The organism is Cupriavidus sp. (assembly GCF_057315035.1).
The window spans coordinates 1-57671 of record NZ_DBHKYV010000042.1 but is presented as its reverse complement, the minus strand read 5'-3'; the positions used below and the strand labels follow the sequence as shown (position 1 = coordinate 57671).

54 protein-coding genes, 1 tRNA gene and 1 pseudogene (1 of these 56 running past the window's edge) are annotated in these 57671 nt (G+C 62.0%); 8 read left to right on the top strand and 48 right to left on the bottom strand.

Annotated elements, in window-relative coordinates:
* Both ACO550_RS32970 and ACO550_RS32965 read left to right on the top strand, forming a co-directional pair.
* Window positions 1-1590, top strand: partial view of an McrB family protein gene (locus ACO550_RS32970; RefSeq protein ID WP_315596599.1) — the 3' portion only. 1152 nt of this gene lie to the left of the window's left edge; the window shows 1590 of its 2742 coding nt (coding positions 1153-2742); its start codon lies off the left edge, out of view; its stop codon occupies window positions 1588-1590.
* Between the two features lie 2 nt (window positions 1591-1592).
* The gene (locus ACO550_RS32965; protein WP_315596598.1) at window positions 1593-3869 is read left to right on the top strand and encodes a DUF2357 domain-containing protein; all 2277 of its coding nucleotides are present in this window, start codon (window positions 1593-1595) and stop codon (window positions 3867-3869) included.
* Between the two features lie 919 nt (window positions 3870-4788).
* On the opposite strand, the pseudogene ACO550_RS32960 reads toward ACO550_RS32965, so the two are convergent.
* The 8 genes and pseudogenes from ACO550_RS32960 to petA form a co-directional block, all read right to left on the bottom strand.
* A pseudogene (locus ACO550_RS32960) lies at window positions 4789-5273 on the bottom strand (Shedu anti-phage system protein SduA domain-containing protein).
* 661 nt (window positions 5274-5934) lie between these two features.
* Complete coding sequence (locus ACO550_RS32955) at window positions 5935-6597, bottom strand: tyrosine-type recombinase/integrase (RefSeq protein WP_485995080.1); 663 nt, start codon at window positions 6595-6597, stop codon at window positions 5935-5937.
* A gap of 703 nt (window positions 6598-7300) precedes the next feature.
* Window positions 7301-7376: transfer RNA gene (locus tag ACO550_RS32950), tRNA-Thr, on the bottom strand.
* Between the two features lie 51 nt (window positions 7377-7427).
* Complete coding sequence (locus ACO550_RS32945) at window positions 7428-7931, bottom strand: ClpXP protease specificity-enhancing factor (protein WP_315596595.1); 504 nt, start codon at window positions 7929-7931, stop codon at window positions 7428-7430.
* Window positions 7932-7959: 28 nt separating this feature from the next.
* Complete coding sequence (locus ACO550_RS32940) at window positions 7960-8571, bottom strand: glutathione S-transferase N-terminal domain-containing protein (protein ID WP_010812311.1); 612 nt, start codon at window positions 8569-8571, stop codon at window positions 7960-7962.
* Between the two features lie 303 nt (window positions 8572-8874).
* A complete protein-coding gene (locus ACO550_RS32935; RefSeq protein ID WP_315596594.1) occupies window positions 8875-9618 on the bottom strand; it encodes a cytochrome c1 in 744 nt (247 codons plus the stop codon).
* A gap of 37 nt (window positions 9619-9655) precedes the next feature.
* On the bottom strand, window positions 9656-11059 hold the full coding sequence (locus ACO550_RS32930; protein ID WP_315596593.1) for a cytochrome b N-terminal domain-containing protein: 1404 nt from the start codon (window positions 11057-11059) through the stop codon (window positions 9656-9658).
* Between the two features lie 2 nt (window positions 11060-11061).
* Window positions 11062-11679 (bottom strand): ubiquinol-cytochrome c reductase iron-sulfur subunit, encoded by a 618-nt coding sequence (gene petA, locus ACO550_RS32925; RefSeq protein ID WP_315596592.1) that lies wholly within the window; start codon window positions 11677-11679, stop codon window positions 11062-11064.
* 234 nt (window positions 11680-11913) lie between these two features.
* On the opposite strand from petA, the gene mscL reads away from it, so the two are divergent.
* Window positions 11914-12348 carry a large conductance mechanosensitive channel protein MscL gene (mscL, locus tag ACO550_RS32920; protein ID WP_315596591.1) on the top strand — a complete coding sequence of 145 codons (435 nt, stop codon included), beginning with the start codon at window positions 11914-11916 and terminating at the stop codon, window positions 12346-12348.
* Window positions 12349-12391: 43 nt separating this feature from the next.
* Here the strand turns inward: mscL and ACO550_RS32915 are convergent, their stop codons facing one another.
* Entirely contained in the window at window positions 12392-13138 is a 747-nt protein-coding gene (locus tag ACO550_RS32915; protein ID WP_315596590.1) for a Nif3-like dinuclear metal center hexameric protein, read from the bottom strand.
* Between the two features lie 20 nt (window positions 13139-13158).
* Here ACO550_RS32915 and ACO550_RS32910 point away from each other — a divergent pair, with 20 nt between their 5' ends.
* Entirely contained in the window at window positions 13159-14352 is a 1194-nt protein-coding gene (locus ACO550_RS32910; RefSeq protein WP_315596589.1) for a Do family serine endopeptidase, read from the top strand.
* Between the two features lie 511 nt (window positions 14353-14863).
* On the opposite strand, the gene ACO550_RS32905 is transcribed toward ACO550_RS32910, so the two are convergent.
* The 27 genes from ACO550_RS32905 to ACO550_RS32775 all read right to left on the bottom strand — a co-directional run bounded on the left by ACO550_RS32905 (window position 14864) and on the right by ACO550_RS32775 (window position 35999).
* On the bottom strand, window positions 14864-16021 hold the full coding sequence (locus ACO550_RS32905) for a porin (RefSeq protein ID WP_315596588.1): 1158 nt from the start codon (window positions 16019-16021) through the stop codon (window positions 14864-14866).
* A 254-nt stretch (window positions 16022-16275) separates the two neighbouring features.
* A complete protein-coding gene (gene tatC, locus ACO550_RS32900) occupies window positions 16276-17076 on the bottom strand; it encodes a twin-arginine translocase subunit TatC (RefSeq protein WP_315596587.1) in 801 nt (266 codons plus the stop codon).
* A 2-nt stretch (window positions 17077-17078) separates the two neighbouring features.
* On the bottom strand, window positions 17079-17606 hold the full coding sequence (gene tatB, locus ACO550_RS32895; RefSeq protein WP_315596586.1) for a Sec-independent protein translocase protein TatB: 528 nt from the start codon (window positions 17604-17606) through the stop codon (window positions 17079-17081).
* 89 nt (window positions 17607-17695) lie between these two features.
* On the bottom strand, window positions 17696-17935 hold the full coding sequence (gene tatA, locus ACO550_RS32890) for a Sec-independent protein translocase subunit TatA (RefSeq protein WP_315596585.1): 240 nt from the start codon (window positions 17933-17935) through the stop codon (window positions 17696-17698).
* A 163-nt stretch (window positions 17936-18098) separates the two neighbouring features.
* On the bottom strand, window positions 18099-18455 hold the full coding sequence (locus ACO550_RS32885; RefSeq protein WP_315596584.1) for an HIT domain-containing protein: 357 nt from the start codon (window positions 18453-18455) through the stop codon (window positions 18099-18101).
* A 90-nt stretch (window positions 18456-18545) separates the two neighbouring features.
* The gene (locus ACO550_RS32880) at window positions 18546-18938 is read right to left on the bottom strand and encodes a hypothetical protein (RefSeq protein ID WP_315596583.1); all 393 of its coding nucleotides are present in this window, start codon (window positions 18936-18938) and stop codon (window positions 18546-18548) included.
* A gap of 68 nt (window positions 18939-19006) precedes the next feature.
* A complete protein-coding gene (locus tag ACO550_RS32875) occupies window positions 19007-19375 on the bottom strand; it encodes a phosphoribosyl-ATP diphosphatase (protein WP_315596582.1) in 369 nt (122 codons plus the stop codon).
* Entirely contained in the window at window positions 19372-19779 is a 408-nt protein-coding gene (hisI, locus tag ACO550_RS32870) for a phosphoribosyl-AMP cyclohydrolase (protein WP_315596581.1), read from the bottom strand. Before hisI ends, ACO550_RS32875 begins: the two co-directional genes overlap by 4 nt.
* Before the next feature lie 2 nt (window positions 19780-19781).
* Window positions 19782-20552, bottom strand: coding sequence for an imidazole glycerol phosphate synthase subunit HisF (gene hisF / locus ACO550_RS32865; RefSeq protein ID WP_315596580.1), 771 nt, complete (start codon window positions 20550-20552; stop codon window positions 19782-19784).
* A gap of 64 nt (window positions 20553-20616) precedes the next feature.
* The gene (gene hisA, locus ACO550_RS32860) at window positions 20617-21360 is read right to left on the bottom strand and encodes a 1-(5-phosphoribosyl)-5-[(5-phosphoribosylamino)methylideneamino]imidazole-4-carboxamide isomerase (protein ID WP_315596579.1); all 744 of its coding nucleotides are present in this window, start codon (window positions 21358-21360) and stop codon (window positions 20617-20619) included.
* Window positions 21361-21552: 192 nt separating this feature from the next.
* On the bottom strand, window positions 21553-22206 hold the full coding sequence (hisH, locus tag ACO550_RS32855) for an imidazole glycerol phosphate synthase subunit HisH (RefSeq protein ID WP_315596578.1): 654 nt from the start codon (window positions 22204-22206) through the stop codon (window positions 21553-21555).
* The gene (locus ACO550_RS32850) at window positions 22203-22826 is read right to left on the bottom strand and encodes a YchE family NAAT transporter (protein WP_315596577.1); all 624 of its coding nucleotides are present in this window, start codon (window positions 22824-22826) and stop codon (window positions 22203-22205) included. Before ACO550_RS32850 ends, hisH begins: the two co-directional genes overlap by 4 nt.
* A 105-nt stretch (window positions 22827-22931) precedes the next feature.
* On the bottom strand, window positions 22932-23519 hold the full coding sequence (gene hisB / locus ACO550_RS32845; protein WP_315596576.1) for an imidazoleglycerol-phosphate dehydratase HisB: 588 nt from the start codon (window positions 23517-23519) through the stop codon (window positions 22932-22934).
* Window positions 23520-23526: 7 nt separating this feature from the next.
* Window positions 23527-24627, bottom strand: a complete 1101-nt coding sequence (hisC, locus tag ACO550_RS32840; protein ID WP_315596575.1) for a histidinol-phosphate transaminase — start codon at window positions 24625-24627, stop codon at window positions 23527-23529.
* Window positions 24628-24660: 33 nt separating this feature from the next.
* The gene (gene hisD, locus ACO550_RS32835) at window positions 24661-25995 is read right to left on the bottom strand and encodes a histidinol dehydrogenase (RefSeq protein WP_315596574.1); all 1335 of its coding nucleotides are present in this window, start codon (window positions 25993-25995) and stop codon (window positions 24661-24663) included.
* 47 nt (window positions 25996-26042) lie between these two features.
* Window positions 26043-26717, bottom strand: a complete 675-nt coding sequence (hisG, locus tag ACO550_RS32830) for an ATP phosphoribosyltransferase (RefSeq protein WP_315596573.1) — start codon at window positions 26715-26717, stop codon at window positions 26043-26045.
* Window positions 26718-26788: 71 nt separating this feature from the next.
* Window positions 26789-28039, bottom strand: a complete 1251-nt coding sequence (gene murA / locus ACO550_RS32825) for a UDP-N-acetylglucosamine 1-carboxyvinyltransferase (protein WP_315596572.1) — start codon at window positions 28037-28039, stop codon at window positions 26789-26791.
* 77 nt (window positions 28040-28116) lie between these two features.
* A complete protein-coding gene (locus ACO550_RS32820; RefSeq protein ID WP_315596571.1) occupies window positions 28117-28365 on the bottom strand; it encodes a BolA/IbaG family iron-sulfur metabolism protein in 249 nt (82 codons plus the stop codon).
* A gap of 34 nt (window positions 28366-28399) precedes the next feature.
* Window positions 28400-29221 carry an ABC transporter permease gene (locus tag ACO550_RS32815; protein ID WP_485995079.1) on the bottom strand — a complete coding sequence of 274 codons (822 nt, stop codon included), beginning with the start codon at window positions 29219-29221 and terminating at the stop codon, window positions 28400-28402.
* The gene (locus ACO550_RS32810) at window positions 29218-30168 is read right to left on the bottom strand and encodes an ATP-binding cassette domain-containing protein (RefSeq protein WP_315596570.1); all 951 of its coding nucleotides are present in this window, start codon (window positions 30166-30168) and stop codon (window positions 29218-29220) included. The genes ACO550_RS32815 and ACO550_RS32810 overlap by 4 nt, the downstream gene beginning before the upstream one ends.
* Before the next feature lie 255 nt (window positions 30169-30423).
* Window positions 30424-30723, bottom strand: a complete 300-nt coding sequence (locus ACO550_RS32805; RefSeq protein ID WP_315596609.1) for an STAS domain-containing protein — start codon at window positions 30721-30723, stop codon at window positions 30424-30426.
* Window positions 30724-30850: 127 nt separating this feature from the next.
* Complete coding sequence (locus ACO550_RS32800; protein ID WP_315596569.1) at window positions 30851-31480, bottom strand: ABC transporter substrate-binding protein; 630 nt, start codon at window positions 31478-31480, stop codon at window positions 30851-30853.
* 247 nt (window positions 31481-31727) lie between these two features.
* Entirely contained in the window at window positions 31728-32513 is a 786-nt protein-coding gene (locus tag ACO550_RS32795) for a VacJ family lipoprotein (protein WP_315596568.1), read from the bottom strand.
* Complete coding sequence (gene mlaD / locus ACO550_RS32790; RefSeq protein ID WP_315596567.1) at window positions 32510-33067, bottom strand: outer membrane lipid asymmetry maintenance protein MlaD; 558 nt, start codon at window positions 33065-33067, stop codon at window positions 32510-32512. The genes ACO550_RS32795 and mlaD overlap by 4 nt, the downstream gene beginning before the upstream one ends.
* A 47-nt stretch (window positions 33068-33114) precedes the next feature.
* A complete protein-coding gene (gene mlaE / locus ACO550_RS32785) occupies window positions 33115-33891 on the bottom strand; it encodes a lipid asymmetry maintenance ABC transporter permease subunit MlaE (protein WP_315596566.1) in 777 nt (258 codons plus the stop codon).
* On the bottom strand, window positions 33888-34739 hold the full coding sequence (locus tag ACO550_RS32780) for an ABC transporter ATP-binding protein (RefSeq protein WP_315596565.1): 852 nt from the start codon (window positions 34737-34739) through the stop codon (window positions 33888-33890). The genes mlaE and ACO550_RS32780 overlap by 4 nt, the downstream gene beginning before the upstream one ends.
* A gap of 171 nt (window positions 34740-34910) precedes the next feature.
* Window positions 34911-35999 (bottom strand): Bug family tripartite tricarboxylate transporter substrate binding protein, encoded by a 1089-nt coding sequence (locus ACO550_RS32775; RefSeq protein ID WP_315596564.1) that lies wholly within the window; start codon window positions 35997-35999, stop codon window positions 34911-34913.
* Between the two features lie 175 nt (window positions 36000-36174).
* Between ACO550_RS32775 and ACO550_RS32770 the strand changes: the two genes are divergently transcribed.
* Window positions 36175-36711 carry a GNAT family N-acetyltransferase gene (locus ACO550_RS32770; RefSeq protein ID WP_315596563.1) on the top strand — a complete coding sequence of 179 codons (537 nt, stop codon included), beginning with the start codon at window positions 36175-36177 and terminating at the stop codon, window positions 36709-36711.
* 144 nt (window positions 36712-36855) lie between these two features.
* Here ACO550_RS32770 and ACO550_RS32765 read toward each other — a convergent pair whose 3' ends face one another.
* From ACO550_RS32765 to pilM, 11 genes are all read right to left on the bottom strand, one after another.
* The gene (locus ACO550_RS32765) at window positions 36856-38322 is read right to left on the bottom strand and encodes a glutamate synthase small subunit (RefSeq protein WP_315596562.1); all 1467 of its coding nucleotides are present in this window, start codon (window positions 38320-38322) and stop codon (window positions 36856-36858) included.
* 110 nt (window positions 38323-38432) lie between these two features.
* Window positions 38433-43100: a glutamate synthase-related protein gene (locus ACO550_RS32760; protein WP_315596608.1), complete on the bottom strand. Its 4668-nt coding sequence runs from the start codon at window positions 43098-43100 to the stop codon at window positions 38433-38435.
* A gap of 364 nt (window positions 43101-43464) precedes the next feature.
* A complete protein-coding gene (locus ACO550_RS32755; RefSeq protein ID WP_315596561.1) occupies window positions 43465-44196 on the bottom strand; it encodes a transposase in 732 nt (243 codons plus the stop codon).
* 210 nt (window positions 44197-44406) lie between these two features.
* Entirely contained in the window at window positions 44407-45558 is a 1152-nt protein-coding gene (locus ACO550_RS32750; protein ID WP_315596560.1) for a deoxyguanosinetriphosphate triphosphohydrolase, read from the bottom strand.
* A 55-nt stretch (window positions 45559-45613) separates the two neighbouring features.
* Window positions 45614-46720 carry a 3-dehydroquinate synthase gene (aroB, locus tag ACO550_RS32745; protein ID WP_315596559.1) on the bottom strand — a complete coding sequence of 369 codons (1107 nt, stop codon included), beginning with the start codon at window positions 46718-46720 and terminating at the stop codon, window positions 45614-45616.
* Window positions 46717-47316: a shikimate kinase gene (locus tag ACO550_RS32740; protein ID WP_315596558.1), complete on the bottom strand. Its 600-nt coding sequence runs from the start codon at window positions 47314-47316 to the stop codon at window positions 46717-46719. The genes aroB and ACO550_RS32740 overlap by 4 nt, the downstream gene beginning before the upstream one ends.
* 218 nt (window positions 47317-47534) lie before the next feature.
* The gene (locus ACO550_RS32735) at window positions 47535-49679 is read right to left on the bottom strand and encodes a type IV pilus secretin PilQ (RefSeq protein ID WP_315596557.1); all 2145 of its coding nucleotides are present in this window, start codon (window positions 49677-49679) and stop codon (window positions 47535-47537) included.
* Window positions 49676-50182 carry a pilus assembly protein PilP gene (locus tag ACO550_RS32730; protein WP_315596556.1) on the bottom strand — a complete coding sequence of 169 codons (507 nt, stop codon included), beginning with the start codon at window positions 50180-50182 and terminating at the stop codon, window positions 49676-49678. The genes ACO550_RS32735 and ACO550_RS32730 overlap by 4 nt, the downstream gene beginning before the upstream one ends.
* A gap of 29 nt (window positions 50183-50211) precedes the next feature.
* Complete coding sequence (locus ACO550_RS32725; RefSeq protein WP_315596555.1) at window positions 50212-50886, bottom strand: type IV pilus inner membrane component PilO; 675 nt, start codon at window positions 50884-50886, stop codon at window positions 50212-50214.
* A 2-nt stretch (window positions 50887-50888) separates the two neighbouring features.
* Complete coding sequence (locus ACO550_RS32720) at window positions 50889-51572, bottom strand: PilN domain-containing protein (protein ID WP_315596554.1); 684 nt, start codon at window positions 51570-51572, stop codon at window positions 50889-50891.
* A gap of 18 nt (window positions 51573-51590) precedes the next feature.
* Window positions 51591-52661 (bottom strand): type IV pilus assembly protein PilM, encoded by a 1071-nt coding sequence (gene pilM / locus ACO550_RS32715; RefSeq protein WP_315596607.1) that lies wholly within the window; start codon window positions 52659-52661, stop codon window positions 51591-51593.
* 484 nt (window positions 52662-53145) lie between these two features.
* On the opposite strand from pilM, the gene ACO550_RS32710 reads away from it, so the two are divergent.
* Complete coding sequence (locus ACO550_RS32710) at window positions 53146-55524, top strand: PBP1A family penicillin-binding protein (protein ID WP_315596553.1); 2379 nt, start codon at window positions 53146-53148, stop codon at window positions 55522-55524.
* A 68-nt stretch (window positions 55525-55592) separates the two neighbouring features.
* Here ACO550_RS32710 and cyaY read toward each other — a convergent pair whose 3' ends face one another.
* Window positions 55593-55928 (bottom strand): iron donor protein CyaY, encoded by a 336-nt coding sequence (gene cyaY, locus ACO550_RS32705; RefSeq protein WP_315596552.1) that lies wholly within the window; start codon window positions 55926-55928, stop codon window positions 55593-55595.
* Window positions 55929-56045: 117 nt separating this feature from the next.
* Between cyaY and lptM the strand changes: the two genes are divergently transcribed.
* A complete protein-coding gene (gene lptM / locus ACO550_RS32700) occupies window positions 56046-56309 on the top strand; it encodes an LPS translocon maturation chaperone LptM (RefSeq protein ID WP_485995078.1) in 264 nt (87 codons plus the stop codon).
* 25 nt (window positions 56310-56334) lie between these two features.
* Entirely contained in the window at window positions 56335-57597 is a 1263-nt protein-coding gene (lysA, locus tag ACO550_RS32695) for a diaminopimelate decarboxylase (protein ID WP_315596551.1), read from the top strand.
* Window positions 57598-57671 lie beyond the last annotated feature (74 nt).

Sequence of the window (57671 nt, the reverse complement as noted above, 5' to 3'; positions counted from 1 at the left end):
CTGAATGATTATCGTGGCCTCAAAGTACGTGTGAGCTTTGGCAAGGGAAACTTTGCCCGAATCCCGTGGATTGCGTTTCTTAGCGACGGACAGTCAGTTTCCGAGGGGATCTACCCCGTGCTGCTGCTCTACCAAGAGCAACAGCAGCTGCTGTTGTGCTATGGGGTGAGTGAGGAGGGAGCGGCGCAACTGGGCTGGGGCGAGCTCGATGGTGCGCAAACGGTAAAAGATTGGTTCAAAGGGCAATATGGTCAAATTCCTGGCCGCTATGGCACATCTTTTGTCCGCGCAGCATATGACCTCTCACAGCCATTGCCAATGGCGGAACTGAAGCAAGATTTGGACGATGTCATCGACATCTATAACCGAGTGCTTGCCGCCATCAGTGAGGATGTGTTGCCAGAAGCTGTGGCGGAGCAATCCGATGCCCCTCTCCCGATCAGGGCCAATCTTCGCGAGGGGGTCGAAGCATTCGGCAACGCATTAAGCGCCAGTGGTGTGCATTTTGGCGCGCAGCACAACGGACTTGTCGCATCTTTCATCGCCAGCCTGGTCACCAAGCCACTAGTCATCCTTACCGGCCTGTCGGGATCTGGCAAAACTCAGATAGCCATCCGCTTTGGCGAATGGCTCGGAAAGGACCGCCTGTTTGTCTCTGCAGTGCGCCCAGACTGGACGGGTGCGGAGGCCTTGTTCGGGTATGAAGATGCGCTCAAGCGGGAGGTCGATGGGCGTCCTGCGTGGGCAGTTCCTGGTCCGCTTGAGTTCATCTTGAAGGCATTGGCAGACCCGCAGCATCCCTATGTGCTGCTGCTCGATGAAATGAACTTGGCACACGTCGAGCGTTACTTCGCCGATGTGCTTTCAGGTATGGAGTCAGGTCAACCTTGTATCCCAAACTTGCACAAAGGCGCAGACGGCTGCTGGCGGCTACGTAGCGGCGCTGACCCGCGAGTTGTATTCCCGAGGAATCTGTGGATTGTCGGCACTGTCAACATCGACGAGACCACCTACATGTTCTCGCCAAAGGTACTTGATCGCGCCAACACCTTCGAGTTTCGCGTGCATTCGCGTGACTTCTCGGTCAAAGCGGCTAAGCCTCAGCCATGCGAACCCGGCAACCAGGAACTGGTGAGAGGGCTTTTAAGCATTGCACAGGATGACAGCTGGCACCTTGAACGTTTAGGCGAGGTGGCTGGCGAGTTCACCCATCGCCTCCGGCAACTGCATGAGCTACTGAGCCGATACAACCTTGAGTTCGGTCATCGCGTGTTCTACGAGGCAATGCGATTCGCGGCCCTCGCAAACGAATCCGGAATGGAAGACTTGAGAACGATCTTGGACCGGATAGTCATGCAGAAAGTACTACCGAGGTTGCACGGATCGCGCAGACGTTTGGAATTGCCCTTGCTAGCGCTGACGCAGTTCTGCCGAGATCTACCCGATGAAGTTGCGAGCGATGACAAACTGCCATCGGCAACGGCGGAGGAAGTGCCCGTGCAAGGGGCAGCGCTACCTATTGCCTACGCCAAGACCACTCGTATGCTTCGTAGCCTACGCGCCAATCAATTCGCTAGCTTTACGGAGTAGTCGTGCGCGCTGTTCTGGAGGCATCTACTCCTCTCCACGGCCCAAATGGGAAGAGCATTGCGACGTTGCACATTGCGGTGCTACCACGCAAAGGAGCATCTCTCAGCGCCACCCTTTGGTCGTCAGACAATACAGCGGCCTCGGCAGGCGCTGCGCGCGCCGTCGAGTTGTTGGAGGGCATGGAGTATCGATACGTCTGGGAAGATGTTGGACCAGACGTTCGCATTCTGATTGCTGATCCAGAGGAGATCTTTCAACCAGATACGCTGGAGGGAAGATCTGGGCGCCTACGCCCAGGACTGGCGACAGGCACAGTACGCGTCGTGCTACGCTCCGATACTAGTATCCTGGGCCAACTCGAGCTCGAAGTCCGGTCTCGCAAGCTCTCCTATCAGTCCGAGTATCGCTGGATGCTCCGTGATATCGCGCAGCGGATGACTGAGCTAGTGATGGACCGTTTCGCGGCTAGCGACGCGCGTTTTGAGCTCGACAACACGCGCGACTCGGTCACCCTTTATCAGCGCTTTACCTTTCTGCGCGCCTTGTTTGAGAGTGAGCATTTTCGAGGCGCTCTCGGCGAGATCGTCCGCCGTCCTCACACCGCGTGGGAGGTTGCCAGCGAGATAGTTCGGCCGGGCGCTGGCATGCGGGCGAACTCTCACGTACTAAGGCAGTTCACAAAGGCCGGTCCTCGCTCGGCATGGCCGGGAGGACCGATAGCATCGGTCCCTTCGCGTCTGGAGCATACGCAAACGGTGGCGACACACGATACCACCCCCAATCGCTTTGTTAAATTTGCCCTAGAGCACTGGCGCCAGATGCTGGGTGATATCGAGCGCGGGCTTGCGAGAAGCCAGTCAACGCCCACCAGCAACCGAGGGCGCCGGGAAATCGCAGTAGTGATGCTACAGCTAGAAGAGGTGCTTCACGACGATATCTTTGCGGAGGTGGGCGTACTTGCAAGATTTCCTGCGGATGACCAGGTGCTTCAGAAGCGAGAGGGCTACCGAGACATCTTCAAGGCCTATGTAGAAACTGAATTTGCAGCTCGTCTTTCCTGGCAATCTTCGCCCGACGACTACGGCGCTGGCCAGCGCGATGTCGCAACTCTTTACGAGTACTGGGCATTCATTCAGCTGTCGCAGGTGGTGGCCAACTTGGTTGGACAGACGTTTGATATTGGTCCGCTCGTCCAGTCTAGGCCGGATGGCCTAACGGTTGGACTTCGTACCGGCGTTGAAACCGTCCTAACGGGGGTGGTCGATCGTTTCGATCGCCGCATGAAAGTAGAGCTCTGTTTTAATCGAACATACCGCCGCAGCGCTGCGCGCATTGCATCATGGACCCGACCAATGCGCCCGGACTACTCTTTGCTGATCAGCCCCGCCGACGAGGAGCCCTCAACCTTCGAACCGATTGCTCTTCATTTTGATGCAAAGTATCGGGTCGATTTTGTAAAAGAGATCTTCGGTTCTGACGAAGAAAATGTCGACCGTTCGCAGTCCCAATCGAGCCTAGAGCGCGGGGGAGCCCTACGAGCAGATTTGCTGAAGATGCATGCATACCGTGATGCTATCCATAGAACGGCAGGTGCGTATGTACTGTACCCCGGTGGCGACAGCGAAGGAAGTGGACTCCAATACCCTGAATACCATGAGCTTCTTCCAGGGCTAGGAGCTTTCGTATTGCGACCAACGGAAACTGGTAGTGCGAGCGGTGCACCGGCGCTTAGCCGATTCATCAGCGACGTGCTGGATCACGTCGCGACCCGCCTAACTATGCATGAGCGCGGTCGATATTGGCTGGAGAATGTGTATGGTCAGTTCCAACCAGGCGGATTGAGTCGCTTGCTTGCGCCACCACCCCCAGATACAACGGTGCTTTTGGGATATGTGAAGAGCGGCGAGCACTGGGAATGGATTCAGAAGCGTAAGGCCTACAACGTGCGTGCCGGAGAGAGACGTGGAGGAGTTCATGCTGGTGCGGCACTCCTACAGAGCCAATTGCTGCTCCTCTACTGCCCGGCCGTGGACCGCATCGCGCTTGCTCGCATTGTTTCTGATGCGGAAGAGATATCGGCTGCCGGGATGGCTGCGGCGGGGTATCCAATGCCGCAAGGGAGTTACTGGTGTGTACAGCTACAGTGGATAGAGCAGGCTCAGTGGCGACAGGGAATTTCGTCTCAAGCCACTGATGCTTATGTGCAAGCACTGGGACTGGCGACTGGCGAACCCGTCGCCGTTCTATGGCGTGAGCTTCAGTTCCTTGCTTATGGGTAGTGATTGGTTGGTGAGCAGAATTGATTTCGGTAGACCAGAATCTGGCAAAGGCTATGATGGGTTGCTCGCGAAGAACTAGCGGGGGCAATTCCATCTGCGTTGCTCCCAGTGTTATAGGCATCTTGATGACGCGTCGCACCACCGCAGCAAGAACTGAGCATGTCCACCTTGCTCGTCAGCGCCCGTAAGCGCAAAAAGGCCACGTTCTCGCGTGGCCTTTTCACTTAAAACCTGGTGCTGGCTGCAGGACTCGAAATCGTAACCTGATGATTTCAAATTTTGAGTTTAATCAGTAAGCTATTGATATTCAGGGAAAATAGGCATAAGCACGATCATATAATCCAAGTTAAAGTCAGTAACTTAGCGTAGGGTAGCGAAGGCGGGACGAACGTATGACTGATCGGGGGCGATCTGTCACAGCGCTGCGTCCAGCATTCCATCGAACTGCGGCTTCGTATAGCGTGTTGGCCGCCGTTAGTGGCGCGCCTGCTCGGCGCGGCTCCGGCTCGGGGCACCACTGATGGCGAACCTTGAAGTTGCCGCGCCCATTGAGCTCTACGAGGCCGTGCACCTTCACGCTGCAACCCACGCCCCCCCCAAATGAAGCGCCCCGTCCCGATAACTACGCAAGGACGTATTCGTGCCGGGTGTCGGCACGCGGTCCCTCGACTATCGATCGAGGGTACCGCTGCGCAGCCTTTCGGACCGTCGTCAGGCGTCCCGATTGTCGTTCTCCAGAAACCGACAAAATCTCGGCGTTCGCTCTGTTGTGTGACCCCAGTGTTGCCCGCAAGGCGCCAAGGAGGCCACCATGACGGCTAGCATCCGCCGTTGATTGTCGACGATCTAGAGGTCAGTGATGGGCGGAGCCGTTCATGGTTCCGCAGCACGCATGTCCAGTTGATTGCCAGGTTATGCATCATGCGCGCTGCAATCGCCTTAACCAAGTATCCCAAGACTCAACTCTTATAGGCGGAGTAAATCTACTCTCGTAGTCCTGTCGCTTTGCGCTTTCATCGAGATCATTCTGTGTACGCCCACCTATCACCACAGTTCTAATATTTACATCCTTATTTTTATCAACCTGAAGATTGAAATATGGCCCAAGGAACGCGTTGTGGATTTTTTCCCCACTCTCTGCCCGAGCGCGAATTTTATGCGTACTTTCTCGAAAGGCATCAAGGGATCGATAGATAAATCCAAGGCGCGTTCTTATTTGGCCCGCCGCCTCAAGAATTTTATGATTAAACTCTTTGTAGTGATTCGAGTTAAGAAGATTGAAATCCGCCCCTTCACCTCGATAAGAATGACATCCATTCTTGATCGCCCGGTTAACACAACAAAGTCAACCGAGCCATCAGCAACAGGATATTCTGAAAAACAGATATATTCATCGTCAGGCATTGCATATGCCTCACCGAAAATCGAAAGATCCGTTTTCAGGAGTCTTTGAATTTCCTGCTCACCTGCGCCCGATTGAATCAGAGTATCAACACTGACTTTCGAGATCATTCCCGTGCTAATTTCTAGCTTACGCAAAATTACCTCATTGCTGTCTGAGAATCTTGAATCAACGAATGGATTCTTCTGAAATCTTAGACTATCCGCCCGCTCCAATATCCTTTGATTCAAGACACTTCGGTCATCCAGCTCAGTTCTATTGCATCCCAATATCGCACGCGCTTGATCACGCGATAAGCTCAGCCACTCAGTTCTAGGATGTAGAAGGACCCTATCGAAGGTGTCCGACTGAGGATCGCTACGCTCGTAATGTTCTATGAAAGTTGCAGGCTCAAGAACAAGCCCCTGGCTGAGCAATGAACCAATGACCATTTCAACCGCATTGGTCACTGACTGACCGTTATTCTTATTACCAAGATCGGTTAGCAGGACTGCAGTGCCAGATTGGCTCACAAAGGAGCGTACTCTGCATAATCCGCGGCTAACGCGGGTTTTCCCATCGTGAAAACTATGGACGATATCGAGTACTTTCATAATTTATTACCCTTCCTCCTGATCACTCAGGCCAGCCTCTACGAGCCTGCTGACAGCCTCATGCCGCAGATCATTGAAATGTAGATCTGCGAGCCCACACCCACAATTTGTGAAAGACGTACGAACTACGCCGGCTATCTTTGCCAGGCTCACCGAAGAACACCAGATCTGTGTAAATGGGGCGAGCGGGATTGTCGGTCGCTAGCTTCAGAATGTCGGCGCTCACGCGGGTCAGCGGCACGATTCGAGCCGTCCCGTTCTTTGTGAACACAAGCGTAACCGAGCGCCGTTGCTGGTCGATTTGGGAACGTCGCAGCCCGGCTATTTCCGACGAACGCATGCCTGTTTCGACGGCAAGGCGCACGATCCATCGGAGCGTCGGATTGCTATGGGCATCCACTGCCGCAAACAGAGATATCTGCTCCTCTTTGCTCAGGCGTCGATTGCATCCGGGCCCGGGATTTGGCTTACGCACGTTTGCGACAGGATTGAAGGTCAACCCGATCCCCCACTCTTGAATAGCAGTACGGAAGAGGTGGCCGAGCATTGGCAGTTCGATGCGGACAGTATTGTTCGACTTTCCGGCCGTTAATCGTTCGTCACGGAGCTTGGCCTCTAAGTCTGCGCTAACGGCTGCCATTGAATATTTGCCGAAGGACGCATCCAGGTGCTCGGAGGTAAAACGCTCGCTAGGCTGCGCAGTCGGCTTCTTAGTGACCGAGACCTCCTCCATGTGGCGCCTCAGCGCAGCGGATAAGGTTAGCTTCTCAGACGGAGCACGTGACAGTCGTGCGTACACGGCGTGGCCCAAGTGTTTGCCACCGGCGATATTCGATGTTCGTCGCTTCATCCGAATGATTTCGAACCAGAAACGCTTGCCCAGCAAGACGTAAGCGTAGGCCACTTTGCCCCCAGCCGTTGGCTTGCCCCATCCGGACAGCTTTGTCGCGCAAAGTCCAGTCGCGACGCTGACTCTCCCACCACTTGGGCGTCACCACGCACACAATGATCCCGATCCCCATTCCAATGCACGCAGATAGCCAGACTCTAGGGAGCTTTACGCCGGTGAGGATGGCGTCGTGAACATCGGACTGAAAGAGAGAAGGCGGGATTCCTGCTGCCTGGGCCCAACCATCCAAAAATGATCGGCCCACCGCGTAGCTGAGCGCCGCTGCCAACGTGGCAAACAGGGCCACCGCCTCTATGAGATGGTCGCCAATGTAAGAAGCAATCCCCTGAGCGGCGGAAGCTTCGGATGATGTAGTTATGGGTGCGGGAGTTGTGGTCACGGAAGTGATCGGCCTCGGACTGCCAACGGCGCACGCGCCGCAGTCGTCAAACAGCGTTAGGAACATCAACACTGTACCGAAACTGTACGTTCCGCCCTCCCCAAAAACAAAAAGGCCACGCTCTCGCGTGGCCTTTTCACTTGAAACTGGTGCCGGCTGCAGGACTCGAACCCGCCACCTGATGATTACAAATCAACTGCTCTACCTGATGAGCTAAGCCGGCATATTTGGTGCAGACCGAGATTCTACTGCATGCGGTGCACTTTGACGATGGCTATTTCACCACCTTGAGCGACGGCTTCTTGCCGCCGATGCGGGGCACCGGCGGAGGCGTGGGGTCGTCGTCGGACGAGCCCGGGGCGCCCTCTTCCGCGGTTACCGGAGCGGGGGTGTCCGCGTCTACCGAGGCCAGTTTCGGTGGCGGGTTGTTTTCCCGTTCCGTGGCGGCCTGAGTTTCGGGGATGCTGCGCTCCACCGGGAATGCCATGCCCTGCCCGTTCTCGCGTGCATAGATTGCCAGCACGTTTTCCACGGGCACGTCGATTTTGCGCGACACGCCACCGAAGCGGGCGCTGAATGCAATCCACTCGTTGCCCATGTCCAGGCCGCTGGTCGCGTCGAAGCTCACGTTCAGCACGATCTCGTTGTTCTTAACGAACTCGCGCGGCACGTTGGTGTTGGCGTCGACAAAGACCGCGACGTACGGCGTGAAGCCGTTGTCCGTGCACCATTCGTAGATGGCGCGGATCAGGTAGGGCTTGGTGGAAGTTTCAGACATTACGCTTTGCGGTGGCGTCTAATCCGTCTTAACGACGCATTACCTTTTCAGACGGGGTCAGTGCTTCGATGTAGGCCGGGCGGCTGAAAATGCGTTCGGCGTACTTCAGCAGCGGAGCGGCGTTCTTCGACAGTTCAATGCCGTAATGGTCCAGGCGCCACAGCAGCGGGGCGATGGCCACGTCCAGCATCGAGAACTCTTCGCCCAGCATGTACTTGTTCTTGACGAAGATCGGTGCCAGCTGGGTCAGGCGGTCGCGAATCGCGGCGCGGGCGCGCTCGTGGTTCTTTTCGGCGGCCTTGCCCTTTTCGTTCTCCAGCGTGTACACGTGGGTGAACAGTTCCTTTTCGAAGTTGAACAGGAACAGGCGGGCGCGGGCGCGTTGCACCGGGTCGGCCGGCATCAGTTGCGGATGCGGGAAGCGCTCGTCGATGTACTCGTTGATGATGTTCGACTCGTACAGGATCAGGTCGCGTTCGACCAGGATCGGCACCTGGCCGTACGGGTTCATCACCGAAATGTCTTCCGGCTTGTTGAACAGGTCAACGTCGCGGATCTCGAAGTCCATGCCCTTTTCGAACAGGACGAGGCGGCAACGCTGGGAAAACGGGCAGGTGGTACCCGAATACAACACCATCATGGTTGAATTCCTTGGGTGTGAAGTGCGCCAAATTCAAGAAAACTTGACGAACTCGGCAGAGCTAGATCAGACAGGGCAACGATTTTGCCGGATCGCCCTATCGAAAAGCAAATTAGTTACAAATAGCCGGGTACGACGCATGGTGACGCCGGTGCTACTTTCGGACGGAAAGCCGCAAGATAAAAGGGCCGGCGCGGTGCTGCACTGCTGCAACTTCCGCGCCGGCCCTTCGGATGGCGTTACTGCGCTGTTACATTTTCTGTTACAACTTCCGGCGCGCGATGGCGCCGGCGGGACCTGGAATTACTTCACGTCCTTCCAGAAAGCGGCGTTCAGGCGCCACACGAACACCATCAGCACGCCCAGGAACATCAGCACCCAAACCCCCAGGCGCTTGCGATGGCTTTGCGCCGGCTCGGCCATCCAGTTCAGGTAGTTCACCAGGTCGGCCACGGCCTGGTCATATTCCTGCGTGCTCAGCTTGCCCGGGGTCAGCTGTTGCCAGCCGGCCAGCTTGTGCACCTTCTCGCCATGCTCTTCCACTTCGGCGAACTTCGGCGCGCGCTGGCCCTGCAGTTCCCACAGCACGTGCGGCATGCCCACGCTCGGGAAGACCATGTTGTTCCAGCCCGTGGCGCGGCTGTCGTCGCGGTAGAACGTGCGCAGGTAGGTGTAGAGCCAGTCGTTGCCGCGGGCGCGGGCGATGACCGACAGGTCCGGTGGCATCGCGCCGAAGAAGGCCTTGGCGTCCTTCGGCGGCATGGCGATGGTCATCGTCTCGCCTACCTTGTCGGCCGAGAACAACAGGTTCTGGCGGATCTGGTCGTCCGTGAGGTCCAGGTCCTTGAGCCGGTTGTAGCGCATCATCGACGCGCCGTGGCAGTTCAGGCAGTAGTTGACGAACAGCTTGGCGCCACGCTGCAGCGACGATACGTCGCTCGTGTCCAGCGGTGCCGGCTCCAGCGGGTAGCCTCCCTCTGAAGCCGTCGCGGGCAGCGCGGCAAGGCATGCGCCGACCAGTGCGAAGATCGAAAGCAACTTTTTCATCTTGTGTCCTTGTCCTCTTGTAGGGTCGCGCAGCGTCTTAGTGCGGATGGAACGTGACGCGCTCCGGCACCGGCTTGAACGTGCCGGCACGGCTCCACAGCGGCATGATCAGGAAGAAGGCGAAGTACAGCAGCGTACCAAGCTGCGACACCTTCTCACCCACCGGCGACGGCGGTTGCACACCCAGGTAGCCCAGGACCAGGAACACCACCACGAAAACGATCAGGATCGTCTTGTGGAAAGCGGGACGATAGCGGATGGACTTGACCGGCGAGCAGTCGAGCCACGGCATGAAGAACAGCACGATCACCGAGCCGCCCATCACCAGCACGCCCCAGAACTTGGCGTCGATGAAGTAGAAGCCCACGGCCAGGATCACCATGATGGCCACCGAGCCAATCCTGATGCGTGCATCCTTCGTGCGCAGGAACACCATGCCCAGCACGACCGCGAAGAACAGCCACAGGATCGGCAGGAAGTTCGACGTCGTGGCGCGCAGCATCGAGTAGAACGGCGTGAAGTACCACACCGGTGCAATGTGCGGCGGCGTCTTGAGCGGATCAGCCGGGAAGAAGTTGTTGGCTTCCAGGAAATAGCCGCCCACGTCCGGGAAGAAGAAGATCACGGCCGAGAACAGGATCAGGAAGCCGGCCACGCCCAGCAGGTCGTGCACGGAGTAGTACGGGTGGAACGGAATGCCGTCGAGCGGAATGCCGTTTTCATCCTTCTTCGCCTTGATCTCCACGCCGTCCGGGTTGTTCGAGCCCACTTCGTGCAGCGCGATGATGTGCGCCACCACCAGGCCCAGCAGCACCAGCGGTACCGCAATCACGTGGAACGAGAAGAAGCGGTTCAGCGTGGCATCGCTTACCACGTAGTCACCGCGGATGAACAGCGACAGGTCCTGGCCGATCACCGGGATGGCCGAGAACAGGTTCACGATCACCTGCGCGCCCCAGTACGACATCTGGCCCCATGGCAACAGGTAGCCCATGAACGCCTCTGCCATCAGGCACAGGAAGATCAGGCAGCCGAAGATCCAGACCAGTTCGCGCGGCTTGCGGTACGAGCCGTACAGCAGGCCACGGAACATGTGCAGGTACACCACGACGAAGAACGCCGAGGCGCCGGTCGAGTGCATGTAGCGGATCAGCCAGCCCCATGGCACTTCGCGCATGATGTATTCCACGCTGGCGAACGCCACGGGAATGCCGGCGGAGTTGAGCGTGGCGTCCGGCTTGTAGTTCATCACCAGGAAGATGCCGGTGACGATCTGGATCACCAGCACCAGCAGCGCGAGCGAACCGAAGAAATACCAGAAGTTGAAATTCTTCGGCGCGTAGTACTTCGAGAGATGATCTTCCCAGAGTTGGGTAGCGGGGAAACGGGCATCGATCCAGCCCAGCAGCCCGGTAGTCTTGACTTCTTTTTCGGCCGCCATGATCACGCTTCTCCTTTCTCGTCCTTGCCGATCACGATCTTGGTGTCGGTCAGGAACTGGTACGGGGGTACGTCAAGATTCTGCGGTGCCGGCTTGTTCTTGAACACGCGGCCTGCCAGGTCGAAGGTGGAGCCGTGGCATGGGCACAGGAAACCGGGATCGGCGCCGAGCTGTGGATTGGCGCCCGAAGCAAATGGGCCGGATGGCGAGCAGCCAAGATGGGAGCAAATGCCAACCACGACCAGCAGGTCCTTGTGGTCAGCGCGCGAGCGGGTCTCGTTCTTGCAATACTCCGGCGTCTTCATGGTGAAGGGAACGTCGGAATTGGGATCCGCTACCTCAGCGTCGGTCTTCTTCAGAGATGCCAGCATCTCCGGGGTACGGCGCAGAATCCAGACCGGTTTGCCACGCCATTCCACCGTCATCATTTCACCGGGCTTCAAAGCGCCTACGTCTGCCTCGACGGGCGCCCCGGCGGCCTTGGCCTTCTCCGACGGTGCAAAGGTGCTGACGAACGGTACTGCTACTGCTACGCCTCCTACGCCGCCCGCGACCGAAGTCGCGATCAACCAATTGCGGCGACCTTTGTCCACGTTCTTCACGTCTTGCTGGTCACTCATTCCAAACCCCAGGGGATGTCATCAATTGAATCCTGCGTCAACAAAAAATTATACCTGAGGCACATCTGGCGACGATAGGCGAACTACTGATAGCCGTGACGCCGATAATCGGTCATGGGGAACGGTCATGGGGGCGTTCGAACGCGGCATCCAGACTTGCACTCGAGGTTGCGATGATGCAGTCTTAGTCAAATACAAACGTTAATCTGAAACAACAAACTTGGAGAAAAGCCTATGGGAATGATGAGCGAGTTCAGAACTTTCGCCATGCGCGGCAATGTGGTGGATCTGGCTGTGGGTGTCATCATTGGCGCGGCATTCGGCAAGATCGTCGATTCGATCGTCAATGACCTGATCATGCCGCTGGTGGGGCGCGTGATTGGCAAGCTGGATTTCTCCAACATGTTCGTGGTACTGGCGGATCCGCCGCCAGGCACGCCGAATACGCTCGATGCCTTGAAGAAGGCCGGCGTACCGGTGTTTGCCTATGGGAATTTCCTGACCATCGTGGTCAATTTCGTGATTCTGGCGTTCATCATTTTCATGATGGTTCGCGCGTTCAACAAGATGCGCGCGAAGGAAGCCGAGCCGGCCGCGCCGGCTGCCCCGCCCGAGGACATCGTTCTGCTGCGTGAAATTCGCGACAGCCTGAGGTCCCCGCGCGTCTGATTCTTAAGGCTTTTTTGCGGAGTCTTCCGCTACCGGACCCGGCTCAGACCGGGTTCGGGATATCGATAAAGGTGTGGCGCAGTTCAAAGCGTTGCGCCAGATGTTCACCCACGGCCCGGATGCCATAGCGCTCCGTGGCGTGATGGCCTGCCGCGATATAGGCCACGCCGCTTTCGCGCGCCATATGCGTGGTCGGCTCCGACACTTCGCCACTGATATAGACATCCACGCCTGCGGCAATTGCAGCGCCAAAGTAGCCCTGCGCGCCACCGGTGCACCAGCCCACGGTGCGAATCGTCTGTTCCGGATCGCCAATCGTCAGCGGCTCGCGCTCCAGCACGCCACCCACATGCGCGGCAAATGCGTGCAGCGGCATTGGGTGCGGTAGCGTGCCGGTCCAGCCGAGTTGGTCGTCGCTGAAACGGCCGTTCGGCGTCAGGCCAAGCTGCAGCCCCAGTTGTGCGTTATTGCCGAGCTCGGCGTGATTGTCGAGCGGCAGGTGATAGGCCAGCAGGTTGATATCGGCACCAAGCAGCTTCTTCAAGCGTGCGTGCTTCTGGCCGATGACGCGTGCATCCTCGTTCTTCCAGAAGTAGCCATGGTGAACCAGGATGGCATCGGCGCCGGCTTCGATTGCGGCTTCGATCAGGGCCAGGCTGGCCGTAACGCCAGTGACGATATGCGTGACGTCAAGGCAACCTTGTACTTGAAGTCCGTTGGGGCAATAGTCCTTGAAACGCGGCACTTCCAACAGGTCGTTCAAGTACAATTCAAGCTCTTTTGTTTTCATTTTCGGGTCAAAACTCCAATATGTTGCGCCGCTTCTGGCTGTTTTTCGCTCAGGCTGTCACGGTCGTGCTGGCCGTGTGGTTCGTGGTAGCCACGCTCAAGCCCGATTGGCTACAGCGCGGGCGGGTGGCCGTGCAATCGGGGTCGCCCATCGTGGCACTGAAGGAAGTCGTGCCGAGTGTGGCCGGGTCCGCGGCACAAGGGTCATATAGCGACGCCGCAAAAGAAGCCATGCCCGCGGTGGTCAACATTTTCACCAGCAAGAACGGCACGAAGCGGTCGCCCAATCCGCAGGCGGAGGATCCGTGGTTCCGGTTCTTCTTTGGCGATCGGCTGCCGGAGCGCCAGGAGCCGGTGTCCAGCCTGGGCTCGGGCGTGATCGTCAGCGCCGAGGGTTACATTCTAACCAACCACCATGTGGTGGATGGCGCCGATGAAATCGAGGTCGCACTGACCGATGGCCGCAAGGCCAACGCCAAGGTGGTGGGCTCCGATCCCGAGACCGATCTGGCCGTACTGAAGATTACGCTCAAGGATCTGCCTGCGATTACGCTGGGCCGGATCGAGAATGTGAAGGTCGGCGATGTGGTGCTGGCTATCGGCAATCCGTTCGGCGTGGGTCAGACGGTGACGATGGGCATTGTGTCGGCACTGGGCCGCAGCCATCTGGGTATCAACACGTTTGAAAACTTCATCCAGACCGATGCGGCGATCAACCCGGGCAACTCGGGCGGTGCACTGGTGGATGCGCAGGGCAACCTGCTCGGCATCAACACCGCCATCTATTCGCGCTCGGGCGGCTCGCTGGGTATTGGCTTTGCCATTCCGGTGTCCACGGCCAAGCAGGTGATGGAGTCGATCATCTCCACCGGCAGTGTGACGCGCGGCTGGATTGGTGTGGAACCGCAGGACCTGACGCCGGAAATTGCTGAATCGTTTGGTCTCGATGCCAAGGAAGGCGCACTGATCGCAGCTGTGGTTCAGGGCGGACCGGCAGACAAGGCCGGCGTGAAGCCTGGCGATGTGTTGGTATCGGTCGACAATCAGGTGATCTCGGATACCACGGCGCTGCTCAATGCCATCGCGCAATTGAAGCCTGGTGCCGATATCAAGATGAAGGTAATTCGCCGCGGCAAGCCAGCAGATGTCACTGTGACAATCGGCAAGCGACCACCTCCGCCACGGCGTGCCATGCCGTTGGACGAGGAAGAGTGATTGCGGTTGGTGGTGATGTTGGTGATGCGGTGAGGTAGTTGGGTGGCGGCTGGTGCTGCTGCTTTGCGAGAAACAAAAAGCCTCCGTCAGAGATGACGGGGGCTTTTTGTTTTGGGGGCTTCGGTTTGCTGGTGGCGAGCGCCGGCGTGGTTGGGGGTTGATGCGCTTTGCCCTCTCCCCCGGCCCCTCTCCCGCTTTGCGGGCGAGGGGAGACAACCGTGGGCACGTCGGATGCAGGCGGTGAACGCGGGCGTGGTTGGGGGTGGATGCGCTTTGCCCTCTCCCCCGGCCCCTCTCCCGCTTTGCGGGCGAGGGGAGCAAACCAACAGCGGTCGATATGCCTGTGGTGGTCTCCCCTCTCCCGCGCGCGGGAGAGGGGCTGGGGGAGAGGGCCCGACGCATCAAGCCCCACCAGCCGATTCCAAAACCCCAAATACAAAACGCCGGCATCCTTGCGGATGCCGGCGTTTTGATCAAGCCGAATCTGAAGCGGGCTTACACCCGCGTCAAATTAGAACTTGTGGCGAACACCAACCACTGCGCCCAGTTGGTTCGACGAACCGTTGGTCGCGCCGAAGCCCGAACCACCAGCGCCGGTACCCGACAGACCCAGAGCCGAACCGTCCTTGTTCTTTGCGTAAGCGACGTTGAAGTACGCGTCGGTACGCTTCGAGAAGGCGTAGTCCGTCGACACCACGAACGACCACGGATCAGCCTTGGTGTTGCGGAAGTCTTGGTAGTAAGCGGCGCCCGTCAGCGACAGAGCCGGCGTCAGCTGGTAGCCCATGCCGACCCAGTACAGGTTCGACACGTTCACGCCAGCTTGGGGAGCTGCTGCGCCGCCCAGAACCGAACCCGGCAGCACTGCGCCTTGCAGGGCGTGAGCGTAACGGTAGCCAGCGAACACCTTGGCCGGGCCGAAGGCGTACGAACCAGCGACCGAAGCGCGTTGGATCTTGGCGCTACCCAGGGTAGTCGTGTACGGGTTCTGACCTTGGTTGGTCTCGTCGAACACTGCGCCGACCGAGAACGGGCCGCCGTTGTACACCAGGCTGGCGCTGTATTCACGGCCAGTCTTGTACGAACCCGGGACTTCACCCGAGATGCCGCCGTACTGCGAAACCGTACCAACGGTGTTGGCGCCCGTGCTGTACAGGGCCGTGGCGGTCAGGCCACCGAACGTGCCAACGTACTTCAGCGAGTTGTCAGCACGCGACTGGAACTCGGTACCTTGCGACGTGATCGAGTAGTTGCTCGAAATCGACATCGGGTCAAACGCCAGACCGAAGTCATAGAACGGCGTTTGGTGACGACCCAGGGTCAGCTGGCCGAATTGGCTTTGCACACCGACGAAGGCTTGACGGCCGAACAGACGACCACCTTGACCCGACACGCCGGTGTCAACGCTGAAACCGCTTTCCAGGACGAACACGCCCTTCAGACCGCCGCCCAGATCTTCCACACCGCGCAGGCCCCAACGGCTGCCGGACATGTTGCCCGAGTTCAGGCGGACCACGTCGTGGCTACCCGTCTGACCAGCAGTGTTCGGCTGGTGGTTCTGGTATTCGATGCCAGCGTCAACCACACCGTACAGGGTCACGCTCGACTGGGCATACGCACCGCCGGCGGCCAGAGCGGCAACGGCAGCTGCAAACAGTTTCATCTTCATATCGACACTTTCCTTGTCAACTGATTGGGAAATCTTGGTTGCCCAAGTGCTTGGGCGACGCATTAACCTTCACGTCTGCGTCGTATTATGTGTCACCCCCCCTGCCCGTCAGAAGTCTTTTTCGCCGTAAACACGGTTTACTGACGCTTCTTGTTGTGATGAAGCAACAGCAAACCGTGTAGTTTTCACCATTTTGGTGCAAAACGCAGCATTCAGAGCCGGGGGATACAGGCCGTTAACATCTGGCGGGGAACTCAGTCAGCCTGGGTTTCGCCCTCTGCAGCGGTTCCTAGTGGCTGTTTGGCCACAAAGCGGGCCATCAGCAGGCCGAGTTCGTACAACGCGATCAGCGGTACGGCCAGCAGCAGTTGCGACATCACGTCAGGCGGGGTGACCACGGCGGCAATAATGAATGCGCCAACAATCACATACGGACGGATCTGCCGCAGCTTTTCCAGTTCCACCACGCCGAACTTCACTAGCACGATCACCACCACCGGCACTTCGAACGTGATGCCGAATGCCAGGAACGTGGTCATGGCGAAGCTCAGGTACTTGTCGATGTCGGTCGACATCTCGGCACCGAGCGGCGCGTTGTAGTGCGCCATGAAATGGAACACCGTCGGAAACACTAGGAAGTACGCGAATGCCACGCCGCACAGGAACAGCACATAGGTGCTCGACACCAGCGGCAGGATCAGCTTCTTCTCATGCTGGTACAGCCCCGGCGCCACGAAGCGCCAGATCTGGTACAGCACCCACGGCAGCGCGATCAGGAACGATACGAGCATCGTCACCTTCATCGGCACGAAGAACGAGCCGGTGACGTCGGTCACGATCATCCGGCCATTCTTGGGCAGCGACTGCGTCAGCGGCGCGGAAAACAGATTGAAGATCTCGGCCGCCCAGTAGACCAGGCAGACGAAGACGAGGATCACCCCGGCCACCGCCTTGACCAGCCGCTCGCGCAGCTCGATCAGGTGGGAAATGAAGGTCTCTTGCTGGGACTCGGCGTTCGGGTCGTTGGGATCGTTGGGGTCTTGGGTGCCCGCCATGCTTACTCGAAGAAGGAACGGTTACGGCCGCTGGCCGGGCGATGGCGCTTCACGCGTGCGGCGCCGGACTGCACCCAGACGCGCGTATTCTGCTGGCGCTTGAACCAGAGCGGCCGCGCGCCCTGCTTGACACGCCAGCTCTTGCGACCGTTATGGGATTTGTGCGCGCTGTCCCAGCTCGGCACATAGCCGCCGGAGACGTCGGTGCCGCCGAAACCGGAAGCGCCCGCCTGCGCGGAAGATTCCGTGCCCCCCAGCGCTTCGTTCAGCTGCTGGGTGTGCTCGTTGACTTCCTTGTGGATGGTCTGCTCGACGTCGCGCGCAGCGTTCTCGAATTCCGTGCGCATCTTGCGCAGTTCCTCGAGTTCCACCTCGCGGCTGACTTCGGCCTTTACATCATTGATATAGCGCTGCGCACGGCCAACCAGTGCGCCAACCGTGCGCGCTACCTTCGGCAAACGCTCAGGGCCGATCACGATCAGCGCAACGGCGCCGATCAATGCCAGCTTGGAAATGCCGAGATCGATCATGCGGACATCTGGACAAGGACACGGGACAGGCAGGCCGCGCCAGGCGCGGCCGCCAGGAGGATGACTGGCAAGGAAGAATCGTCAGCAGATTACTGCTGGCGCGACTTTTCCTTGGCTTCGACGTCGATCGTGGTGGTATCGCGCAGTTCCTTGGCCGGCGCGCCCGGGGCAGCATCAGCGCCCTCGGCGTTGCCGTCCTTCATGCCGTCCTTGAAGCCCTTCACCGCGCCGCCCAGATCCTGGCCGATATTGCGCAGCTTCTTGGTACCGAAGACGAGCATCACGATCACCAGCACGATCAGCCAGTGCCAAATGCTAAACGAACCCATTTCTTGCTCCTGATAAAGCCGCGGGCGTCGGAATATTAGCCGCCCGGCCCCGTAGTTCCGTCCCTCAAAGGCTGCGCCGGGCGACGGTGGCCGGCGCAACATCGAACCGGGACATTGCTGCCCCGGCCTGTCTCATACCCAGGCTGCCTGACCGGTTTCCCGTTCAGAACGCCGGTGACTTCCACTGGTCGCGCGGGCCGCCGAGTACATGCAGATGAAGGTGGAACACCTCCTGTCCGCCGTCCGTACCGGTGTTGATCACCGTGCGGAACCCGTTGTTGCAGCCGGCAAGGCGCGCCAGTTCAGGCACCTTGAGCATTATTCTAGCAAGCACTTCCGCATCGCCGGGTCCGCATTCGGCCAGCGAATCGACATGCGATTTCGGAATAACCAGAAAGTGTACCGGCGCTTTGGGATGGATATCGTGAAATGCCAGCAGGTCGTCGTCTTCATACAGCTTTTTCGACGGGATCTGACCGGCCACGATCTTGCAGAAAATGCAATTGTCCTGGGAATTCATGACGTTTTTGTTGCAGCTTGTTGACGCACTGGCTGCGCCACGCCAACCCGCTGCCACTTTTTTCTTTGTTTCTCTGCCCCGCCCCAGCTTTCAGAGCGGTTCGCCCGGATACATCGGCTTGCGGTCGTTCAGGTACAGCCAGCCTTTGACGATACGATACAGTATCCACAGCGACAACACGCAGAACACGCCTATTGCCAGTGGGAACAGCAATACCGTCACAAACATGACGCCGCCCACCACGTACCAGACGATCGACCACCAGAACGTGCGGATCTGCCAGGCAAAGTGCGATGCATACACGGTGCCGCGCGTATCGTCGCGCTTGACGTAGTTGACGATGATCGCAATCAGCGCCGTGATACCGCCCGTAAACCAGTGGATCGCGTAGAGCGCGTAGAGGATGTGCGTGAGCTTGCGCAGCCCATCGAGCTTGTCCGCATCCGCGGTCGTCGTGACTTGCGTGGTGTAGTCCGTCGCCATCGTGCCCTCCAGCGTTGCGCCATACCCGGAACCGTTCCGAGTGGCTTTCGCGTAATACTACTACCGGGCTACTCCTTGCGGCTGGCCTTCTCGACCAGGCCCGACAGACCTTCCCGGCGCGCCAGCTCGTTGACCACGTCGGCCGGCGAGGCGCCGAAGCGTGACAGCAGTACCAGCGTGTGGAACCACAGGTCGGCCACTTCGTAGACCACCTTGCCCACGGCCTCGTCGCTCAGGTTTGCCGCGCGGGCATCCTTGGCGGCCATCACGGTCTCGGTGGCTTCCTCGCCAATCTTCTTCAGGATGGCGTCGTCGCCCTTCTTGAAGAGCTTGGCCACATACGATTGCTCGTGATCGCCGCCGTTCTCGGGCTTGCGCGATTCCAGCGTGGCCGCCACGCGTGCCAGCACGTCGGCCTGGTTGATTTCCTGGGTCATGGTTTTGCGGCGTAGATCGTGGACGGGTCCTTGAGCACCGGCTCGACGGTCTGCCAGTCTCCCGACTCGACATCGCCCTCGAACTTCTGGAAGAAGCACGAATGGCGGCCCGTATGGCACGCGATGCTGTCGATCTGCGTGACCTTCAGCAGCACCACATCCTCGTCGCAGTCCAGACGGATCTCATGCACCTTCTGCACATGGCCCGATTCCTCGCCCTTGTGCCACAGGCGCTTGCGCGAGCGCGACCAGAACACGGCCTCGCCCAGTTCCACAGTGCGCTGCAGCGCCTCGCGGTTCATGAACGCAAACATCAGCACATCGTTGGAGCCCGTCTCCTGGACGATCACCGGCACCAGGCCGTTATCGTCCCACCTCACCTTGTTCAACCACTTCTTTGCCATGATCAGATCCGGACCGGAATGCCCTCGCGGGCCATGAATGCCTTTGCTTCGCCAACCGTGTGCTGGCCATAGTGGAAGATGCTCGCGGCCAGCACGGCATCGGCATGTCCCAGGCGAATGCCGTCGGCCAGGTCCTGCAAGCCGCCCACGCCGCCCGATGCAATCACCGGTACCGGCACCGCATCGCTGACCGCGCGCGTCAGTTCCAGGTCGAAACCGCTCTTGGTGCCGTCGCGGTCCATGCTGGTCAGCAGGATCTCGCCCGCGCCGCGGCGCGCCATTTCTTGCGCCCACTCCACGGCGTCCAGTCCGGTGGCCTTGCGGCCGCCATGCGTGAACACTTCCCAGCGCGCCGGTTCGCCCGGGGCCGAACTGCGCTTGGCGTCGATGGCCACCACGATGCATTGCGAACCGTACTTGCCGGTGGCGTCTGAAACCAGTTGCGGATTGGCGATGGCCGACGAATTGACGCTGATCTTGTCCGCGCCAGCGTTCAGCAGGCGCCGTACGTCTTCCACGGCGCGCACGCCGCCGCCCACGGTCAGCGGAATGAAGACCTGTGACGCCACCGCCTCGATGATGTGGAGGATCAGGTCGCGGCCATCGCTGGTCGCGGTAATGTCCAGGAAAGTGATTTCGTCGGCGCCCTGCTCGTCATAGCGGCGCGCGATTTCCACGGGGTCGCCCGCGTCGCGCAACTCGACGAAGTTGACACCCTTGACCACCCGCCCGTTGGTCACGTCCAGGCAGGGGATGATACGTTTGGCTAGCATGAAAGTCCTTGCCTGCCGCCGCCCGCCCGGGCAGCGGCTGGTTGTGGCGTCCTGCCTGGCAGCGTTATTCCGCGCCCAGCTTGTCCGCGTGTGCCTGGGCGTCGGCGAAGTTCAGGTCGCCCGAATAGATCGCGCGGCCGCAGATCACACCCTCCACGCCGTCTTTTTCCACGGCGCAAAGCTGGTTGATATCGACCATGTTCGACAGGCCGCCGCTGGCAATCACAGGGATCGACATCGACTGGGCCAGCCTGACCGTGGCATCGATGTTGATGCCCTGCAGCATGCCGTCGCGGCCAATGTCGGTGTAGATGATCGCTTCCACGCCGTAGTCTTCGTACTTGCGTGCCAGATCCTCCACTTCATGGCCGGTCAGCTTGCTCCAGCCGTCGGTGGCAACCTTGCCGTCCTTGGCATCGAGCCCGACGATGATGTGGCCGCCGAAGGCCGAGCAGGCGTCCTTCAGGAAGCCGGGATTCTTCACCGCGGCGGTGCCGATGATCACGTACGAGAGGCCGTCGTCGAGCCAGCGCTCGATCGTGTTCAGGTCGCGGATACCGCCGCCGAGCTGCACGGGGATCTCGTCGCCCACTTCGGCAATGATGGACCTGATGGCCGCCTCATTGCGTGGCTTGCCAACAAACGCGCCATTCAGGTCGACCAGATGCAGGCGACGCGCGCCCTGGTTGACCCAGTGGCGTGCCATGGCGGCGGGATCTTCGGAAAAGACGGTGGCCTGGTCCATGTCGCCTTGTTTGAGGCGTACACACTGACCGTCCTTCAGGTCGATGGCCGGAATGAGCAACATAGCGTAACGAGCGTGGTGGTTGTGTAAAAAGGAAAATGGTAGCGATGCCGGCGCGCCGCGCCGGCGTTCAGGTCATGTCAGTTTTGCAGTGGATGCAGTCTGGTTCGGTGGCTCTGAACGAAATCGCTGGGACAGTTGTGACAGTTCTGGGTAGTGCTTATGGCGCTTCAGGTAACAGGTGCTTCTGACGCTTTACGGATTCCAGTGCACGAAATTCCGGTATAGCTGCAAACCCATCGCGGCGCTCTTCTCCGGGTGGAACTGCGTGGCGAAAATATTATCGCGTGCCACCGCGCTGGTAAACACAACGCCGTAATCCGTTTCGCCGGCGATATGGGCCGGGTCCTGCGCGTGCACATAGTAGCTGTGCACGAAATAGAACCAGCTGTCGTCCGGGATGCCGTTCCACAGCGGGTGGCTCAGTGCCTGGCGCACGCGGTTCCAGCCCATTTGCGGCACCTTGAAGCGCGAGCCATCGGCCTGCGTCATCCCTTCCAGCTCAAAGCGGATCACCTCGCCGGGCATCAGCGCCAGCGCCGGCGTGCTGTCCGCACCAGCCCGAGCTTCGCGGCTACGCTCGAACAGCATCTGTTCGCCAACGCACACACCGAGCATCGGCTTGCTGGCCGCGGCTTCCAGCACCGCCTCCTGCAGGCCCGATTCACCGAGCGCGCCCATGCAGTCAGGCATGGCTCCCTGGCCTGGCAACACCACGCGGTCCGCCGCGCGAATGCCCTCGGGCCGGTCCACGACCTGCACGTCCGCTTCCGGTGCCGCGGCACGCAGTGCCTGCGCCACCGAGCGCAGGTTGCCCATGCCGTAATCCACAATTGCTATGGTAGTCATGATTTCAAAACAGGCAACAATGTCTTAAGCCCGTCCACAATGAATTCAACGGCCAGCGCCGACAGGATCAACCCCATCAGGCGCGTGCCGATATTGATCCCGGTCCTGCCCACTACCCGTGCGATGGGATCCGCCGCACGGAATGTGCCATACACTACCAGGCCCAGCACCACCCCGATCCCTACCAGTATCAGCAACTCGTACCAGTGATGCGTCTTGCCTGCATAGACGATCACCGTGCTGATCGAACCCGGCCCGGTCAGCAGCGGCAGCGCCAGCGGCACCACCGCGATGCTGGTCTTGGCCTCGGCCTCGTCCTCTTCCTCGGGCGTGGCCTTGGTGCGGCCAGTCTGCGCGTTCAGCATGTTCATGGCCATCATGATCATGATGAGTCCGCCGCCCACCTGCAACGACGCCACCGAGATATTGAAGAACTCAATGATCTGCTGGCCCAGCAACGCCGACAAGCCCACCACGATCGCCACGGCAATCGATGCCGTCTTGATCGTCTTCAGCTTCTCGGTCTCGGTCTGCTGACTGGTCAGGCTGATGAAGAACGGGATCGCCCCGATCGGATTGATCAGCGCCAGCAGCGAGATAAAGGACTTGAGCGTATCCATCGGGACGCGGGAGTGTCGGTTGTCAGCGTTGCCGCAACCAGCCGGCACGCCTGCTACACGGGGCGCAGGTCAGTGGTGAAGTCTAGGGTCAGTGGCGAGTATCGGTCAGAGCGTACCCTTGGTCGATGGAATCTGGTTGCCCGCGCGCGGATCCAGCTCCACCGCCATGCGCAGTGCACGGCCAAAGGCCTTGAACACCGTTTCGCATTGATGGTGCGCATTGATGCCGCGCAGGTTGTCGATATGCAGCGTCACGCCGGCATGATTGACAAAGCCACGGAAGAACTCGATGGTCAGGTCCACGTCGAAGGTGCCCACGCGGGCACGCGTGAACGGCACATGGAATTCCAGGCCGGGACGACCCGAGAAGTCGATCACCACGCGCGACAGGCATTCGTCCAGCGGCACGTAGCTGTGGCCATAGCGCGTGATGCCCTTCTTGTCGCCAATGGCGCGCGCCACGGCCTGGCCCAGCGTAATGCCGACATCTTCCACCGTATGGTGATCGTCGATATGGGTGTCGCCCGTGGCCTCGACCTCGAGGTCGAACATCCCATGCCGGGCAATCTGGTCCAGCATGTGGTCGAGGAAAGGCACGCCGGAGGCCAGCTTCTGGCGGCCGGTGCCATCAAGGTTCAGCGAAACGCGAATCTTCGTTTCCGAGGTATCGCGGGTGACCTCTGCAACACGCATGGTGGGGTTAATCCTGCAATGAAGCGTTGAACGCTTCAAGAAACTGCGCGTTTTCTTCGGGAGTGCTGACCGTCACGCGCAGACAGTTGGCCAGCAATGCGTGCATTTTACTCACGTTCTTGATCAATACCTTCCGCGCGAGCAATCGGTCGAACGTCTGTGCCGCATCCGCCACGCGCACCAGCAGAAAGTTGGCGGCGCTCGGGAACACCGTCACACCCGGCATGGCGGCCATGGCTTGCGCCAGCTTCGTGCGTTCGGCACGCAGTTGCGCGGCCTGGTCGTCGAGCACGCTCACGTGTTCCAGCGCAAACAGCGCGGTGGCTTCGGTCAGCACATTGACGTTATACGGCGGCCGCACCTTGTCCAGTTGCGACAGCCATTCCGGTGCACCGGCCACATAGCCCAGGCGGATACCTGCCAGACCCAGTTTCGACACCGTGCGCATGACCAGCAGGTTGCCGAATTCGGTCAGGCGCGGCATCCAGCTTTCCTGCGCAAACGGCTGGTAGGCCTCGTCCACCACCACCAGGCTCTGGCACACCTCGCCCTGGGCCGCGCGCAGGATTGCCTCCATGTCGGCAGCATCGAACAGATTGCCAGTCGGATTGTTCGGGTAGGCCAGGTAGATGATCGCGGGCTTGTGCTCGGCCATCGCGGCCAGCATTGCCGCCCGGTCCAGCGTGAAATCGGCGCGCAGCGGCACGCCCACGAATTCCAGTCCGGCGAACTGCGCCGACATCGCATACATGACGAAGCCCGGCACCGGCGCCAGTACCTTGGCACCGGGCTTTGCGGCAGCCAGCGAAAGAATGCTGATCAGTTCGTCCGAACCGTTGCCAAGCAATACCTCCATGCCGGCCGGCACCTGCATCACCGTCTTGAGGCTCGCGCGCAGCGCTTCGCTGGTCGGCACCGGATAGCGATTGAGTGCCACCTCGCCCAGCCGCGCGGCCAGTTGCGCGCGCAGGTCGGGCGGCAGCCGGTACGGGTTCTCCATCGCGTCGAGCTTCACCAGTCCGTGCGAATCGGCCACGTGGTAGGCGCCCATGGCGCGCACGTCGTCACGGATGATGCGTTCGATCAGGGATGGGTCTACGGCTGACATAACGGTCCTTGGAAAAAATCAGTCTGAAACGGTTTAACGCCGGAAGCGGTATTCAGCGCTGCGGGCGTGGGCTTGGAGACCCTCGCCGTAGGCCAGTTCGGCGGCGATCTGGCCCAGCATCTGCGCCCCGCCCTCGCTCACTTCAATCAGGCTCGAACGCTTCTGGAAGTCGTACACGCCCAGCGGCGACGAGAAGCGCGCAGTGCGCGAGGTGGGCAGCACGTGGTTCGGGCCCGCGCAGTAGTCGCCGAGCGATTCGCTCGTATAGCGGCCCAGGAAGATGGCGCCCGCGTGGCGGATCTTCTCGCTCCACTGGCGCGGGTTCTCAGCGGAAATCTCAAGATGCTCGGGCGCGATGGCGTTGGCGATCTCGCATGCCTCTTCCATGTCGCGCACCTTGATCAGCGCGCCTCGGCCCACCAGCGACGCGGCAATGACCTCGCGGCGCGGCATGGTCGGCAACTGACGCTGGATGCTTTCTTCCACGCGGTTCAGGTAGGCCTGGTCCGGGCACAGCAGGATCGACTGCGCCAGTTCGTCATGCTCGGCCTGCGAAAACAGGTCCATCGCCACCCAGTCCGGATCGGTCGTGCCATCGCAGATCACCAGGATCTCCGACGGGCCAGCAATCATGTCGATGCCGACCGTGCCGAACACGCGGCGCTTGGCCGCGGCAACATAGGCGTTGCCCGGGCCGACGATCTTGTCGACCTGCGGCAGCGTGGCGGTGCCGTAGGCCAATGCGCCCACGGCCTGTGCGCCGCCGATCGTGAACACGCGGTCGACACCGGCGATCTGCGCGGCGGCCAGTACCAGTTCGTTACGCACGCCACCGGGCGTGGGCACGACCATGATCACTTCCTTGACGCCAGCCACGCGCGCGGGAATCGCGTTCATCAGCACCGACGACGGATAGGCGGCCTTGCCACCGGGCACATACAGGCCCACGCGGTCCAGCGGGGTCACCTTCTGGCCCAGCATCGTGCCGTCGGACTCGGTGTATTCCCAGCTATGGCTGCCACACTCGATCTTCTGCTTCTCGTGATAGGCACGCACGCGTGCCGCGGCGGCCTCCAGCGCGGCGCGGCGCTTGGGCTCCAGGTCCTCGAGCGCGGCTTCGAGCTGCGACTGCGACAGTTCCAGCGCGCTCATCGACGCGGCTTCCAGACGGTCGAAACGGCGCGTGTATTCGAGCACTGCCTCATCGCCACGGCGGCGCACGTCGGCCAGGATATCGGCCGCCGCGCGATCGATGGCTTCGTCTTCCGAGGCCTCGAACGCCAGCACCTGACGCAGCGCGTCGGCAAAACCGGGCTCGGTCGAGTCGAGCCGGCGGATCGACAGGTTGTCCATATCGATATCGTTCATGACTGCTTTTCCTTACGGGTCCCGGTCAGTTCCAGTCTGGTACTGCCTCAGGCGAGTGCCGCCGAGGCCCGTTCAATTGCGTCGAGAATCGGCGTGAGCCGTTCACGCTTCAGTTTCAGTGCCGCCTGGTTGACCACCAGCCGCGACGAGATCTGCACGATCTCTTCCACCTCTACGAGGTTGTTCGCACGCAGCGTGCCACCAGTGCTGACCAGGTCGACGATGGCATCGGACAGGCCCACCAGCGGACCCAGTTCCATCGAACCATAGAGCTTGATCAGGTCGACGTGCACGCCCTTCTTGGCAAAGTGTTCGCGCGCGGTTTCCACATACTTGGTGGCCACGGCCAGCCGCGCGCCCTGACGCACCGCATTGGCGTAGTCAAAGCCGGCCGGCACCGCCACCGACATGCGGCAGCGCGCGATGTTCAGGTCGATCGGCGCATACAGGCCGGTCATGCCATGTTCCATCAGCACGTCCTTGCCGGCCACGCCGAAGTCGGCCGCGCCGTACTGCACATAGGTCGGCACGTCCGACGCGCGCACGATGATCACGCGCACGGCCGGATCGGTCGTCGGCAAGATCAGCTTGCGCGAGGTTTCCGGATCCTCGGTGACCTCGATGCCGGCGGCGGCCAGCAGCGGCAGCGTCTCCTTGAAGATACGACCCTTGGAAAGCGCCAGCGTGAGCTGGTTGGGCGAGGCATTGAAAGCGGGGCTCATCGGTAGATTCTTCAAACGCGTTCTGGGGGCGACTCGATGCTGTTGTCGTCTGCTCGTATGCGGGTCAGGGTTCAGCTGATGCGGCGGATCTTGGCACCCACCGCCGACAGCTTGTCTTCCATGCGGTCGTAGCCACGGTCCAGGTGATAGATCCGGTCGATCGTGGTCTCGCCCTCTGCTACCAGGCCGGCGATCACGAGGCTGGCCGAAGCACGCAGGTCGGTGGCCATCACGTTGGCACCAGACAGGCGCGGCACGCCGGTCACCACCGCGGTATTACCCTCGGCCGTGATATTGGCACCCAGGCGGTTCAGCTCCTGCACGTGCATGAAACGGTTTTCGAAGATCGTTTCGGTGATGCGCGCGGTGCCTTCGGCCACGGCGTTCAGCGCCATGAACTGCGCCTGCATGTCGGTCGGGAATGCCGGATATTCCGAGGTACGGAAGCTCACGGCCTGCGCACGCTGCGGCATGGCCAGGCGAATCCAGTCGTCGCCGGTTTCGATCATGGCGCCGGCTTCGCGCAGCTTGATCAGCACCGCGTCCAGGATCAGCGGCGGAATACCGCGCAACACGAGGTCGCCCAGCGTTGCCGCGGCCGCGCACAGGAACGTACCGGCCTCGATGCGGTCGGCCACCACGCTGTGTTGCGCACCGTGCAGCTTGTCCACACCCTGGATGATCAGGCGGTCGGTACCGATGCCTTCGATCTTCGCGCCCATCTTGACCAGCAGTTCGGCCAGGTCGGTCACTTCGGGTTCACGCGCGGCGTTTTCCAGCACGGTCTCGCCGTCGGCCAGCGTGGCTGCCATCAGCAGGTTTTCGGTGCCGGTCACGGTGATCATGTCCGTTACCACGCGCGCGCCCTTCAGGCGGCTGGCGCGGGCATGGATAAAACCGTGCTCGATGCTGATCTCGGCGCCCATCGCCTGCAGGCCCTTGATGTGCTGGTCCACCGGACGCGCACCAATGCCGCAGCCGCCGGGCAACGACACGCGAGCCTCGCCGAAGCGCGCCACCAGCGGCCCCAGCACGAGGATCGATGCACGCATCGTCTTCACCAGTTCATACGATGCTTCCGGCGAATTGATGTCGGCGCCGCGCAGCGTGGCCACGCCATCGACCATGTCGGCCTGCATGCCCATCTGGCGCAGCAGCTTGAGCATGGTGCGCGTGTCCTGCAGGTCGGGCACGTTGTCGATGGTGACCGTGTCGGCGGTCAGCAGACCAGCGCAGAGAATGGGCAACGCGGCGTTCTTGGCGCCCGAGACGCGGATCTCGCCCTTGAGCGGGCCGTTACCCTGGATCTGGAATTTGTCCATGTTCTGTCGTGTATTCCGTACGGGCACTGACCCATACGGTAGTTGTCCTGTAGTTGCCTTGCTGCCAGCTTGCGTGCTTACTTGCCAGCCTCGGCCTGCCATTCGGCCGGCGTCAGCGTCTTCATCGACAGCGCATGGATCTCGGCGCGCATGCGGTCACCCAGCGCAGCGTAGACACGCTGATGGCGCTGGATCAGGCGCTTGCCGTCGAACTCCGCGCTCACGATGGTGGCGAAGAAGTGCTGGCCATCGCCTTCCACTTGCAAATGTTCGCAAGGCAAACCTTGGGCAATGTAATCCCTGACTTGTTCCGGTGTAGGCAGCATGTCTGTCTCTTTTGAAATCGGTAATTGCGGCCGGTCAGTGCCGCAGCTTGTATCCCTGGCGCAGCAGGCGCAGCGCCAGCGCGGCCAGCACCACAAAGGCCACGGCCACCACGGCCAGGCTATGCAGCGGCGGCACGTCGGAGACGCCGAAGAAGCCGTAGCGGAACCCGTCGATCATGTAGAAGAACGGGTTGGCGTGCGACACGGCCTGCCAGAACGGCGGCAGGGAATGAATCGAATAGAACACGCCGGACAGGAACGTTGCCGGCATGATCAGGAAATTCTGGAAAGCGGCCAACTGGTCGAACTTCTCGGCCCAGATGCCGGCGATCAAACCCAGCGTGCCCAGGATGCCGGCACCGGCCAGCCCGAACACCAGGATCCACAGCGGCTGCGCGAAATGCAGATGGGCAAACCATGCCGTCACCAGCAGCACACCCAGGCCCACGCACAGGCCGCGGATCACCGAAGCCACCACATAGGCGCCAAACATTTCCCAGTGCGACAGCGGCGGCAGCAGGATAAATACGAGATTGCCGGTGATCTTGGACTGGATCAGTGACGACGAACTGTTCGCGAACGCATTCTGCAGCACGCTCATCATCACCAGGCCTGGCACCAGGAACGCGGTATAGCTGATCTGGTCGTAGACGCGCACGCGGTCTTCGAGCACATGGCCGAAGATCAGCAGATAGAGCACGGCGGTCAGCACCGGCGCGGCCACGGTCTGGAACGAGACCTTCCAGAAACGCAGTACTTCCTTGTACAGCAGCGTGCGAAAGCCCACCATGCCGCCCACGGCCATCGACTGCAGGCGTTGCTGTTGGGTCACGTCAAGATCCACGGGGTTCTTCATGCCGCGGCCTCCATGGCGGAATTGGGCAGGCTGCCGGGCATTTCGCCTTCACGGCGCATGATCTGCACGAACACATCCTCCAGGTCGGCCTTGCTGATTTCCATGTCTTCGATTTCGCAACCGGCGGCACGCAGCGCGGCCAGGATCGGCTCCACTGCCTCGTAGCCGGACAGACGCAGCCGGTAGGCACGCTCGCTGGGGTTGTCCGGGGTGCGCAGCGCTTCGAGCTCCGCCGGCAGGGTACCGCGCGACAATGTCAGTACCAGTTGCAGGCCCGCGAACTGGTTCAGCAGGCTGCTGGTACGGTCCAGCGCCACCACCTCGCCAAACTTGAGCATGGCGATGCGGTCGCACAGCGCTTCGGCTTCTTCCAGGTAGTGCGTGGTCAGGATGATCGTGTGGCCTTCGCGGTTCAGCCGCGAGATGAACTTCCACAGCGTCTGGCGCAGTTCCACATCCACGCCGGCGGTCGGCTCGTCGAGCACGATCACGGGCGGGCGGTGCACCAGCGCCTGTGCCACCAGCACACGGCGCTTCATGCCCCCGGACAGCTGGCGCATATTGCTGTCGGCCTTGTTCGTGAGATCGAGGTTGGCCATGATCTCGTCGATCCAGTCATCGTTGCGCGTCAGGCCGAAATAGCCGGACTGCAGGCGCAGCGTCTCGCGCACCGTGAAGAACGGATCGAAGACCAGTTCCTGCGGCACCACGCCCAGCATGCGGCGCGCCATGCGGTAGTCGTCCACCACGTCGTGGCCCAGCACGCTGACCTTGCCCGAATCGGCTCGGTTCAACCCCGCGAGGATCGAGATCAGCGTGGTCTTGCCTGCACCGTTGGGGCCGAGCAGGCCAAAGAATTCGCCGCGCTCGACGCTGAAACTGACACCCTTGAGCGCCTGCAGATTGCGGTAGCGCTTGCGGACATCGGTGATTTCGATGGCTTTCATGGCCGAATGTCTTGGACGGGGACGCTTTCGCGGCCGGCCTCTCATTGAGTTGGGGAGTGCCCTTGAGGTTAGCCGCGCAGCACCTGGCGGAATCGTGTCAGGGCACCTGGGGGCGACTTGGGGGCGAACAACCCGGAATTATAGGGGATGCAGGGTTTCCCCCGCTCTGACCCGCGCGACGCCAGGCCCGCGGCCCGACGCCGTGGCATCGCATGACCGTACGCAACATGAACGCGCACGGCAACGGATGCCGGTTCAATGTCGGTGGTGGTGGTGTTCCGGGTGGGAAGCGGCGGTCGCCAGGCCCAGCAGGCCATCGACCCCGTACAGCGTCGCCAGCGAGCGCAGCTGCGGCGACACGCCGTCGAGCGCCAGCGACTGGCCACGTTGCGCGGCGGCCCGTTGCCAGGCCAGCAGCACCGCCACGGCGGCCGAATCGACCTGCGTCAGCGCGCTGCAATCGACCTTCACATCGCCCTGCTGCACGCGCGACAGCCCGTCACGCAGCACGGCGGCGGCGTTGCGGTTGGTCAGCGAAGTGCCAAGGGCGGGCATGGAAAGGTGCGTGGGATAGGTACGTTGCAAACAGAAACTCCCGCCCGGAGGCGGGAGCGAGTGGCCATTGTAGACCAGATCGGCCGCGTCGTGCTGCGGCGCAACCAAGTCAGGACTACCTGGCCGATCAGCCCTTGGCGTTGGCCAGTTGGCGGTTGCGGTCCTGCAGCGTCTTCAGGATGCCATCCACGCCCTGCTGGTTGGCAATCGTGTTGAAGCTGCCCTTGTACGCCTCGGTCAGCCAGGCGCCCAGCACGTTGATGTCATAGACCTTCCAGCCCTGCTCGGTCTTCTCGAGGCGGTAGTCCATCTGGATCGGCTCGCCCTTGTTGATGACCTGGGTGCGGATCGTGGCGTCGGTATCCTCTGCCGTGCCGCGGTACGGACGGAACTGCACCTTCTGGTCGCGGATCTGGGCAATCGCGCCCGCATACGTGCGGATCAGCAGCGTCTTGAATTCGTCGGTAATCGCCTTTTGCTGTTCCGGCGTGGCCTTCGACCAGTTACGGCCCATCGCGATCTGCGTGGTCTTGGTGAAGTTGGCGTGCGGCAGGATCTTCTGCTCCACCAACTGCGTGATCTTGCCGACGTTGCCGGACTGCATGTCCTTGTCGCTCTGCACGGTCGACATCACGTCGGTCACCACGGCTTTGACCAGGCCATCCGGCGATGAGGCATCGACCTGCTGGGCTTGCGCGGCGCCGGCGCCGGCAAACGCGGCAACGGTCAGGAAGGGAAGCAGGAGTCGCTTGAGCATGTGAGGTTTTTCCTTTCTATCCAGGGCGGTACCCTGCTGTTATCGGCAGGATCCAGCCCGTCCGATACGGTGCCAATGCACCGCGATCCGGAATTATTGAAACACAGGCGCGCCTCGGGCGCAGTCCTGATTAGTGGTTTAAACACCACTTTCAAACACTTTGTTTCAGGGCTCACAGCGCGCTCACAGGCGCTTATGAGCCACGAGAGCCGTTGCCCTGTCTGGGCTCACCGGCTCTCCGCGACTTTCAGCCAGCCTTGGGCTGCGCCGGTGTGGCGCTGCCATCGTCTTTGTCGTCCGGCTTTTGCTGCTTGTCCAGCTGCGGCTGGTCGTCCTCGTCGCTGGACGGTGGGTTGCCGTCATAGATCAGATACTGGCGGCGCTGCATGTACGAGTCGCGCAGGAACGCATACTTGTCGAGCGCGGCCGCCTCGATCAGGCTCGATGCGCCAAGCAGTTGGGCACGGCCATCGACAATGCGCACACCGGTCAGCGACAGGCCCGCATACCACGGCGAGATATAGGTGGTCGGGTCCATGAAGCGGTCCACCACCATGCCCGACGCATCGCGCACGCTGCTCGGTCCGAACAGCGGCAGCACCAGGTACGGGCCCGACGGCACGCCCCACACGCCCAGCGTCTGGCCAAAGTCTTCCTTGTACTTGGGCAGACCGGCCGGCGTGGCGATATCGATCAGGCCACCGATGCCGAGCACGCTGTTGATGGCCACGCGCATGGTGTCTTCCGCCGCGCGCGACGGCTTGCCCTGCATCAGGTTGTTGGCCGCCGAGTAGACGTCGCTAACGTTCGAGAAGAAGTTGCCCACCGCCGTACGCACCGGCGACGGAATGTAGTCCTGGTAGCCCTGGGCCACCGGCTTCAGCGCGTACTTGTCGAGGTTGTCGTTGAACGTGCTGACACCGCGGTTGAACGGTTCGAGCGGATCGGCCGGATTGGCATTGGGACCCGTGGCACAACCGGCCAGGGCAAGCGCGGCAACCGATGCCGCGATCAGGCGTTGAAGGGAGTTCATTTGCTGCCGCCCGTTCCCGGCGCTGCCGGCAACGCGGCCGCACCCGAACCGGACGTATTCGGGGAAGAAGGTGCAGGCGACGCGGCGGAACCACCGCCCGCATCGGCTGCCTTGTTATAGAGGAACTGGCCAATCAGGTTTTCCAGCACCACGGCGGACTGCGTCATCGTGATCTTGCTGCCCTGCGCCAGCATCTTGTCGTCACCGCCCGCCTCCAGACCCACGTACTGCTCGCCGAGCAGGCCCGAGGTCAGGATCTTGGCCGAGGTGTCCTTCGGAAACTGGTAGCGCTTGTCCAGGTTCAGCGTCACGGTGGCCTGGTACTGCTTGTCGTCGAAGTTGATCGCCGCCACGCGGCCCACCACCACGCCCGCGCTCTTCACCGGCGCGCGCGGCTTCAGTCCGCCGATATTGTCGAACTGGGCGGTTACCGCATAGGTGTCCTGGAACGAGAAGCTGCTCATGTTGCCAGCCTTGAGCGCCAGGAACAGCAGTGCGGCAAAGCCCACCACCACGAACAGCCCCACCCAGTAGTCGAGCGAATTTTTCTTCATGCGAGTCTCTTGTCTAATGCTTGTCGGTTCTGCCGTGTCCGCTGACTTCAGCTGAACATCAGCGCGGTCAGCAGGAAATCCAGCCCCAGCACGGCCAGTGACGCCATCACCACGGTGCGCGTGGTGGCACGCGACACACCCTCCGGCGTCGGGTTCGCTTCAAACCCCTGGTACAGCGCAATAAACGTCACCGCGATGCCGAAAATGAAGCTCTTGATCACACCATTGAGCACGTCGGCGCGCACATCGACGCCGCCTTGCATCTGCGACCAGAAGGCGCCGGCATCCACGCCAATCAGTTGCACACCCACCAGGTAGCCACCCAGGATGCCCACCGCGCTGAAAATCGCAGCCAGCACCGGCATGGCGATGACCCCGGCCCAGAAGCGCGGCGCGATCACGCGCTGCAGCGGGTTCACGGCCATCATTTCCATGGCGGTCAACTGCTCGCCGGCCTTCATCAGGCCAATCTCCGCCGTCAGCGATGTCCCCGCACGGCCTGCAAACAGCAGCGCCGACACCACCGGACCCAGTTCGCGCACCAGTGACAGCGCCACCAGCAGGCCCAGTGCCTGCTCCGAACCGTAGCGGTTCAGTGTGTAGTAGCCCTGCAAACCGAGCACGAACCCGACGAACAGGCCCGAGACGGCAATGATCACCAGCGACAGGTTGCCGACGAAGAACACCTGGTCGGAAACCAGGCGGAAGCGCCGCAGCAAGGCCGGCGACAATGCCAGCAGTGCGAAGAACATGCGGGTGGCGCGGCCCAGGCCGCCCACGAACTGGCGCACTGCGGCGCCGATACTGGTAAAGAAGCCGGTCAACGCGAGCCTCCGGCAAGGAAGTCTTCGGCCAGGGTTGGGCCGGAGTAGTGAAACGGCACCGGGCCATCGGCCTCGGCATGCACGAACTGGTGCACGAACGGATCGCTCGACGCGCGCAGTTCCTCCGGCGCCCCTTCGGCCGCGATCCCGCCATTCGCAATGAAGTAGACGTAGTCGGCGATCTGGAACGTTTCCTGCACATCGTGCGACACGATGATCGTGGTGGCGCCCAGCGCGTCGTTGAGATCGCGGATCAGGTTGGCGGTCAGGCCGAGCGAAATCGGATCGAGCCCCGCGAACGGTTCGTCGTACATCAACAGGGCAGGATCCAGCGCGATGGCGCGCGCCAAGGCCACGCGCCGCGCCATGCCACCCGAGATCTGCGCGGGCATCAGGTCGCGCGCGCCGCGCAGGCCCACCGCGTTGAGCTTCATCAGCACCAGGTCGCGGATCATGGAATCGGGCAGGTCGGTGTGCTCGCGCAACGGAAACGCGACGTTGTCGAATACCGACAGGTCAGTGAACAGTGCGCCAAACTGGAACAGCATGCCCATCTGGCGGCGTACCGCATACAGGCCATCCTGGTCCATCGCGTCGATGTCGGCGCCATTGAACGTGACGCGGCCACTCTGCGGCCGGACCATGCCGCCTATCAGGCGCATCACGGTGGTCTTGCCACAACCGGAGCCGCCCATGACAGCCACCACCTTCCCGCGCGGAAAACGCATGGAAAGGCCTGACAGGATGGGCTTGTCGCCAGCCGCGTATGCAAAATCGACATCCGCGAGTTCGACGACGTTCGGGCCGGAAAAAGGCTGGCCAGAAAAATTCGGCACGGTAGCGGTCACGTTGTCACCGGATTTGGACAGGCCGCCATTATAAGGGCTAGTACCTATCTGACACCGTCCCGTGTGGTGATCTCACCATTGCACTGTCGACAACAATCCACGACAAAGACGTGACAAAGAGGCGACAAACGGGTAAGGCGAATTTGCCTTACCCGCGGCAAACCGCCTGACTCAAGGCTCCGTGCGCGGCCCGGTCTGGCGCAGGATGACCTGCCATTGCACCGATTCCGATCGGATTGCGGTGGCAAAGGCTTCGGGCGAATCATGTACCGGCGTGAGCCCGGCCGCCAGCAGTTGCGCGCGTACGTCCCGTTCGTTGGTCACACTGTCCAGTTCCGTGGCCAGCCGCGCCACGATGGCACGCGGTGTCTTGGCCGGCGCCATCACCCCGTACCACGCCAGCGCGCCATATCCGTCCATGCCGGATTCCTGCAATGTTGGCACCTGTGGCGTAAGCGGCGAGCGCACCGGCCCGGTCACGCCAAGAATCCTGAGCGTACCGGTCCGGACATGTGACTGCACCGCGCTCCACGAACAGAAGCAGGCGCTGATACGGCCGGCCAGCATCTCTTGCACCACGGCGCTCTCCCCCTTGGCAATCACCAGCGGCACGCTGTTCGGAATACCTCGCACCGCGTATTCCGCGTACAGATGCGACGGACTGCCGGGTTGGCCATAGCCGTAGCTGTAGGACGCCGGATTCGAGCGGACAGCCGTCGACCACTGCTGCGGCGTGGTCATCGGCAGGCGCCCGTCGATTACCAGAAACAACGGTGTGGCGGCCACGCGTACCACGGGCGTGAAATCGCGCATCACGTCATACGGAACGGGCTCCAGTCCAGGCTGGATCAGCATATTGGCCTGATGAAACAACAACGTATGGCCATCGGAACTGGCCTTGGCCACGAGGTCGCCAGCCATGGTTCCGGACGACCCGGGGCGATTGTCCACCTCCACGGGCACGCCGAGCCGCAGCGCGAGGCGCTCGGCCAACAGGCGCGCCACGGCATCGGCTACGCCACCGGCCGGGAAAGGCACGATCATGCGCAGTGGCCGGACCGGGAACGACACGGCGCGCGCAGGCGCCTCCATCCGTGTACCGGGCGGGATACTGGCGAGCTGGGCAACGGCGGGAGGTTGTGCGAGTGCCGTCGCCATGCCTAGCGCAGCGGCAACCACACACAACAACCATCTGGCAGCGAGTCTTGGCAACTGCGCTTGTCCTCGCCAAAGCCGCATCGACTTGCGTACTTCGGGCATCAATTTCCTCCGGGCCGCAACCCACCGCAGCGGCACCAAATCGGCTGAAAGGGATTTCGAGGCAGTCTCTTTTCGTTATGTTCTGAAGAAATTCTAAGTAGATTGGCGGAGGCGGCACAGGCACGTAAACGCTGTCCGGGAGGACCCCTATGTGAGCACTCGTATAATCGGGCACATGCCTGAATTCGTTCTGCGGCCAATGATTGCGGCCGACCTGCCCGCCGTTCTCGCCGTCCAGGCGCAATGCTATGGCAGTGCCTTGCTGGAAGGCGCCGACGCACTCGCGAGCCGCCTCGCACTATCGCCCACCACATGCTGGGTCGCGGCCTTGCCCCATAGCATCGATAGCACCAAAAGCACCGATAGCAAGCTGGCTGCCTATTTATTTACCCACGCCTGGCCCGCCGCATCGCTGCCGCCGTGGAACGGCTTGCTTGCACGCGCGTGGACGGATGATGATGCGCTGACGTGGTTCGTGCACGACATGGCGGTGGCGCCTGTGGGACGTGGCGCGGGGTTGGCGGCGCAGCTCTATGAGGCTGCACGCGGTGCGGCGATCGAGATTGGCTTGACGACTTCCAGACTGATTGCGGTGCAGTCGGCGGGAGCGTATTGGCGCAGGCTTGGGTACGCGCCGATCGATGCTGACATGTACGCAGACAAGCTTGCGACGTACGGCGATGACGCTTTGTTGATGGGGTGTCGGATTTAGGGAGGCTTGCCCTCTCCCCCGGCCCCTCTCCCGCTTTGCGGGCGAGGGGAGCAAACCAAGCCAAACCAAACCAAACCAAACCAAACAAAAACCCCCGCAGCCTTTCGGCATGCGGGGGTTTTTGTTTGAAGCAGATCCAGCAGCTTAGCGCGGCAGGTCCGTATAGCCCATCAGGAACGCGTCCACCGAGCGTGCGGCCTGGCGGCCTTCGCGGATGGCCCACACCACCAGCGACTGGCCACGGCGCACGTCGCCGGCGGCAAACACCTTCGGCACGTTCGTGTAGTAGGCGCGGTCGCCTTCGGTCGATGCCTTGGCGTTCTTGCGCGCATCGGTGTCGACACCAAATGCATCCAGCACCGAACCGGCCGGGTTCGTGAAGCCCATGGCCAGCAGCACCAGGTCGGCCTTGAGCACGAACTCGCTGCCCGGCACTTCCTGCATGCGGCCGTCCTTCCACTCCACGCGGCAGGCCTTCAGTGCGGTGATCTTGCCGTTCTCGCCGATGAATTCCTTGGTGGCTACCGACCAGTCGCGCGAGCAGCCTTCGTCATGTGACGACGACGTGCGCATCTTGATCGGCCAGTACGGCCACACCAGCGGCTTGTTCTCTTCTTCCGGCGGTTGCGGCAGCAGTTCGAACTGCGTGACCGACTCCGCGCCGTGACGGTTCGAGGTACCCACGCAGTCGGAACCGGTATCGCCGCCACCGATCACGATCACATGCTTGCCTTCGGCACGGATCTCGTTGACGCCGTCGCCAGCCACTTCCTTGTTCTGCGGAATCAGGAATTCCAGCGCGTAGTGCACGCCAGCCTGATCGCGGCCCGGCACCGGCAGGTCACGCGGCACTTCGGAACCACCTGCCAGCACCACGGCGTCGAACTGGTCCATCAGCGCCTGCGCCGAGACCGATTCACGTGCGTAGTTCTTGATGCCGGCCGGCAGCTTGTCGCCATCGGTCACCATCACGCCGGCACGGAAGGTCACGCCTTCGGCTTGCATCTGCTCGATACGGCGATCGATCAGGTCCTTCTCCATCTTGAAGTCGGGAATGCCGTAGCGCAGCAGGCCACCAATGCGGTCGTTCTTCTCGAACACGGTCACCTCGTGACCGGCGCGTGCCAGTTGCTGTGCCGCCGCCATGCCGGCAGGGCCCGAGCCCACCACGGCCACGGTCTTGCCGGTCTTGTGCTTCGGCACCTGCGGTGCAACCCAGCCTTCTTCCCAGGCCTTGTCGATGATCGCGTGCTCGATCGACTTGATACCCACCGGCAGTTCGTTGATGCCCAGCGTGCAAGCTGCCTCGCACGGTGCCGGGCAGATACGGCCCGTGAACTCGGGGAAGTTGTTGGTCTGGTGCAGCACCTCGATCGCCGACTTCCAGTCCTGGCGATACACCAGGTCGTTGAAGTCGGGGATGATGTTGTTGACCGGGCAGCCGTTGTTGCAGAACGGGATACCGCAGTCCATGCAGCGCGCACCCTGGATCTTCGCTTCGTTGTCCGACAGCGCGAACACGAATTCCTTGTAGTGCTTCACGCGCTTGACTACCGGTTCGTAGCCTTCGTTCTGGCGCGCAAATTCGAGAAAGCCAGTCGCCTTACCCATGTTGCATCCTTGGTCTTGCTTGTCGCGAGGCGGCCGGGCCGGCCTCGCGTGGGGTCAGTATCTTGTCGGTGCCGCAGCCATGGCCGCGGCACCTCTCGTATGGCTGCCGATCAGGCGGCTACCGCTTCGCGATCGCTGTCGCGGGCAGCCTGTTCCTTCTCGTACATTTCGCCCAGTGCGCGCTTGTACTCGGTCGGGAAGACCTTGACGAACTTGCGGCGTGCCGTGGCCCAGTCGGCCAGCAGCGCCTTGGCGCGCTCCGAACCGGTGTAGCGGAAGTGCTGCTCGATCAGGTCGCGCAGGATCGTTTCGTCCAGTTGGCGCTTGCCATCGAACTTGTGCCATTGCGACTCGGGCTGGCCCTTCTGCTGGTCGGCCGAGGCAAGCACCGGCTCGAGCGTCACCATCGACGTATTGCAGCGCTTGTCGAACAGGCCATCCTCGTCATAGACGTAAGCCACGCCGCCCGACATGCCGGCCGCGAAGTTACGGCCCGTGCCGCCCAGCACCACTACCGTACCGCCGGTCATGTACTCGCAACCGTGGTCGCCAGTACCTTCCACCACGGCGGTGGCGCCCGAGTTACGCACTGCGAAACGCTCGCCGGCCACGCCGTTGAAGAATGCTTCGCCGGAAATCGCGCCGTACAGCACCGTGTTGCCGACGATGATGTTGCGGGTCGGATCGCCACGGAACTCGTGCGGAGCGCGCACGATCACGCGGCCGCCCGACAGGCCCTTGCCCACGTAGTCGTTGGCGTCGCCGACCAGATCGGCCGTGATGCCGTGTGCCAGGAACGCCGAGAACGACTGGCCAGCCGTGCCCTGGAACTGGATGTGGATCGTATCGTCGGGCAGGCCTTCGTGGCCGTACTGCTTGGCCACCACGCCGGACAGCATGGCGCCCACGGTGCGGTTCACGTTCTTGACCGGCTGGATGAACGACACGCGCTCACCCTTGTCGATGGCCAGGCGTGCCTTGGCGATCAGCGTGTGGTCCAGCGCCTTGCCGGCTTCCACCGACAGGCCGTGATCCTGCACGTCGGTGTGGTAGCGCGGCACGTCGGCCGGGAACGGTGCCTGGTAGAAGATGCGACCGAAGTCCAGGCCGCGTGCCTTCCAGTGTTCGATGCCGGCGCGCGTGTCGAGCAGGTCGGCGCGGCCGATCAGCTCGTCGAACGTGCGGATACCCAGTTGCGCCATGATCTCGCGTGCTTCTTCCGCAACGAAGAAGAAGAAGTTCACCACGTGCTCGGGCTTGCCCTGGAATTTCTTGCGCAGCGCCGGATCCTGCGTGGCCACGCCCACCGGGCAGGTGTTCAGGTGGCACTTGCGCATCATGATGCAGCCCTCGGCCACCAGCGGTGCCGTGGCGAAACCGAACTCGTCGGCACCCAGCAGCGCGCCGATCACCACGTCGCGACCAGTCTTCATCTGGCCGTCAGCCTGCACGCGGATGCGGTTGCGCAGGCCGTTCAGCATCAGCGTCTGCTGCGTTTCGGCCAGGCCCAGTTCCCACGGGCTGCCGGCATACTTGATCGACGACCACGGCGATGCACCGGTGCCGCCGTCATGACCCGCGATCACCACGTGGTCGGCCTTGGCCTTGGCCACGCCAGCGGCCACGGTACCCACGCCCACTTCGGACACGAGCTTGACCGAGATGTCCGACACCGGGTTGACGTTCTTCAGGTCGTGGATCAGCTGTGCCAGATCCTCGATCGAGTAGATGTCATGGTGCGGGGGCGGCGAGATCAGGCCCACGCCCGGCACCGAGTAACGGAGCTTGCCGATGTAGTCGGACACCTTGTGGCCCGGCAGCTGGCCGCCTTCGCCCGGCTTGGCGCCCTGCGCCATCTTGATCTGGATCTGGTCAGCCGATGCCAGGTACTCGGCGGTCACGCCGAAACGGCCCGACGCCACCTGCTTGATCTTCGAGCGCAGCGAATCGCCGGCCTGCAGTTCCAGGTCCTTCTCGACCACGTGATCGCCCAGCAGGCTCTTGAACGTATCGCCCTGCTTGATTGGAATGCCGCGCAGTTCGTTGCGGTAGCGCTTCTCGTCCTCGCCGCCTTCGCCGGTGTTCGACTTGCCGCCGATGCGGTTCATCGCCACCGCCAGCGTGGCGTGGGCTTCGGTCGAGATCGAACCGAGCGACATCGCGCCGGTAGCGAAACGCTTCACGATGTCCTTGGCCGACTCCACTTCTTCGAGCGGAATTGCCTTGGCCGGATCTACCTTGAACTCGAACAGGCCGCGCAGCGTCATGTGGCGACGGCTCTGGTCGTTGATGATGTTCGCGTATTCCTTGTACGTCTGGTACTGGCCCTTGCCGTCGTCGGCGCGCACCGAGTGCTGCAGCTTGGCGATCGAGTCCGGGGTCCACATGTGTTCTTCGCCGCGGATACGGTATGCGTATTCGCCGCCGGCGTCGAGCATGGTGTCCAGCACGGGGTTGTTGCCGAACGCATCGCGATGCAGGCGCAGCGCTTCCTCGGCCACCTCGAAGATGCCGATGCCTTCAACGTTCGACGGCGTGCCGTGGAAGTACTTCTGCACCAGTTCGCGCGACAGGCCGATGGCTTCGAAGATCTGGGCGCCCGTGTACGACATGTACGTGGAGATGCCCATCTTCGACATCACCTTGAACAGGCCCTTGCCGATTGCCTTGACGAAGTTCTTGACAGCCTTTTCCGGCGACAGGTCGCCCGACAGGCCCGAGGCCATGTCGGCCAGCGTTTCCATGGCCAGGTACGGGTGCACGGCTTCCGCGCCGTAGCCAGCCAGCAGCGCGAAGTGATGCACTTCGCGGGCCGAACCGGTTTCGACGACCAGGCCAGCCGACGTGCGCAGGCCCTTCTCCACCAGATGGTGGTGCACGGCCGACGTGGCCAGCAGCGCGGGAATGGCCACCTGGCCTTCGTCCACGCGGCGGTCGGTCACGATCAGGATGTTGTAGCCCGAACGCACGGCGTCCACGGCTTCCGCGCACAGCGAAGCCAGGCGTGCCTCGATGCCTTCCTTGCCCCATGCCACCGGATAGCAGATGTTCAGTTCGTACGAACGGAACTTGCCGCCGGTGTAGTGCTCGATGTTGCGGATCTTGGCGATGTCCTTGAAGTCCAGCACAGGCTGGGACACTTCGAGACGCATCGGCGGGTTGATGTTGTTCAGTTCCAGCAGGTTCGGCTTCGGACCGATGAACGACACCAGCGACATGACCATGTTTTCGCGGATCGGGTCGATCGGCGGGTTGGTCACCTGGGCGAACAGCTGGCGGAAGTAGTGGTACAGCGTCTTGTTCTTCGACGACAGCACGGCCAGCGGCGAGTCATTGCCCATCGAGCCCGTGGCTTCTTCACCGGCGAGCGCCATCGGCGCCATCAGGAACTTGACGTCTTCCTGCGTGTAGCCGAAGGACTGCTGGCGATCCAGCAGCGGCGACACCGGCTTCTTCTCGGCGGCCACGTCTTCGGGCTTGGCATCGATCTCGTCGAGCTTGATACGCACGGCATCGATCCAGCTCTTGTACGGCTTGGCGTTGGCCAGGTTGTCCTTGAGCTCCTTGTCGTCGATGATGCGGCCCTGTTCCATGTCGATCAGGAACATCTTGCCCGGCTGCAGACGCCATTTCTGGACGATGCGCGACTCCGGGAACGGCAGCACGCCGGCTTCCGAAGCCAGCACGACGAAGTCGTCCTCGGTCACGTAGAAGCGGGCCGGACGCAGGCCGTTACGGTCCAGCGTGGCGCCGATCTGGCGGCCGTCGGTGAAGCAGATGGCGGCGGGGCCGTCCCACGGCTCCATCATCGCGGCGTGGTATTCGTAGAAGGCACGACGGTTGTCGTCCATCAGCGTGTGCTGTTCCCAGGCTTCCGGGATCATCATCATCATCGCGTGGACGAGCGGGTAGCCGGCCATCGTCAGCAGTTCGAGGCAGTTGTCGAACGATGCGGTATCCGACTGGCCCGGATAGATCAGCGGCCACAGCTTGGGCAGGTCGTCACCCAGCACCGGCGAGGAGATCGCGCCGGTACGTGCGTTCACCCAGTTCACGTTGCCCTTCACCGTGTTGATTTCGCCGTTGTGGGCGACCATGCGGTACGGGTGGGCCAGTTCCCAGGCCGGGAACGTGTTGGTCGAGAAGCGCTGGTGCACCAGGGCCAGGGCCGACACGGCGCGCGAGTCCAGCAGGTCCAGGTAGTACTCGCCCACCTGGTTGGCCAGCAGCAGGCCCTTGTACACGACGGTACGGGCCGACATCGACGGCACGAAGTATTCCTTGCCGTGCTTGAGCTTCAGCGCCTGGATGGCGTGGCTGGCGGTCTTGCGGATCACGTAGAGCTTACGTTCCAGCGCGTCCGTGGTCATGATGTCGCGACCGCGACCGATGAAGATCTGGCGGATCACCGGCTCGGTGGTACGCACGGTCGGGGACATCGGCATGTTGCAGTCCACCGGCACATCGCGCCAGCCCAGCACGACCTGGCCTTCCAGGCGCACGGTGCGTTCGAGTTCCTGTTCGCAGGCCAGGCGCGAGGCGTGTTCCTTCGGCAGGAAGATCATGCCGACGCCATACTCGCCGTTCGGCGGCAGGGTCACGCCCTGCTTGGCCATTTCCTCGCGGTAGAACTGGTCCGGGATCTGGATCAGGATGCCGGCGCCGTCGCCCATCAGCGCGTCCGCGCCAACTGCACCCCGGTGATCCAGGTTTTCCAGGATCTTCAGACCCTGCGAAATGATCTCGTGGGACTTCTTGCCCTTGATATGCGCCACCATGCCGACGCCGCAGGCGTCGTGCTCGTTGGACGGGTCATACAGGCCCTGGGCCTGCGGGCGGGCGGCGAGATCGGAGGATTGTTGCGAGTGGTCCACGGGCTGAATTCCGGTGAAGGCTGCGCAGCCAGCAAGGCAGACCGAACGGGGGCTGTCGGGGGCGCCTCTTTTGACGGGCGTGGCAGACAGCGGGACCGCAGCGGCGTACACGAGCGTGACGCGCCGCACAATAACTGTGGGTGGAGCAACTATAAAAGAATCGCCCCAGCCTCGCAAAATTATTAAATGGGGTCAGAACACTTTAAATTTCGCACCAGATCTGAACGCCAATTAAATAGGGACACATTAAAGTGGCCGCACAAAATCCTCATATTGGTGCATCGACGTGCCGAGGAACTTCGCTGCCATCGTCAACGCTCTTGCGTGGCCGCCCTTTTGGCAACGGCTGGACCCGGCGCGTGGCATGGCGTTCGAGTTGCGTCAGGAACCCCTCGCCGCCCAGCGGCCAGCCGCTATGGGCATGCTTCTGCAGGGCCGCGAGCGTCTTGCCGGACAAGCCTTCGGCCATCAGTGCGCGATAGTTCGACTGCCGCTCGAATGGCGTATTGCCGAGGTCCCAGTAAATGGAGTGGTCACTCACCACCGGGCTTGCCTCGATGCCGGCGTGGTGCCGGTAGCTGCTCCAGCGATCGGTTTCGGGTGACACCACATCGCCGGCGCGCACCGCGTTGTTCTCGACGTAGAGCATGGCCGGCAGCAACCAGGCCTCGGGATCGATCACCGCGGAACGGAAGCGCCCTTCCCAAAGCGTGCCGGTGCGGCTTGCCACCCGGTTGAAATGGCGCGCATAGCGACGACCCACCGCCTGCATGGTCAGACTTAGCGAGTCCGGACCCTTGGGCGTGGCAACCAGGTGAACATGATTGGGCCGCAGCGCATAGGCGTGGATTGCCAGCTCATGCTCACGGGCAGCCATGCGCAGGCAGTCGAGGTAGTGCAGGTAGTCTTCGGTACCCAGGAAGACAGGCTGACGGTTGTTGCCTCGTTGCAACACCAATGCCGGCAGGTCCGGCGGAGAGAAACGGGGAAGGCGGGCCATTCGGGCGGTTTCGGTTTCAGGTACGCCCGAATGATAGCGTGATCTGTCCCCGTTAAATGCCTACCGGCGTGTCGCCTCCCCTCTCCCGCACAGCGGGAGAGGGGTCGGGGGAGAGGGCAATGAGGTTCAAATTGCGACTTGTCTGTGATTGAGCCGCCGGCCCTCTCCCCCAGCCCCTCTCCCGCGCAGCGGGAGAGGGGAACTGCAATGTCAGTTGCTCTCGCTGACTGCAAAGATCCGGCGATGTTCGCGAATCGCATAGCGGTCGGTCATGCCAGCGATGTAATGAGCGATCAGGCGCGCCTGGTCTGCGCCGTGCGCAGCCTGGTATTGCGGCGGCAGCAATCGCGCATCCTGCATGAAGGCGGCAAACAGGTCGGAGATGATGCGCTGCGCCTTGGCCGACATGCGCATGACCAGGTAGTGGCGATACAGATGGCGGAACAGGAAGCGCTTCAGTGCGGCGGCTTCCTCATGGATCTTCGGGCTGAACGAGACCAGCGGTCCCGCGGCGCGTACGGCATCGATCGATTTCGGAGCGGCCGCCGCGATATTGCGTCCGGTGGTCTCGATCAGGTCGACGATCAGCGTATTGATCATGCGCCGTACGGTCTCGTTGATCGCGCGCCGGCCGTTGATACCCGGGAAGGCCGCCGTTACCTCTGCGCGATGACGCCCCCACATTGGCACTTCGTCCAGTTGCTCGAGCGTCAGCAGGCCCGAGCGCAGGCCGTCGTCGATATCGTGGTTGTTGTAGGCGATCTCGTCGGCCAGGTTGGCCAGTTGCGCTTCCAGCGATGGTTGGGTGCCCTCCAGGAAGCGCCGCCCCAGTTCGCCCAGTGCCGACGCGTTGACGCGCGAGCAATGCTTGAGAATGCCTTCGCGCGTCTCGAACGTCAGGTTCAGGCCATTGAAGCCGCCGTAGCGTTCTTCCAGTTCGTCGACCACCAGCAGGCTCTGCAGGTTGTGCTCAAACCCGCCGTGGTTCTTCATGCAGCCATTCAGCGCGTCCTGGCCCGCATGGCCGAACGGCGTATGGCCCAGGTCGTGCGCCAGCGAGATGGCCTCGACCAGATCCTCGTTGAGCCGCAGGTTGCGGGCAATCGACCGCGCAATCTGCGCCACCTCGAGGCTGTGCGTCAGCCGGGTCCGGAACAGGTCGCCCTCGTGGTTCACGAAGACCTGGGTCTTGTACTCGAGCCTGCGAAACGCCGTACTGTGGATGACGCGGTCCCGGTCGCGCTGGAACTCGCTGCGCGATGACGAGGCGGCTTCGGCATGCACGCGGCCGCGCGACTTTACAGAGCGCGCGGCGTAGGGAGCGAGATGGGATTCGAGGTCGGTGACTGGAGCGGTGGTCATGCGGGCAATCCGTTTATCCGTAACTGGTTAAGGGTTGCAAGGCATAACCAGTCGCTCAGGCGACCGGTGCCTCGGTGGGAGGTTTCAGGACTGCATGACGCAGCGTGTCACGCAGGTCCGGGTCCGGTACGGTGGTGATGAACGCCTCGCCCAGCTTGCGCAGCAGGATGAACTTGATGCTGCCAGCCTCGGCCTTCTTGTCCACCTTCATCAGTTCCACATAGCGATCGATGCCCAGGTCCGGCGCCACCACGGGCAGCATCGCCGCCTGCGTCAGTGTACGGATCCGCGCACGGGTCTCGGCGTCGATAAAGCCAAGCCGATGCGACAGGTCGGCCGCCATCACCATGCCGCAACCCACCGCTTCGCCGTGAAGCCATTCGCCATAGCCCATGCCGGCTTCGATTGCGTGGCCAAAGGTGTGCCCGAAATTCAGGATAGCGCGCAGACCGCCTTCACGTTCGTCCTGCGCCACCACGCCGGCCTTGATCTCGCATGAACGGCGCACGGCCTCGGCCATCAGGCCGGTGTCGCAGGCGTTCAGCGCGGCGATGTTGTCTTCGATCCAGCGGAAATAATCGGCATCGGCGATCGCGCCATGCTTGATTACCTCGGCCAGGCCGGCGGCCAGTTCACGCGGCGGCAGCGTGCGCAGCGTGTCGATATCGGCGATCACCGCATTGGGCTGGTGGAACGCGCCGATCATGTTCTTGCCCAGCGGATGGTTGATGCCCGTCTTGCCACCAACCGACGAATCGACCTGCGACAACAGCGTGGTCGGCATCTGCACGAACGGCACGCCGCGCATATAGCAGGCCGCAGCAAACCCGGTCATGTCACCAACTACCCCGCCGCCCAGTGCGATCAGCGTGGTCTTGCGATCGGCGCCGGCCTTGAGCAGCGCGTCGAAAATCAGGTTCAGCGTTTCCCACTGCTTGAAACGCTCGCCGTCCGGCAGCACCACGGTGCGCACGGTCTTGCCCAGGCTGGCGAGCACCGCTTCCACGCGCGCGGCGTAGAGCGGGCCGACGGTTTCATTGGTGACGATGACGGCGTGCTGCCCACGTACGTGAGGCTGCAGCAGTTCGGCGCGGTCCAGCAGGCCGCCGCCAATATGAATCGGGTAGCTACGCGCCCCGAGATCGACTTCCAGCGTGATCATGAGTGGGTGTCCTGCGCCGGCTGCCCTGCCACCTCATCGGGTTCAGGTGCGGCTTCCGCCTGCGGAAACACGAAGCCGGCCATTTCAAGTTGCATGAGAACCATATTAGCAAGCTGCGCCACGGTCGGCTTGCCCGTTTCGATAATGAAATCCGCAACTTCGCGGTAGAGCGGATCGCGCTCGCGGTACAGCGCCTCGAGGCGCCCCTTCGGATCCTCGGTCTGCAGCAGCGGACGATTGCGGTCATGGCGGGTGCGCAGCCATAGATCATGCGGACTGGCCCGCAGATAGACCACCGTGCCATTGGCCTTCAGCGCCGCCCGGTTGACGTCGCGCAGCACCGCGCCACCGCCGGTGGCCAGCACAATTCCCGTGCGACCGGTCAGGTCGGCAATCACCTGCGCCTCGCGATCCCGGAAGCCGGCCTCGCCCTCGTGCTCGAAAATCAACGGAATACGCACGCCACAACGCGCTTCGAGCTCGTGGTCCGAATCGAAGAACGGATAGTTGAGGCGTCGGGCCACGGAACGGCCGACGGTGGTTTTGCCGGCGCCCATCAGGCCAACAAAGAAAAGATTCGGGCGATTGGCTGTCACTGGACTGTCTTGCACGATAAGGCGCGGAGGCACCGGTACGCCACCGGGTCATCACACTGACGTGATGCATACGCCATTGTGCATCATCACGTGGGGTCGCGTCCCGGCCGGCCATCGGTACCGCCGACGATGCCGCCAAAAAGAAAAAAGGCCGCGTCGTATTGCGACGCGGCCTGCCAGTCTACTGCATCCGGGCCCAGTGCTGCACCCGGACGGTGTTATTTCAGCGATACGCTGTCGTTCAGGATACGCGGCGTCAGGAACACCAGCAGCTCGGTCCGGTTGTTGACCTTGGCGTTGTTCTTGAACAGGTACCCAAGCACCGGGATATCGCCGAGCCACGGTACCTTGTTGTAGTTGTTGGTCTCTTCCTGGCTGTAGATACCGCCAATCACCACCGTGCCACCGTTCTCGACCAGCACCTGCGTCTGCACGTGCTTGGTGTCGATCGCGAAGCCCGCCACGGTCTGGATACCTACGCTGTCCTTGTTCACGTCGACATCCAGCAGCACATTGCCTTCCGGCGTGATCTGCGGCACGACTTCCAGCTTCAGGTTGGCCTTGCGGAACTGGATCGACGTGGCACCGCTCGACGTGGCCGACTGGTACGGCAGTTCGGTACCCTGTTCGATCAGGGCCTTGATGTTGTTGGCCGTCACCACACGCGGGCTGGAAATGATCTTGCCCTTGCCGTCGGCTTCCAGCGCGGACAACTCCAGGTCCAGGAAACGACCCGCGCCAGCGTTGAAGATACTGAACGCCACCGATGCCGGGTTCGTACCGTTGATGGCCGCGGCGGGCAGGCTCAGCGCCGGGCTGTTATCCCATTTGCCATCCTGCGTGAACGGCGACGCCACGTTCTGGTACGTATTGCCGAGTGCACTGCCCGCCCGCGGCAACGCAAAACCGAGCTTCACGCCGAGGTTCCGGCTGAAGGTGTCGCTGGCCTCGACGATGCGGGCCTCGATAATCACCTGGCGTACGGGGATATCGATCCGCTGCAGGAAGGTCTGCACTTCCTCCAGCTTGCTGCCGATGTCGGACACGAACAGCTGGTTGGTACGCGGGTCCGCCGTCAGCGAGCCGCGCTTGGACAGCATCCGCGTGGCCGCCGACGTGCTCGAACCACCTGCCGCTACCGGCGCGGCACCACCACTGCTGCCGCCGCTGCCCGTGACCGGCAGGCCCAGCAGCATGCGGCGTACATCGTCGGCACGCTGGTAGTTCAGCTGGAACACCTGGCTACGAATCGGCTCAAGCTCGTTGATCTGCTGCATTGATTCCAGTTCGAGCTTTTCCTTCGTGGCCAGCTCGGCCTTGGGCGCCACCCACAGCACGTTGCCATTACGGCGCGATGCCAGGCCCTTGGAATCCATCACGATCTGCAGCGCCTGATCCCATGGCACGTCCTTCAGCCGCAGCGTCAGGTTACCCTGCACCGTATCGCTGGTGATGATGTTCAGGTTCGTGAAATCGGCAAAGACCTGCAGCAGCGAGCGGATGTCGATGTTCTGGAAGTTCAGCGACAGGCGTTCGCCGCGATACCCCTGCCCGGCGATCAGCTTGTTCGGATCTTCCTTGACCTGCCGCACTTCCACGACGAACTGGTTGTCGGTCTGGTACGAGCTGTATTCCCAGTTGCCACGCGGCTCGATCTGCAGACGCGTACTGCCGTTGGCGTCGGTGGCGCGCATGGCCTGCACCGGCGTGCCGAAGTCAGTCACGTCGAAGCGACGGCGCAAATCCGTCGGCAGCCCCGTGCCCATGAAATCGACCACGAGGTTCTGGCCCTGCTGCTGGATGTTGATGCCCGAGTCGCGCGACGACAGATCGACCACCACGCGGCCGGCACCGTCGTTGCCGCGGCGGAAGTCGATATTGCGGATCAACGGACGATTGGCAGCCACTGGCTGCGCCGCAGCTGCGGCCGGCGCAAACGTCGGTGCGGCAGCGGTCGCGGATTGCGACACGTTGTCCATCAGCACCAGGAACTGCGTGCCGCGCATTTCAGTGCGGTACGTGGCGACACGGCTCAGGTTCAGCACCACGCGGGTACGGTCCCCGATCTGCATCACGTTGGCGCTCTTGAGCAGCTTGCCGCCGTACTCGTATTGCGCGCGACCGGCCGCGAATCCCGTATCGAAGAAATCGATCGCGATCTTTGCCGGATTCTGCGTGGTGAAGTCCGCCGGCTTTTGCGCCAGCGGGCTCTGCAGGTCGACCGCGAACACGGTCTGCTCGCCAACGACGTTGGCTTCCACCTGCTTGAGCTGGTTGTTTTGTGCCAATGCGGCCGGAGAGGCCAACACCAGCGCCATTGCTGAAGCGCCAGCAAGCGCCCTGACCCAACGAGTGGTGATCATGCGGATGCCTCCAGCTTCAGGCTGGTCATTTTCTCTTTCCAATCTGAGACCCCTTCCCGAACCAATTCGCGCAACACGATCTCCTGATCGTTGATGCGGACCACCCGGCCATAGCTTTGGCCGAGATACTGACCCACCTTGACGTGATGGATCTTGTTATCTACGCGTACCACACCGTAGGTCTCGCCGTTCTTCTTCAGCATCCCGAGCATCTTGAAGTTCTCCAGCGGATAATCTTCAAGCGGCTCGTGTCGCCGTCCGGCCTCCGGCGACTCAGACATCGTTTTGTTCAGTTCGCCGATCTTGGTCTGCGCGAACGGTTCCGGCGAACTGCGCCCGCCATACTCGCGCGGCGAATATGGTTTGACCTCGGGCAACGGTTCGGGCGGTGGCGCCTTGGCGGCGCGGGTCTGCGTCATCCATTGGCGCAGTCCATCGTCGTCACTCTGGCCACAGCCGGCCAGGGCAACGACTGCCAGCGCGGCGGCGGTCAGGGCATGCAACGCAACCGGTGGACGTCGGATCAGGAGGCTCACTTGGCACCTCCCTTCTTGCTCTTCTTCGCGGCATCGGCAGCAGCCTTGCGCTGCGCGGCCTGCTCGTCAGGATCCAGCGCGCGATATGCCATCGCGACCGCCTCCATCGACAGCGTGCCATCCTTGGCAACCGACATGTTCAGGTTACGCATCGAAACGATCCGCGACAGGGCCGCCACGTCGGCGTTGAACAACGCAACGTCGTGATAGCGGCCGGTGACCTTCAGGTTGACCGGGATTTCGGCAAAGTAAGGCTTGACCGTTGCCGCCTGCGGCTTGAACAGTTCGAACTGCAGGCCACGTGCCACGCCAGCGTGGTTGACGTCGGCCAGCAGCGCGTCCATTTCCGTGCTGTTCGGCAACTGCCGTTCAGCAAGTGCCACGCGCTTTTCCACTTCGACCTTCTGCTTGCGCAGTTCATCGAGATTGGCCACCTGCGTTACCTTGGCCTTGAACTGCTGTTTCAGCTGCTCATGTTCGGCATGCTTGCGCTCGAGGTCGTCGCTCTTGTCGCTCCAGTAGAACTGCCAGCCCAGCACCAGCACGATCACGGCCGCCAGGATCGAGAACAGCACGCGCGGTGCGGCAGGCCAGGTCTCGGGTTCGTTCAGGTTCAGGCCGCGAAACTGCGTGGTCACGTCCTGCAATGAGAGGTTGGTGTTCAGCGCCATGATCAGACCTTGCCCCCTGCGGCTTTCGCCGCCGACGTCGCCGCGGGCTTGCCTGCGGCATCCGAGGCACCGCTACCGGAACCGGCCTCCTTGCGCTCGGTTGGTTCTTCCGCTGCGCGATAGGAGAAGCGCATCGAGAAATCAAACAGCCGGCGCTGCTCACGCAGGTTGTTGGTCATCGTGATGGCCTTCGATTCCACGAGCTCGGCACGGTCCAGCCATTGCACCTGGCTGACGTTGCGCAGCAGCTCCGACACCCGCTCGTTGGACTGCGCCACACCGGCCATGACAAAGTCGTCGCCGGTCTGCTTGAGGCTGGTCAGGTACACGCCCTCCGGCACCTGGCGCACCAGTTCCTCCAGCAGTTGCACTGGCAGGTTGCGCTGCGCCTGCAGGCTTTCGATGGCACGCTGGCGGTCCAGCAGTTCGTCGATGTCCTTCTTGAGCGTGGTGACTTCCCTGATCTGCCCGTCCATGCGGGCGTTCTCGGTCTTCAGCGTCTGGTTGAGATGGCTTACCTCATCGATCTGCGTATCGATGTAATAGCCGCCGATCAGCACCACGAGCGCACCCGCGCCCGCCGCACCGCCCAGCATGCTGTAAACCTTCTTGCGCCGGGCTGCCTTGCGCGCCTCGTGATACGGCAGCAGGTTGACCGACGGAATGGTATTCGTCGTCGTGGACATGCGTGTCCCCCCGGTGGGTTATTGCAGTCCGCGCAGCGCCAGTCCCGCACTGACGATATAGGCCGGCAGGTCGCGCTGGAGATAGCGCTCGTTGACCTTGCCTGCGGTCGTCATGTTTGCGAAGGGATTGGCCAGCGTGGTCGTGATCTGCGTCTGCTGCTGGATCGCTGCCTGGACACCAAGCAGCGACGCGTGCCCGCCGGAAAGCAGGATCTCGTCGACACGGCCGAGGCTGGAGCTGGCAATGAAATTGCCGACCGCACCCTGCACTTCCATGGCCAGCGCCTCGAGAGAAGGCTTGAGCAGTTGCGCACGCCACGCTTCGGGCAGCGTGTTCTTGCGCTTCTTGATTTCCGCCTTGAGCGCGTCGAGCGTGAACATCCGCGCGGCGCTCTGCGTCAGCTGATCGCCGTAGCTGTTCAGCGGCTGCTCGTACAGTTCCTTCCAGCCCTGGTAGAAGATGGCCTTGGAGCGGCTGCCACCGAGATGGACCACGGCCACGACGGGCAGGTCCTTGGCGTCGGTTTCGGTCAGGCCGGCGGGAACGCCGAGCATCTGCACCACCGAACGCTGCACGGCGTACTCTTCCACATCCATGACCTGCGGTTTCAGGCCGGCCATTTCGGCTGCCGTCACGCGCTCCTGGACACGATCACTGTTGGCGGCCGTGACGCGCACGCCAATACCGCCTTCCGTTTCGCTGGGACCAATCACCGCGAAGTCGAAGTTCACCGCCTGCGACGGCGGATAGAGGCGATGCGCCTCCGATTCGACCTGCGAATAGAGTTCGTCTTCGGACAGGTTGTCCGGCAGACTGACCGTCTGGGATTCCGTCAGCATGGAAGGCACGCCAAGGATCACGTCCTTGGTACGGATGCCGGCCTTGCCGAGCGCGCGCTTGAGCGCGATGCCCACGGCCTCGATGTTGACCACGTTGCCATCGGCAACGGCGTTGCGATCCAGCAGTTCGCTGGCGCATTTCTCCAGCCTGAAGTCGTTCTTGCCAGTCCCGACGGACAGCTCAACGACCTTTACGCTGGACGACCCAATATCTACGCCGACCGTAGTCCGGCGTAGAAGACCCGACAAGATGCCCCGTCGCAAGGTTGACCCCCTGACATTTGAACTCGCCCACGGCATGTCTGCTCTAATGGTGCGAGCCAGTTTCTTGGATGAAACGTTTGCTCTTTTATGTTCGCTGATTCTCACAAAAACCAGAGGCGCTGGCAATGTGCCGGTTTGACCACGCTTTCTTTTTCAGAGGCCCCCCTTCAATCCGTTGCCAAAATCCGACGGTCGGCATTCCGTCTACATTGGCCGGCATGGCGCCGTCACATTGCGTCGTGTCCCGGCACTGCTGCACGCACGCCTCGGAAGGTACTTATCGACGACCGCTCCGGTTGATATGGATCCCCGCAAACCCGCGCCACGCCTGCGCCCTGCATGGCGTGACAGGCAGATATCAACGACATTACATCTTGTAACAGTGCGGTAGCGCCTTTCGCGCCACCGCGTGGCAGGTGCACGGGGGTGCCAACGATATAATTCGGGCACTCTTATTAGGTAAACCCTTATGGCCACAGCACAACAGAAGCCGTCCCTTCCCGTTCGTCGTCCGATATGGATGCGGATCATGTTCTGGGTATTCGGACTGTTTGCCGCTGGCATCGTCGCCGTGGCGTTGCTGGTGGGCTATGCGCTGGTCGTGGCGGCACCGAACCTGCCGTCGCTCGACACCATCACCGACTACCGTCCGAAGATTCCGCTGCGCATCTACACCGCCGACAACGTGCTGATCGGCGAGTTCGGCGAAGAGCGCCGCAACTTCGTGCCGATCAGCGACATCCCCGATGTCATGAAGAAGGCCGTGCTGGCCATCGAGGACGACCGCTTCTACGAACACGGCGGCGTGGACTTCGTCGGCGTGTTGCGTGCCGGGCTGGCCAACCTGCGTGGCGGCCTGTCGCAAGGCGCATCGACGATCACGATGCAGGTGGCGCGCAACTTCTTCCTGTCCAGCGAGAAGACCTATACGCGCAAGATCTACGAGATGCTGCTGGCGTACAAGATCGAGGCCAACCTGAGCAAGGACCAGATCCTCGAGCTGTACATGAACCAGATCTATCTGGGCCAGCGCGCATACGGCTTTGCCAGCGCGGCGCGCGTGTACTTCGGCAAGTCGATCAAGGACGTCACGCCGGCCGAGGCCGCGATGCTGGCCGGCCTGCCCAAGGCGCCGTCGGCGTATAACCCGGTGGTCAATCCGCGTCGCGCCAAGGTGCGCCAGGAATACATCCTGCAACGCATGCGTGACCTGCGCTACATCACGCCCGAGCAGTACGACCAGGCCGTGCGCGAGGAACTGAAGGTGCGCAGCGAAGGCAACGAGTTCTCCACCCATGCCGAGTACGTGGCCGAGATCGTGCGCCAGCTGATGTACGCGCAGTATCGCGAGGAAACCTATACGCGCGGCCTGACGGTCTACACGACGCTGAACAAGGGCGACCAGGATGCCGCCTATGAATCCGTGCGCAGCGGCATCATGAACTACGAGCGCAAGCACGGGTATCGCGGACCGGAAGCGTTCATCGACCTGCCCGCGAATTCGTCCGAACGGGAACAGGCCATCGACGATGCGCTGGTGGAACATCCGGGCAGCGACGATCTGCGCTCCGCGGTTGTCACCAGTGTCACGCCGAAGCAGGTCAAGGCAACACTGTTGTCGGGCGAGGTCGCTACCATCGAAGGTACGGCACTGCGTTTCATTGCGCCGTCGATGTCGGCCAACGCGCAACCGAAGGTGAAGATCCGTCCCGGCGCGATCATCCGCGTGACGCAGGATCCGAAGGACAACACGTGGTCGGTAACGCAACTGCCCGAAGTGGCCGCCGCGTTCATTTCGCTGAACCCGGAAGACGGCTCGATCCGCTCGATGGTCGGCGGCTTCGACTACAACCGCAACAAGTTCAACCACGTGACGCAAGCCTGGCGCCAGCCCGGTTCGAGCTTCAAGCCGTTCATCTATACGGCGGCGCTTGAAAAGGGCTTCTCGCCTGCCACGGTCATCAACGATGCGCCGCTGACGATTGGCCCCGACACCGGTGGGCAGGTCTGGGAACCCAAGAACTACGACGGCAAGTTCGAAGGCCCGATGACCATGCGCCGCGCGCTGGCCAAGTCGAAGAACCTGGTTTCGGTCCGTATCCTGCGCGCCATCGGTACGCAGTATGCGCAGGACTACATCACGCGCTTCGGCTTCGAGGCCGACAAGCATCCGGCCTACCTGCCGATGGCGCTCGGTTCCGGCAGCGTGACGCCGCTGCAGATGGCGGGCGCGTACTCGGTCTTCGCCAACGGTGGCTATCGCGTCAATCCGTACCTGATCCAGCGTGTCGAAGACTCGCGTGGCAAGGTCATTTCGGAAACCCATCCGCAGAAGGCTGGCGAGGATGCCGTACGCGTGCTCGATGCACGCACCGCATTCATTGCCGACAGCATGTTGCGCGAAGTGGTGCGCAGCGGCACGGCCAACCCGGCCAAGCAGCGTCTGGGCCGCAACGACATGGCCGGCAAGACCGGTACCACCAACGATGCCGTGGATGCATGGTTTGCCGGCTATACACCGAAGCTGGTGGCCATCGCCTGGATGGGCTACGACCAGCCGAAGAGCCTCGGGGTGCGTGAAACCGGTGGCGGCCTGGCGCTGCCGATCTGGGTCGGCTACATGAGCAAGGCGCTCAAGGGCGTGCCCGAGAGCCCGGACCGCCAGCCGCCGGAAGGCGTGGTCATGGTGGCCGGCGACTGGACCCTCGAGGAGAACGCAGGCGGTGCCGGCGTGGCATCGGTGGGTCTGGGCGACCCGTGGCCAGGCAAGCCGGAAGAAAGCTCGCGTCCGCCGCAGGACACCGAGCAGGAAAAGAAGAAGATCCTGGAGATGTTTGGCGGCGCGTAAAACTGTCCACCCCAACAAAAAACCGGCCCACGTGGCCGGTTTTTTGTTGTGACCGCTGCGCCCTCGCCCTACTTCAGCGCCAGCGCCACGCCAGCCTGCTGGCTCATGTACTGCGACAGCGCCGCATACAGCTCTGCGCCGCCGCGCGTATCCACCCATTTGCCGCCATCATGGCGGAAGTGGAAACCGCCGGCCTTGGCGGCCACCCACAGTTCCTGCATCGGCGCCTGGCTGTTGACGATGATCTTCGAGCCGTCCTCGAACTCCAGTTCCATCACATTGCCGGTGCGGTTGATTTCCACGTCGGCATCGGCCGCGTCGGCAGCGGCTTCGATATCCGCTTCGAGCTGGTCGAGGGCCGCGCTGGCCAGGGTCAGGAACTCGGTTTCACTGAGGGGGGGCATGCTACACTCCAAGGCCGCCGGCAGCCCGTCCAGACAGGGCATTTGCGCCGGCATCAAATTGATGGAAATCGGGGAACGCCGCGCGTTTCCCCCAGCCATCCGAAAGCCATCCAGACCATGAAGGACTCCCCGATGCTGCGTCGTGGTGCGATTGTATCGGCCTTTGCCGCCACGCTCGCGATGACCCTCGCCGGCTGCGGCATTCGCGGCCCGCTGTACATGCCGAAAGTGCCGCCCGAGCCCACGCCGCCCACCGTGGCCGACCCGGGGCTTGGCCAGCCCGGCGCGGCCGTGCCGGCGCGCCCGGCGGGCGAGCCCGCCACCTCGGCACCGGTACCCGCAGAACCCGTCAAGGGCAGCTCCGCCCCCAACGCACGCTAAGTGCACAGCAAGTGCACGCCAGAACATGACTGATTTCTTCCATCGCCGCGCAGACGGCGCCCTGACCGTCGAGCAGGTTCCGCTGGCCCGTATCGCCGCGGAGTTCGGCACGCCGACCTTCATCTATTCGCGCGCCGCGCTGACCACCGCGTACAACGCCTACGCCGCCGCCTGCAAAGGCCGCAACGCGCATGTGCAGTATGCGGTCAAGGCCAATTCGAACCTGGCCGTGCTGCAGGTATTTGCCCGGCTGGGTGCCGGTTTCGACATCGTGTCGGGCGGTGAACTGCTGCGCGTGATTGCCGCCGGTGGCGATCCCCGCAAGGTGGTGTTCTCGGGCGTGGCCAAGAGCGAGGCCGATATGGCGCTGGCGCTGGAGCACGAGGTCCGCGGCTTCAACGTTGAATCGATCCCCGAGCTTGACCGCCTGAACGCGGTGGCCGGACGCCTGGGCAAGCGCGCACGCGTATCGCTGCGCATCAACCCGGATGTCGACGCCAAGACCCACCCGTATATCTCCACGGGCCTCAAGGGCAACAAGTTCGGCGTGGCGTTCGAAGACGTGCTGCCGACCTATCGCGCAGCCGCCGCGTTGCCGCATCTGGAAGTGGTTGGCATCGACTGCCATATCGGCTCACAGATCACCGAGGTGGCGCCGTACCTGGAGGCACTGGACAAGGTGCTGGACGTAGTGGAAGCGCTGGAAGCCGAAGGCATCAAGCTCGAACATATCGACGTTGGTGGCGGCCTGGGCATTACCTATGACGACGAGACGCCGCCGGACATCACGGGTTTCGCGACCACGCTGATCGACCGCGTCGCCGCACGCGGCCACGGCCATCGCGAGGTGCTGTTCGAACCGGGCCGCTCGCTGGTAGGCAACGCCGGCGTGCTGCTGACGTCCGTGGAGTTCCTGAAGCCGGGCGCGGCAAAGAACTTCTGCATCGTCGATGCCGCGATGAACGATTTGGCACGCCCCGCCATGTACGAGGCCTATCACCGCATCGAACCAGTCGCCCCGCGCGGCGATGCGGCGGTGACCTATGACGTGGTGGGTCCGGTTTGCGAATCGGGCGACTGGCTCGGCCGCGACCGCGCACTGGCGGTGCAGCCGGGCGACCTGCTGGCCGTGATGTCGGCGGGCGCGTATGGCTTCGTGATGAGCTCGAACTACAACACCCGTGGCCGTGCGGCCGAAGTCATGGTCGACGGCGACGCCGTGCACCTGGTGCGCGAACGCGAACTGCCAGCCGACCTGTTCAAGACCGAACGCCTGCTGAAGGCCTGATCGGGCCCCCCTCTCCCGCGCGCGGGAGAGCAACCGTGTCAACGACTTCGTGCGGCTCACGGTCAGCCGACGCT

Coding starts and splice junctions, on each gene's coding strand:
- ACO550_RS32955 (WP_485995080.1), bottom strand. CDS start 6,597: ATGGAGGAGGTCTCGGTCACTAAGAAGCCGACTGCGCAGCCTAGCGAG.
- ACO550_RS32945 (WP_315596595.1), bottom strand. CDS start 7,931: ATGTCTGAAACTTCCACCAAGCCCTACCTGATCCGCGCCATCTACGAA.
- ACO550_RS32940 (WP_010812311.1), bottom strand. CDS start 8,571: ATGATGGTGTTGTATTCGGGTACCACCTGCCCGTTTTCCCAGCGTTGC.
- ACO550_RS32935 (WP_315596594.1), bottom strand. CDS start 9,618: ATGAAAAAGTTGCTTTCGATCTTCGCACTGGTCGGCGCATGCCTTGCC.
- ACO550_RS32930 (WP_315596593.1), bottom strand. CDS start 11,059: ATGGCGGCCGAAAAAGAAGTCAAGACTACCGGGCTGCTGGGCTGGATC.
- petA (WP_315596592.1), bottom strand. CDS start 11,679: ATGAGTGACCAGCAAGACGTGAAGAACGTGGACAAAGGTCGCCGCAAT.
- mscL (WP_315596591.1), top strand. CDS start 11,914: ATGGGAATGATGAGCGAGTTCAGAACTTTCGCCATGCGCGGCAATGTG.
- ACO550_RS32915 (WP_315596590.1), bottom strand. CDS start 13,138: ATGAAAACAAAAGAGCTTGAATTGTACTTGAACGACCTGTTGGAAGTG.
- ACO550_RS32910 (WP_315596589.1), top strand. CDS start 13,159: ATGTTGCGCCGCTTCTGGCTGTTTTTCGCTCAGGCTGTCACGGTCGTG.
- ACO550_RS32905 (WP_315596588.1), bottom strand. CDS start 16,021: ATGAAGATGAAACTGTTTGCAGCTGCCGTTGCCGCTCTGGCCGCCGGC.
- tatC (WP_315596587.1), bottom strand. CDS start 17,076: ATGGCGGGCACCCAAGACCCCAACGATCCCAACGACCCGAACGCCGAG.
- tatB (WP_315596586.1), bottom strand. CDS start 17,606: ATGATCGATCTCGGCATTTCCAAGCTGGCATTGATCGGCGCCGTTGCG.
- tatA (WP_315596585.1), bottom strand. CDS start 17,935: ATGGGTTCGTTTAGCATTTGGCACTGGCTGATCGTGCTGGTGATCGTG.
- ACO550_RS32885 (WP_315596584.1), bottom strand. CDS start 18,455: ATGAATTCCCAGGACAATTGCATTTTCTGCAAGATCGTGGCCGGTCAG.
- ACO550_RS32880 (WP_315596583.1), bottom strand. CDS start 18,938: ATGGCGACGGACTACACCACGCAAGTCACGACGACCGCGGATGCGGAC.
- ACO550_RS32875 (WP_315596582.1), bottom strand. CDS start 19,375: ATGACCCAGGAAATCAACCAGGCCGACGTGCTGGCACGCGTGGCGGCC.
- hisI (WP_315596581.1), bottom strand. CDS start 19,779: ATGGCAAAGAAGTGGTTGAACAAGGTGAGGTGGGACGATAACGGCCTG.
- hisF (WP_315596580.1), bottom strand. CDS start 20,552: ATGCTAGCCAAACGTATCATCCCCTGCCTGGACGTGACCAACGGGCGG.
- hisA (WP_315596579.1), bottom strand. CDS start 21,360: ATGTTGCTCATTCCGGCCATCGACCTGAAGGACGGTCAGTGTGTACGC.
- hisH (WP_315596578.1), bottom strand. CDS start 22,206: ATGACTACCATAGCAATTGTGGATTACGGCATGGGCAACCTGCGCTCG.
- ACO550_RS32850 (WP_315596577.1), bottom strand. CDS start 22,826: ATGGATACGCTCAAGTCCTTTATCTCGCTGCTGGCGCTGATCAATCCG.
- hisB (WP_315596576.1), bottom strand. CDS start 23,519: ATGCGTGTTGCAGAGGTCACCCGCGATACCTCGGAAACGAAGATTCGC.
- hisC (WP_315596575.1), bottom strand. CDS start 24,627: ATGTCAGCCGTAGACCCATCCCTGATCGAACGCATCATCCGTGACGAC.
- hisD (WP_315596574.1), bottom strand. CDS start 25,995: ATGAACGATATCGATATGGACAACCTGTCGATCCGCCGGCTCGACTCG.
- hisG (WP_315596573.1), bottom strand. CDS start 26,717: ATGAGCCCCGCTTTCAATGCCTCGCCCAACCAGCTCACGCTGGCGCTT.
- murA (WP_315596572.1), bottom strand. CDS start 28,039: ATGGACAAATTCCAGATCCAGGGTAACGGCCCGCTCAAGGGCGAGATC.
- ACO550_RS32820 (WP_315596571.1), bottom strand. CDS start 28,365: ATGCTGCCTACACCGGAACAAGTCAGGGATTACATTGCCCAAGGTTTG.
- ACO550_RS32815 (WP_485995079.1), bottom strand. CDS start 29,221: ATGAAGAACCCCGTGGATCTTGACGTGACCCAACAGCAACGCCTGCAG.
- ACO550_RS32810 (WP_315596570.1), bottom strand. CDS start 30,168: ATGAAAGCCATCGAAATCACCGATGTCCGCAAGCGCTACCGCAATCTG.
- ACO550_RS32805 (WP_315596609.1), bottom strand. CDS start 30,723: ATGCCCGCCCTTGGCACTTCGCTGACCAACCGCAACGCCGCCGCCGTG.
- ACO550_RS32800 (WP_315596569.1), bottom strand. CDS start 31,480: ATGCTCAAGCGACTCCTGCTTCCCTTCCTGACCGTTGCCGCGTTTGCC.
- ACO550_RS32795 (WP_315596568.1), bottom strand. CDS start 32,513: ATGAACTCCCTTCAACGCCTGATCGCGGCATCGGTTGCCGCGCTTGCC.
- mlaD (WP_315596567.1), bottom strand. CDS start 33,067: ATGAAGAAAAATTCGCTCGACTACTGGGTGGGGCTGTTCGTGGTGGTG.
- ACO550_RS32775 (WP_315596564.1), bottom strand. CDS start 35,999: ATGCCCGAAGTACGCAAGTCGATGCGGCTTTGGCGAGGACAAGCGCAG.
- ACO550_RS32770 (WP_315596563.1), top strand. CDS start 36,175: ATGCCTGAATTCGTTCTGCGGCCAATGATTGCGGCCGACCTGCCCGCC.
- ACO550_RS32765 (WP_315596562.1), bottom strand. CDS start 38,322: ATGGGTAAGGCGACTGGCTTTCTCGAATTTGCGCGCCAGAACGAAGGC.
- ACO550_RS32760 (WP_315596608.1), bottom strand. CDS start 43,100: ATGGTGGCGCATATCAAGGGCAAGAAGTCCCACGAGATCATTTCGCAG.
- ACO550_RS32755 (WP_315596561.1), bottom strand. CDS start 44,196: ATGGCCCGCCTTCCCCGTTTCTCTCCGCCGGACCTGCCGGCATTGGTG.
- ACO550_RS32750 (WP_315596560.1), bottom strand. CDS start 45,558: ATGACCACCGCTCCAGTCACCGACCTCGAATCCCATCTCGCTCCCTAC.
- aroB (WP_315596559.1), bottom strand. CDS start 46,720: ATGATCACGCTGGAAGTCGATCTCGGGGCGCGTAGCTACCCGATTCAT.
- ACO550_RS32735 (WP_315596557.1), bottom strand. CDS start 49,679: ATGATCACCACTCGTTGGGTCAGGGCGCTTGCTGGCGCTTCAGCAATG.
- ACO550_RS32725 (WP_315596555.1), bottom strand. CDS start 50,886: ATGGCGCTGAACACCAACCTCTCATTGCAGGACGTGACCACGCAGTTT.
- ACO550_RS32720 (WP_315596554.1), bottom strand. CDS start 51,572: ATGTCCACGACGACGAATACCATTCCGTCGGTCAACCTGCTGCCGTAT.
- ACO550_RS32710 (WP_315596553.1), top strand. CDS start 53,146: ATGGCCACAGCACAACAGAAGCCGTCCCTTCCCGTTCGTCGTCCGATA.
- cyaY (WP_315596552.1), bottom strand. CDS start 55,928: ATGCCCCCCCTCAGTGAAACCGAGTTCCTGACCCTGGCCAGCGCGGCC.
- lptM (WP_485995078.1), top strand. CDS start 56,046: ATGAAGGACTCCCCGATGCTGCGTCGTGGTGCGATTGTATCGGCCTTT.
- lysA (WP_315596551.1), top strand. CDS start 56,335: ATGACTGATTTCTTCCATCGCCGCGCAGACGGCGCCCTGACCGTCGAG.